The organism is Paenibacillus periandrae (assembly GCF_022458865.1).
Classification (GTDB): domain Bacteria; phylum Bacillota; class Bacilli; order Paenibacillales; family NBRC-103111; genus Paenibacillus_S; species Paenibacillus_S periandrae.
On the sequence record NZ_JAJNMU010000011.1, the window covers coordinates 1 to 57,671 of the forward strand.

At 40.3% G+C, this 57,671-nt stretch carries 56 protein-coding genes, 1 tRNA gene and 1 pseudogene (1 of these 58 running past the window's edge); 34 read left to right on the forward strand and 24 right to left on the reverse strand.

What is annotated here, in order from left to right:
• Nucleotides 1–333 precede the first annotated feature (333 nt).
• On the forward strand, nucleotides 334–1,464 hold the full coding sequence (locus LRL21_RS18875; RefSeq protein WP_240417360.1) for an S-layer homology domain-containing protein: 1,131 nt from the start codon (nucleotides 334–336) through the stop codon (nucleotides 1,462–1,464).
• 301 nt (nucleotides 1,465–1,765) lie between these two features.
• Here the strand turns inward: LRL21_RS18875 and LRL21_RS18880 are convergent, their stop codons facing one another.
• Entirely contained in the window at nucleotides 1,766–2,122 is a 357-nt protein-coding gene (locus LRL21_RS18880) for a helix-turn-helix domain-containing protein (RefSeq protein WP_240417361.1), read from the reverse strand.
• A 132-nt stretch (nucleotides 2,123–2,254) separates the two neighbouring features.
• Here LRL21_RS18880 and LRL21_RS18885 point away from each other — a divergent pair, with 132 nt between their 5' ends.
• Complete coding sequence (locus LRL21_RS18885) at nucleotides 2,255–3,244, forward strand: DGQHR domain-containing protein (RefSeq protein ID WP_240417362.1); 990 nt, start codon at nucleotides 2,255–2,257, stop codon at nucleotides 3,242–3,244.
• 176 nt (nucleotides 3,245–3,420) lie between these two features.
• Here the strand turns inward: LRL21_RS18885 and LRL21_RS18890 are convergent, their stop codons facing one another.
• From LRL21_RS18890 to LRL21_RS18905, 4 genes are read right to left on the reverse strand one after another with little or no spacing between them, the layout of a single operon-like run.
• Complete coding sequence (locus LRL21_RS18890) at nucleotides 3,421–4,026, reverse strand: hypothetical protein (protein ID WP_240417363.1); 606 nt, start codon at nucleotides 4,024–4,026, stop codon at nucleotides 3,421–3,423.
• Entirely contained in the window at nucleotides 4,023–5,654 is a 1,632-nt protein-coding gene (locus tag LRL21_RS18895) for an integrase (protein WP_240417364.1), read from the reverse strand. Before LRL21_RS18895 ends, LRL21_RS18890 begins: the two co-directional genes overlap by 4 nt.
• Nucleotides 5,654–8,164 (reverse strand): helix-turn-helix domain-containing protein, encoded by a 2,511-nt coding sequence (locus LRL21_RS18900; protein WP_240417365.1) that lies wholly within the window; start codon nucleotides 8,162–8,164, stop codon nucleotides 5,654–5,656. The genes LRL21_RS18895 and LRL21_RS18900 overlap by 1 nt, the downstream gene beginning before the upstream one ends.
• A 21-nt stretch (nucleotides 8,165–8,185) precedes the next feature.
• Entirely contained in the window at nucleotides 8,186–9,445 is a 1,260-nt protein-coding gene (locus LRL21_RS18905; protein WP_240417366.1) for a site-specific integrase, read from the reverse strand.
• A 205-nt stretch (nucleotides 9,446–9,650) separates the two neighbouring features.
• On the opposite strand from LRL21_RS18905, the pseudogene LRL21_RS18910 reads away from it, so the two are divergent.
• Together LRL21_RS18910 and LRL21_RS18915 are read left to right on the forward strand one after the other, a co-directional pair.
• Nucleotides 9,651–10,076: pseudogene (locus LRL21_RS18910) on the forward strand (DinB/UmuC family translesion DNA polymerase); the annotation flags it as partial.
• Nucleotides 10,073–10,555 (forward strand): YhjD family protein, encoded by a 483-nt coding sequence (locus LRL21_RS18915; protein ID WP_240417367.1) that lies wholly within the window; start codon nucleotides 10,073–10,075, stop codon nucleotides 10,553–10,555. The pseudogene LRL21_RS18910 and the gene LRL21_RS18915, both read left to right, overlap by 4 nt.
• Nucleotides 10,556–10,679: 124 nt before the next feature.
• On the opposite strand, the gene LRL21_RS18920 is transcribed toward LRL21_RS18915, so the two are convergent.
• The 4 genes from LRL21_RS18920 to LRL21_RS18935 all read right to left on the reverse strand — a co-directional run bounded on the left by LRL21_RS18920 (nucleotide 10,680) and on the right by LRL21_RS18935 (nucleotide 13,662).
• Nucleotides 10,680–11,123: an OsmC family protein gene (locus tag LRL21_RS18920; RefSeq protein WP_240417368.1), complete on the reverse strand. Its 444-nt coding sequence runs from the start codon at nucleotides 11,121–11,123 to the stop codon at nucleotides 10,680–10,682.
• An 89-nt stretch (nucleotides 11,124–11,212) separates the two neighbouring features.
• Nucleotides 11,213–12,136 carry a hypothetical protein gene (locus LRL21_RS18925; protein ID WP_240417369.1) on the reverse strand — a complete coding sequence of 308 codons (924 nt, stop codon included), beginning with the start codon at nucleotides 12,134–12,136 and terminating at the stop codon, nucleotides 11,213–11,215.
• Nucleotides 12,137–12,745: 609 nt separating this feature from the next.
• A complete protein-coding gene (locus tag LRL21_RS18930) occupies nucleotides 12,746–12,898 on the reverse strand; it encodes a hypothetical protein (protein ID WP_240417370.1) in 153 nt (50 codons plus the stop codon).
• Between the two features lie 431 nt (nucleotides 12,899–13,329).
• On the reverse strand, nucleotides 13,330–13,662 hold the full coding sequence (locus tag LRL21_RS18935; protein WP_240417371.1) for a hypothetical protein: 333 nt from the start codon (nucleotides 13,660–13,662) through the stop codon (nucleotides 13,330–13,332).
• A gap of 224 nt (nucleotides 13,663–13,886) precedes the next feature.
• Here LRL21_RS18935 and LRL21_RS18940 point away from each other — a divergent pair, with 224 nt between their 5' ends.
• Entirely contained in the window at nucleotides 13,887–14,732 is an 846-nt protein-coding gene (locus LRL21_RS18940; protein ID WP_240417372.1) for a prohibitin family protein, read from the forward strand.
• Between the two features lie 201 nt (nucleotides 14,733–14,933).
• Here LRL21_RS18940 and LRL21_RS18945 read toward each other — a convergent pair whose 3' ends face one another.
• Nucleotides 14,934–15,176: a hypothetical protein gene (locus LRL21_RS18945; RefSeq protein WP_240417373.1), complete on the reverse strand. Its 243-nt coding sequence runs from the start codon at nucleotides 15,174–15,176 to the stop codon at nucleotides 14,934–14,936.
• 212 nt (nucleotides 15,177–15,388) lie between these two features.
• Between LRL21_RS18945 and LRL21_RS18950 the strand changes: the two genes are divergently transcribed.
• Complete coding sequence (locus tag LRL21_RS18950) at nucleotides 15,389–16,009, forward strand: phospholipase D-like domain-containing protein (protein WP_240417374.1); 621 nt, start codon at nucleotides 15,389–15,391, stop codon at nucleotides 16,007–16,009.
• A 901-nt stretch (nucleotides 16,010–16,910) separates the two neighbouring features.
• Here LRL21_RS18950 and LRL21_RS18955 read toward each other — a convergent pair.
• Nucleotides 16,911–17,033, reverse strand: coding sequence for a sporulation protein YjcZ (locus tag LRL21_RS18955; protein ID WP_240417375.1), 123 nt, complete (start codon nucleotides 17,031–17,033; stop codon nucleotides 16,911–16,913).
• A 550-nt stretch (nucleotides 17,034–17,583) separates the two neighbouring features.
• On the opposite strand from LRL21_RS18955, the gene LRL21_RS18960 reads away from it, so the two are divergent.
• From LRL21_RS18960 to radC, 3 genes are all read left to right on the forward strand, one after another.
• Nucleotides 17,584–17,874 carry a hypothetical protein gene (locus LRL21_RS18960; protein WP_240417376.1) on the forward strand — a complete coding sequence of 97 codons (291 nt, stop codon included), beginning with the start codon at nucleotides 17,584–17,586 and terminating at the stop codon, nucleotides 17,872–17,874.
• A 176-nt stretch (nucleotides 17,875–18,050) separates the two neighbouring features.
• Nucleotides 18,051–18,215, forward strand: a complete 165-nt coding sequence (locus LRL21_RS18965; protein ID WP_240417623.1) for a DUF4062 domain-containing protein — start codon at nucleotides 18,051–18,053, stop codon at nucleotides 18,213–18,215.
• 653 nt (nucleotides 18,216–18,868) lie between these two features.
• Nucleotides 18,869–19,492, forward strand: a complete 624-nt coding sequence (gene radC / locus LRL21_RS18970) for a RadC family protein (protein ID WP_240417377.1) — start codon at nucleotides 18,869–18,871, stop codon at nucleotides 19,490–19,492.
• A 12-nt stretch (nucleotides 19,493–19,504) separates the two neighbouring features.
• On the opposite strand, the gene LRL21_RS18975 is transcribed toward radC, so the two are convergent.
• Nucleotides 19,505–19,843 carry a helix-turn-helix domain-containing protein gene (locus tag LRL21_RS18975; protein ID WP_240417378.1) on the reverse strand — a complete coding sequence of 113 codons (339 nt, stop codon included), beginning with the start codon at nucleotides 19,841–19,843 and terminating at the stop codon, nucleotides 19,505–19,507.
• A 616-nt stretch (nucleotides 19,844–20,459) separates the two neighbouring features.
• Between LRL21_RS18975 and LRL21_RS18980 the strand changes: the two genes are divergently transcribed.
• The 4 genes from LRL21_RS18980 (at nucleotide 20,460) to LRL21_RS18995 (ending at nucleotide 25,023) form a co-directional block, all read left to right on the forward strand.
• On the forward strand, nucleotides 20,460–20,948 hold the full coding sequence (locus LRL21_RS18980) for a hypothetical protein (protein ID WP_240417379.1): 489 nt from the start codon (nucleotides 20,460–20,462) through the stop codon (nucleotides 20,946–20,948).
• 118 nt (nucleotides 20,949–21,066) lie between these two features.
• On the forward strand, nucleotides 21,067–22,968 hold the full coding sequence (locus LRL21_RS18985; RefSeq protein WP_240417380.1) for a stalk domain-containing protein: 1,902 nt from the start codon (nucleotides 21,067–21,069) through the stop codon (nucleotides 22,966–22,968).
• A 176-nt stretch (nucleotides 22,969–23,144) separates the two neighbouring features.
• Nucleotides 23,145–24,107 carry a M48 family metalloprotease gene (locus LRL21_RS18990; RefSeq protein ID WP_240417381.1) on the forward strand — a complete coding sequence of 321 codons (963 nt, stop codon included), beginning with the start codon at nucleotides 23,145–23,147 and terminating at the stop codon, nucleotides 24,105–24,107.
• Nucleotides 24,108–24,123: 16 nt separating this feature from the next.
• Entirely contained in the window at nucleotides 24,124–25,023 is a 900-nt protein-coding gene (locus LRL21_RS18995) for a hypothetical protein (protein WP_240417382.1), read from the forward strand.
• An 82-nt stretch (nucleotides 25,024–25,105) separates the two neighbouring features.
• Here LRL21_RS18995 and LRL21_RS19000 read toward each other — a convergent pair whose 3' ends face one another.
• Together LRL21_RS19000 and LRL21_RS19005 are read right to left on the reverse strand one after the other, a co-directional pair.
• Nucleotides 25,106–26,188, reverse strand: a complete 1,083-nt coding sequence (locus tag LRL21_RS19000; protein ID WP_240417383.1) for a hypothetical protein — start codon at nucleotides 26,186–26,188, stop codon at nucleotides 25,106–25,108.
• Nucleotides 26,189–26,343: 155 nt separating this feature from the next.
• Nucleotides 26,344–28,218, reverse strand: a complete 1,875-nt coding sequence (locus LRL21_RS19005; protein WP_240417384.1) for a hypothetical protein — start codon at nucleotides 28,216–28,218, stop codon at nucleotides 26,344–26,346.
• Between the two features lie 253 nt (nucleotides 28,219–28,471).
• On the opposite strand from LRL21_RS19005, the gene LRL21_RS19010 reads away from it, so the two are divergent.
• The 4 genes from LRL21_RS19010 (at nucleotide 28,472) to LRL21_RS19025 (ending at nucleotide 30,487) form a co-directional block, all read left to right on the forward strand.
• Nucleotides 28,472–28,666: a helix-turn-helix domain-containing protein gene (locus LRL21_RS19010; protein WP_240417385.1), complete on the forward strand. Its 195-nt coding sequence runs from the start codon at nucleotides 28,472–28,474 to the stop codon at nucleotides 28,664–28,666.
• A gap of 108 nt (nucleotides 28,667–28,774) precedes the next feature.
• A complete protein-coding gene (locus LRL21_RS19015) occupies nucleotides 28,775–28,990 on the forward strand; it encodes a hypothetical protein (RefSeq protein ID WP_240417386.1) in 216 nt (71 codons plus the stop codon).
• A gap of 57 nt (nucleotides 28,991–29,047) precedes the next feature.
• Nucleotides 29,048–30,187 (forward strand): site-specific integrase, encoded by a 1,140-nt coding sequence (locus LRL21_RS19020; RefSeq protein WP_240417387.1) that lies wholly within the window; start codon nucleotides 29,048–29,050, stop codon nucleotides 30,185–30,187.
• A 69-nt stretch (nucleotides 30,188–30,256) separates the two neighbouring features.
• A complete protein-coding gene (locus LRL21_RS19025; protein WP_240417388.1) occupies nucleotides 30,257–30,487 on the forward strand; it encodes a hypothetical protein in 231 nt (76 codons plus the stop codon).
• A gap of 320 nt (nucleotides 30,488–30,807) precedes the next feature.
• Here the strand turns inward: LRL21_RS19025 and LRL21_RS19030 are convergent, their stop codons facing one another.
• A complete protein-coding gene (locus LRL21_RS19030; protein ID WP_240417389.1) occupies nucleotides 30,808–32,301 on the reverse strand; it encodes a P-loop ATPase, Sll1717 family in 1,494 nt (497 codons plus the stop codon).
• A gap of 595 nt (nucleotides 32,302–32,896) precedes the next feature.
• Here LRL21_RS19030 and LRL21_RS19035 point away from each other — a divergent pair.
• The 3 genes from LRL21_RS19035 to LRL21_RS19045 all read left to right on the forward strand — a co-directional run bounded on the left by LRL21_RS19035 (nucleotide 32,897) and on the right by LRL21_RS19045 (nucleotide 34,265).
• Nucleotides 32,897–33,355: an NUDIX hydrolase gene (locus LRL21_RS19035; protein ID WP_240417390.1), complete on the forward strand. Its 459-nt coding sequence runs from the start codon at nucleotides 32,897–32,899 to the stop codon at nucleotides 33,353–33,355.
• Nucleotides 33,356–33,503: 148 nt separating this feature from the next.
• Nucleotides 33,504–34,001, forward strand: coding sequence for a 2,4'-dihydroxyacetophenone dioxygenase family protein (locus LRL21_RS19040; RefSeq protein WP_240417391.1), 498 nt, complete (start codon nucleotides 33,504–33,506; stop codon nucleotides 33,999–34,001).
• Between the two features lie 69 nt (nucleotides 34,002–34,070).
• A complete protein-coding gene (locus tag LRL21_RS19045; RefSeq protein ID WP_240417392.1) occupies nucleotides 34,071–34,265 on the forward strand; it encodes a hypothetical protein in 195 nt (64 codons plus the stop codon).
• Nucleotides 34,266–34,571: 306 nt separating this feature from the next.
• Here LRL21_RS19045 and LRL21_RS19050 read toward each other — a convergent pair.
• Nucleotides 34,572–34,644: transfer RNA gene (locus LRL21_RS19050), tRNA-Val, on the reverse strand.
• A 208-nt stretch (nucleotides 34,645–34,852) separates the two neighbouring features.
• Between LRL21_RS19050 and LRL21_RS19055 the strand changes: the two genes are divergently transcribed.
• Nucleotides 34,853–35,788: a hypothetical protein gene (locus LRL21_RS19055; protein WP_240417394.1), complete on the forward strand. Its 936-nt coding sequence runs from the start codon at nucleotides 34,853–34,855 to the stop codon at nucleotides 35,786–35,788.
• Nucleotides 35,789–35,807: 19 nt separating this feature from the next.
• Here the strand turns inward: LRL21_RS19055 and LRL21_RS19060 are convergent, their stop codons facing one another.
• Nucleotides 35,808–36,035 carry a hypothetical protein gene (locus LRL21_RS19060; protein WP_240417395.1) on the reverse strand — a complete coding sequence of 76 codons (228 nt, stop codon included), beginning with the start codon at nucleotides 36,033–36,035 and terminating at the stop codon, nucleotides 35,808–35,810.
• Between the two features lie 100 nt (nucleotides 36,036–36,135).
• On the opposite strand from LRL21_RS19060, the gene LRL21_RS19065 reads away from it, so the two are divergent.
• The 4 genes from LRL21_RS19065 to LRL21_RS19080 all read left to right on the forward strand — a co-directional run bounded on the left by LRL21_RS19065 (nucleotide 36,136) and on the right by LRL21_RS19080 (nucleotide 39,977).
• Nucleotides 36,136–37,167 (forward strand): phosphotransferase, encoded by a 1,032-nt coding sequence (locus LRL21_RS19065; RefSeq protein WP_240417397.1) that lies wholly within the window; start codon nucleotides 36,136–36,138, stop codon nucleotides 37,165–37,167.
• Nucleotides 37,151–37,471, forward strand: a complete 321-nt coding sequence (locus tag LRL21_RS19070; protein WP_240417398.1) for a DUF1811 family protein — start codon at nucleotides 37,151–37,153, stop codon at nucleotides 37,469–37,471. Before LRL21_RS19065 ends, LRL21_RS19070 begins: the two co-directional genes overlap by 17 nt.
• Before the next feature lie 22 nt (nucleotides 37,472–37,493).
• On the forward strand, nucleotides 37,494–38,405 hold the full coding sequence (locus LRL21_RS19075; protein ID WP_240417399.1) for a sugar phosphate isomerase/epimerase family protein: 912 nt from the start codon (nucleotides 37,494–37,496) through the stop codon (nucleotides 38,403–38,405).
• A 93-nt stretch (nucleotides 38,406–38,498) separates the two neighbouring features.
• The gene (locus tag LRL21_RS19080) at nucleotides 38,499–39,977 is read left to right on the forward strand and encodes a stalk domain-containing protein (RefSeq protein ID WP_240417400.1); all 1,479 of its coding nucleotides are present in this window, start codon (nucleotides 38,499–38,501) and stop codon (nucleotides 39,975–39,977) included.
• Nucleotides 39,978–40,031: 54 nt separating this feature from the next.
• On the opposite strand, the gene LRL21_RS19085 is transcribed toward LRL21_RS19080, so the two are convergent.
• Together LRL21_RS19085 and LRL21_RS19090 are read right to left on the reverse strand one after the other, a co-directional pair.
• Complete coding sequence (locus LRL21_RS19085) at nucleotides 40,032–41,648, reverse strand: ATP-binding protein (protein ID WP_240417401.1); 1,617 nt, start codon at nucleotides 41,646–41,648, stop codon at nucleotides 40,032–40,034.
• Between the two features lie 191 nt (nucleotides 41,649–41,839).
• Complete coding sequence (locus LRL21_RS19090; protein WP_240417402.1) at nucleotides 41,840–42,583, reverse strand: MBL fold metallo-hydrolase; 744 nt, start codon at nucleotides 42,581–42,583, stop codon at nucleotides 41,840–41,842.
• A gap of 400 nt (nucleotides 42,584–42,983) precedes the next feature.
• Between LRL21_RS19090 and LRL21_RS19095 the strand changes: the two genes are divergently transcribed.
• Together LRL21_RS19095 and LRL21_RS19100 are read left to right on the forward strand one after the other, a co-directional pair.
• Complete coding sequence (locus LRL21_RS19095; RefSeq protein ID WP_076235951.1) at nucleotides 42,984–43,601, forward strand: stalk domain-containing protein; 618 nt, start codon at nucleotides 42,984–42,986, stop codon at nucleotides 43,599–43,601.
• Between the two features lie 96 nt (nucleotides 43,602–43,697).
• Nucleotides 43,698–43,994, forward strand: a complete 297-nt coding sequence (locus LRL21_RS19100) for a DUF1292 domain-containing protein (RefSeq protein WP_076235952.1) — start codon at nucleotides 43,698–43,700, stop codon at nucleotides 43,992–43,994.
• Nucleotides 43,995–44,114: 120 nt separating this feature from the next.
• On the opposite strand, the gene LRL21_RS19105 is transcribed toward LRL21_RS19100, so the two are convergent.
• Nucleotides 44,115–44,534 carry a DUF1885 family protein gene (locus tag LRL21_RS19105; protein ID WP_240417403.1) on the reverse strand — a complete coding sequence of 140 codons (420 nt, stop codon included), beginning with the start codon at nucleotides 44,532–44,534 and terminating at the stop codon, nucleotides 44,115–44,117.
• Nucleotides 44,535–44,652: 118 nt separating this feature from the next.
• Here LRL21_RS19105 and LRL21_RS19110 point away from each other — a divergent pair, with 118 nt between their 5' ends.
• Nucleotides 44,653–45,477 (forward strand): Cof-type HAD-IIB family hydrolase, encoded by an 825-nt coding sequence (locus LRL21_RS19110; RefSeq protein WP_240417404.1) that lies wholly within the window; start codon nucleotides 44,653–44,655, stop codon nucleotides 45,475–45,477.
• A gap of 123 nt (nucleotides 45,478–45,600) precedes the next feature.
• Here the strand turns inward: LRL21_RS19110 and LRL21_RS19115 are convergent, their stop codons facing one another.
• A complete protein-coding gene (locus LRL21_RS19115; protein ID WP_476703984.1) occupies nucleotides 45,601–47,070 on the reverse strand; it encodes an aminotransferase class I/II-fold pyridoxal phosphate-dependent enzyme in 1,470 nt (489 codons plus the stop codon).
• Nucleotides 47,071–47,348: 278 nt separating this feature from the next.
• Between LRL21_RS19115 and LRL21_RS19120 the strand changes: the two genes are divergently transcribed.
• A complete protein-coding gene (locus tag LRL21_RS19120; protein ID WP_240417406.1) occupies nucleotides 47,349–48,527 on the forward strand; it encodes an MFS transporter in 1,179 nt (392 codons plus the stop codon).
• Between the two features lie 100 nt (nucleotides 48,528–48,627).
• Here the strand turns inward: LRL21_RS19120 and LRL21_RS19125 are convergent, their stop codons facing one another.
• The 3 genes from LRL21_RS19125 to LRL21_RS19135 form a co-directional block, all read right to left on the reverse strand.
• Nucleotides 48,628–49,551: an S-layer homology domain-containing protein gene (locus tag LRL21_RS19125; RefSeq protein WP_240417407.1), complete on the reverse strand. Its 924-nt coding sequence runs from the start codon at nucleotides 49,549–49,551 to the stop codon at nucleotides 48,628–48,630.
• Nucleotides 49,552–49,753: 202 nt separating this feature from the next.
• On the reverse strand, nucleotides 49,754–50,515 hold the full coding sequence (locus LRL21_RS19130; RefSeq protein ID WP_240417408.1) for a hypothetical protein: 762 nt from the start codon (nucleotides 50,513–50,515) through the stop codon (nucleotides 49,754–49,756).
• A gap of 109 nt (nucleotides 50,516–50,624) precedes the next feature.
• Entirely contained in the window at nucleotides 50,625–51,260 is a 636-nt protein-coding gene (locus LRL21_RS19135) for a DUF1054 domain-containing protein (protein ID WP_240417409.1), read from the reverse strand.
• Between the two features lie 254 nt (nucleotides 51,261–51,514).
• Here LRL21_RS19135 and LRL21_RS19140 point away from each other — a divergent pair, with 254 nt between their 5' ends.
• The 5 genes from LRL21_RS19140 to LRL21_RS19160 form a co-directional block, all read left to right on the forward strand.
• A complete protein-coding gene (locus LRL21_RS19140) occupies nucleotides 51,515–52,471 on the forward strand; it encodes an ABC transporter permease (protein WP_240417410.1) in 957 nt (318 codons plus the stop codon).
• Between the two features lie 22 nt (nucleotides 52,472–52,493).
• A complete protein-coding gene (locus LRL21_RS19145; RefSeq protein ID WP_240417411.1) occupies nucleotides 52,494–53,372 on the forward strand; it encodes a carbohydrate ABC transporter permease in 879 nt (292 codons plus the stop codon).
• Nucleotides 53,373–53,537: 165 nt separating this feature from the next.
• Nucleotides 53,538–55,106 carry an extracellular solute-binding protein gene (locus tag LRL21_RS19150; protein WP_240417412.1) on the forward strand — a complete coding sequence of 523 codons (1,569 nt, stop codon included), beginning with the start codon at nucleotides 53,538–53,540 and terminating at the stop codon, nucleotides 55,104–55,106.
• A gap of 150 nt (nucleotides 55,107–55,256) precedes the next feature.
• Complete coding sequence (locus LRL21_RS19155; RefSeq protein ID WP_240417413.1) at nucleotides 55,257–56,294, forward strand: response regulator transcription factor; 1,038 nt, start codon at nucleotides 55,257–55,259, stop codon at nucleotides 56,292–56,294.
• Nucleotides 56,291–57,671: the 5' portion of a cache domain-containing sensor histidine kinase gene (locus LRL21_RS19160; RefSeq protein ID WP_338044645.1), read on the forward strand. The gene runs 473 nt beyond the window's last position; only the first 1,381 of its 1,854 coding nucleotides appear in the window; the start codon lies at nucleotides 56,291–56,293; its stop codon lies off the right edge, out of view. The genes LRL21_RS19155 and LRL21_RS19160 overlap by 4 nt, the downstream gene beginning before the upstream one ends.

Here is a 57,671-nt window from a genome sequence, read left to right on the forward strand (position 1 = left end):
GTTTTAAACGAACAGGCTGCCGCTAGTACTCTACACCACTCATAAAAAAGAACTCTCCATACTTGGAGGGTTCTTACATTTATATACATGCGTTTGCGGGTGGTGTCAGCAACGCTGGTACTACCCCTCGTTAAATCAGCAATCTTAAAGTATATGCTGGTCTATGGTATATTAATCATTATTCATATAATAAGTGGTAGGTGGGGGAGCACTAGCTTGTACTTTAAATTCAAGATATTAACATTAGCAGGACTTATATTGGGGAGTGGATTTTTCGGTCTCACTTCTCGGGCAGCCGAGAATACGAGCCCGTCTTTCTCGTATTCCGCTGAAATGATCACTTTAGATTTAAGCCTAAAGAATTTATCCGATCCGACAAAAGCGAGATGGTTAAACCTTGGCTATGACCCTTCCGAACTTTCCGGGCGCGGCGATGAATTATTGATGCACTGGGCGGTTCGTAAGCGGATGCTCGAAGCGTATCCGGATAGGACGTTCAAACCTGATCAACCAATAACCGAGGCTGAATTTCTCAAAGCTTTATGTCACGCGTATGGTTATCCCAAGACGAGAGATAGAGCAAGAAATTCAGTGGAAGCCGTTTATGAACTTGCAAGTTTGTGGAATTATCCGGTCACTGATGATGCTCACTCCGAAGCCAGATTTGTACCCATGACACGTTTAAAGGCAGCTGAAATTATTACTTCTGCTCAGGGAGAAAACTATGAGGGAAACAATGCAATTACCTTTTTGCTTGGTAAATCCTTAGCTAAGGGTAAAAGTGAACAGACCGTAGAGGGCTTCGCTGGTGATGAGTTATTGACGCGTTCTGAAGCAGTAGAATGGATTGGAAGTATGATAATGAAGGGGGCATCCCGACTTCAAGAACGACCAAAAGTACTTTCGGATCCTAGTCTTTTGCCTCTGCTGCCAGTGCCTCAATCAGAGGAGTTGCCCGATTTCGTCATAGCACCTGTTACCCAAGAGGATTTTAATCTGATAGATATGGAAAAAGAAGTCTCTATTAGTCTGGGAAGTACAAGAGAATGGGTTGAAGTGAATTATGACATTCCGATACGCAAATATAATGAACACCACTATAGATATACGTCCTTTAGTGTACATTACAATGAAAGTGACATATTGCAGGGATGGAAAATAGATGAGTATTATCAGAACACGAAACAATTTCAAACCTCGAAAGGAGCAATACTTGGACAAAGTACCTTTTATGACATTCTTCGGGATTATGGAACTGCAGGATTTCTTGGTTATGGAAATGGTCTATCTCTAGACTATTTATACGAAAAATATGAGGGGGAAATAATTCCGCGTTTTTCGCCTCATGAGATTATTAATAATGATAATGTGCTCACAATTTCATTTATCTTTGATCAGAAAACACTTATGCTTACCTATATTACTGCTGCAACATATCAGGTTGGATATATCGGTCCTTTCTGATTGAGTATTTGGTTCGTGATAATATGGAAAGATAATTGGACTTATTTAACTGTAGGCTACATATTTTGTAGTGATGCTTAAAGATTTAGGTCTCAACTTTATTACCTAACAATTAAAAGAGTTTAGAGTCTAATAAACAAAATCCAGTCTAACACTTCATTTTTGTGTTTTGGCTGGATTTTGTTTATTAGAATGGTATAGTCTAAAACTTATTTTTGAAAGGAACACAATTTCTCGGGTAAAAGCGTGTAAATTCAACATCATCAGTATAATACTTTATTTTCTCCAAACATCAACACCATTATTTTTTACTTTCCGAATGACCCTCTGTAATGACTACCTGTGCTAATTTTTTAATTAATATTAATTCTTTTTCCGAACATGGTTTAAGTAAAACATGTATGGAATCCAATAATTTAGATTTTTCATACTCCGAAGCAGTAAAATTATAGCCACTAAACAACTCACTAGGCTCTATTCGAAGAGTCTCAACGATTCTTTCGAGTGTTTCCAAAGAAATATTTTTTTCTCCACGTTCAATACCACCAATATATGGTTGCGGCAGTTGAACAAGCTCTCCAAGCTGTTCCTGTGTAAGTCCTCTGTTTTTTCGGAAATTCCTTATTTGAAATCCAACATGTTTTGAAATTTTGGACAACCTGACCACCTCTTTTTCAGAGTAGGTTAGTCAGGGGTTAAATTGTAGATAGCTATAGCATATATATCCATTTGATTTTATATCTTATAACATCTATTATTGCTGTATACTATCTATCAAGGAGCCGAAAGCATGAGTACTCTTCCACAACAGTATGTTATTGAAAATGTTCTCCAGTGCAAAATGCGGGGGAGGGTTGCATATCAAAGTTATTTTTCTGCTTCTGTTGGAGTAAATCTGATTTATGTCAAACCATTTGATCATCCCTCTGGAAAGGGGTATCAGCGACCCGTTGATGCTAAAAGATGTGCAGACTTTGCCAACTACTTATCAAAAGGTGAAGAGGCTTTATTTACACCTATATTATTAAATGCAGGAGCTAATTGGGAGTTTTCTAGCTATGATAGGCAGCGCCCATCTTACGGTAGATTGCTCTGCAAAGGAAGAGCTTCGTTAATGGACGGCCAGCATCGTGTGGGTGGAATAGAAAAATACGTGCGCGAAACGAATTCTGATATCAACATTCCGTTTCTTGCCTTTCATAGCCTGGATGAAGACGAGGAAATCAAACTATTTGATACAATTAATACAAAAGCAAAAGGTATAGGCACATCTTTAAGTAAATTTCTACGCCGCGATTCGGATGATATTAGTTGGATGGCCACAGAAATGATGATAAGAAAAGAGAGCCCTTTTAATTTGATAGGAAGTATTATCGGGAAACGGACTAAAGGCAGGCATGTAACACTGCAGAATTTATATCGGACGCTGAACTATTTATTGAAAAACGAAAGCATAAACAGCTTGCCTAAAGAAGAGCAACTTACCTTAGCTCTTACTTACTATAATGCTTTACGTGATAAATTTCTTTATGAATGGAAAGATTACAAAAGTTACCGGGTAACTCATATCGTATCTATTGATGCCTTATCCATTGCCGGAAGCTATGTTTTAGCTGCTGCTCTAAAGGATAACAAAAAACAAGTAGATGTATCAGCAATCATAAAATATGTGAATAAATTATCTGTTGAATGGTCCACGGACGGTCCATTAAAGTATGTAAAAGGGTTGAGTGGTTCGAAAAAGTTAGCTGATGAGTTAAAGGATCAAATGTTAAGTTAAATTTAAATAGCCTTCGTTATACAGAATTGACTTGAGTAAGGAACTCGTACATTAATGAAACAAAAACCAACACATTACAATTTCTTTAAAGTGTTGGTTTTTTGCTTATGAACATGTAGAAGTCTGTATTCAATTAATTCTACTCTAAGAAATGAGGCTCGTGCTCATTTAATACTTCATTGCGATTTATCATTATCATCAAATAACTCAGGATACATTTTTACAATATCAGCATTTAATGCACGGTTTTCGGTTTTTTTATTTTTGGTAATAGATACTATTTTTTCTAACCCTTCTTCTTCCTGAAAGTTCTTGTAAGTGCTTTTCACAGCCACTTCCAGGTATTGTTTTCTAAGTAGTTTAATTTCATTTTCAAGCTTTTTAATCTGGTCATCTTTTTGAGATGACTGAGCAGATAATTCTTGATTTTGTTTAATTGTAGAATCATAATTCTTGGCCTTTTGATACAATGCATTTAGCATCTCATTGAAATGCCCTAATGCGCTAATCAAGCCTGTCTTGTTATTCCAGTACGTTTCGACGAGTTCAACAACGTTTGGCAAGGGAAGTGAAGCTGTGGCCGCTGTAACTTCCTGCTGCGATGGCTCATTGACCTTTGCGATTTGTGCAGACATTCTTCTTGTCCAAATAAATCGATTAATGCCAGTCTCCTTTTCTAAAAGGGAAGGATTAACCTTTTTCCCGGGGTTCCTTGAAATATATTTTAACAAGATGTCTTTTAGTTGTTTATCTGTATATTTGGGTGGTGCACCTTTTTTCACAATTCGTCCTCCAGTAGATAAGAATCAATCATGGCCTTTTGGTCCATTATTCTTCTTAGTTCATTGCAAGTTGAGGATAGCCTTTCCTGACCTGTTTTTTGGAATGTCATGGTTGGACAATCGTAATTCATGGTTTTAGTGACATATCTCATGAGTTCCAATTGTTCTTTTAATCTGCTTTCTAGTTTATCAGAACAATCTCTCAACCAGGACAATCCTTCATTTTGGTCTATTGGGGAGAAGAAATAGAATTCACAAAAACGACAATCCCCAACCTGACAGCGAGCAGGATGATCGGTACAATAACCATGATCAACTCTATATTTTTCTGGAAAATCGCTGGCTTGGTACAGTCTGCTTTTGGCAATAACAGCATGAGTTCCTACATCCCATTCTTCTTTCCAAAGGTTTTTACGTTTCATTCGCAACGTCTGTGCCGTATGATGGACAAAAGACTGGGCAAAGTGATCTAGATGCTTGTGGTAATGCAACTGGGTCTCCAACTGATTATGCCCTCCTAAGCGCGCAATACTTAACATATTAAACCCCTGCAGCATCATATTGCAAAAGGCAAAATGTCTGGTGTCGCCTGGATTTATTCTCTCCAAATCGCCATACTCTGAGGAGATGATATCATTATAAAATCGATCAATTAAATTAATAAATTGTGAAGCTCCCATTTTTTTTCGTGCTGTTTCCTTCGTTTTCACTCTAACGTATTTTCTATATGCCTTATACGATATTAAATATGGCGAGTCCACGCAATAAGCTGAGGTTATTCGTTTATAATCTTCGATGAATTCATAGATTTCCTGATTTACTTGGACGGTGTCCGTGACCTCAAGCATTCCTGGATGATTAACGGTTATCTTTTTTCTGGGTAAATTCATCCAGTAACTCCCTCCAGCATCTTTCGTAGCACAATCCCTCCGTAAAGAATAGAATTCAATGGGGCGCATGGGAATTACACGGGTAATCCTCCACCATAAAAAGATAGGATAATACTGCAGTTTCTCCTCATCAGAAGTACAAGCCTCGAAGTAGTTATCCAAAGCAAGATCGAAAAGCAAGATATCGCGATAATTTGGCAATTCGCGTACATTCGAAATTTTCGTATTGTAATTTAGGCACAAGTCGCAATATACATCTGCATGGGTATGATTATAGAAAATAAGAAACTCTCTAATACTGATGCCAAAACCAAATTGTTTATGCCCTTTGAAATGGTTGAATGCGCCTTCTAGTTGGGCGAGATGATCCAACTGAAACCCCCGGGTAATCCGTATTGCCTCCTTTATTTGACCTACGTTTTGTCGAACGGTTTGTGTATTAATACCGTTATACATTTTTTGAATGGAGTAGCATTTCAAGGCCGTATTGATTACACCATAGATTTCACAATCAAACTGAAAAATACACCTACCGGATTCTTTCACAGCAAGCCACTTGGCATCCTCAAAATTTCCGTTCACAATCACCCCATTTTGTGCTAGTTCTTTAAACATTTCCTGATAATCGTGAAGTTCTTCGATTCTAAAGGTGACTGACTCAATACTTTCCAAAATATATTTGTCACTTAATTCATTTAATGTTTTTCTTCTTTGTAGCGCTGAATGGAATTTTGTCATCAGACTTCCTCATTAATTAAATTTTGAATCGATAGAACTTTTTGTTTTACGTTATTAAGGTTAATAAAGGTTTGAACGAAGACTTTACCGAATTGCTGTACTGCCTGACTTAAAAGATCTAGGATTTGAAATAACAACTTGTTATCTCTGACGAGAACGGCTGGATACTCGGTTTTTTGAATCGATGCGACCAATCGATCGATTTCATGATGGATAGAAATCAGGACATATTTTTTGGGTATCGCGTTTTCACAATGCAAGCAGGTCGTAGCGGTTGGAGAAGTGCAATTCGGATAAGTTATGCATTGCACGTGCTGCAGTTTGGCTGGCATTTCACCTTTATAGATTTTAATCAGCACTTTACTAAAATCCTTTTCAGCGAGATTCGACAACCGCAATGCCAAAGAATCTTTATTTTGTTGCTGGCGGGTTAAGAATGAGCTTCGTTGTTCCAACTGGTAAGGGCTGTATTCCTTTCGAAACTGTTCAATCAAAGCGGTACGATGCTCTAATTCTAAATGTGGTGCTTCAGGCGTAGAAAGAGAAATAAGATGATGATATAGCCATCCAAAATGCCCCCGGTTAAACAAGTTCAGACTCACACGCTCCAAGGATCCGTCCCTGTTTAATGCTTGAATGTATGTTGCAGTCGAATCTTTATTGGTATGTCCCCGGACTTGTTGAGACAATTCATATGCGATATCTGCATTTTCTTTCCCTTCCATTACGCTATAAAAGAAGTACGTCAAAAGCGTTCTATTCATTTTCCGACTTTGAAAATCTACAAGGTCCAATCGTTTATCGAAAAAGGACCGGAAATGGGTTTCCTTTTCAAAAACAACGAATTTTCTTTGTCCAATCTTAATGAGTTGTTGATCCTCTGTACTTCTGCGATGGATTTCAGCGATAACTAATACAGTTGCTGTCGGAATGATCATATCTTGATTCACAAGGAAATGACCCAGAGCGCCGGTCTTGCTAATGTACATTCGTTCTACACGTTTATACAATTGGTTAATAACAGCTTGTGCCTGCTCCAGTGATAGTTTCGTTTCCCTGAGCTGATCGAAGGTCTGTAAGTTGCAGACTTCCAGCGAAACGTTCGGCAGCTTAATAATATCCGATGGCCTCCACGCATCAATGACATGCATTAATATGAATAACCATGTTACCGCATAATCCCTGCTTTGGATGGCCTGATCGATGTGAAGGTTTACATCTTTCACATAATTGTAATAGTCTAAAAACCGTTCTGGGCTATACATTTTCCTCTCTTCAACGGGTAAGGAAGTAACAGCATAACTTTTTGAGAATGAACATAGCCCTTTACCAGAGCAAAACTCTAAAAAGTAGATAAAGGTTCGCTTGTCTCGAATCCCCATTCCAGCATTTTGAAAGATATGGTCCAATTGCTCTACATTAAGTAGAAACACTTCAGTCGTTAATAGGCTCAATAAGCGTTTTAATGTACTGATATACTCCAAAGCCCTATTGTGAATCGTTTGGCTATTAGCATGACTGCTATTGATTTTCAAAGTAACAAATTCGTGATAAAGCATCATTGTTTTTTGCAATGGTTTAGGTACTTCTAGTTCAGCAAATCTGTATTTAAATAAGTCGAGCGGAGTCGATAGTTCCGCTAATTCCTGCTGTCTTTTTCTTACCCGTTCAACAAATTTATTCGATTCTTCAACGGGGATAATCCACTCGTTATTGTGCTTTATACCTTCATGTATCACACCTTGCCGAAATAATTGATAAATCCAAGATTTGCTTACCCCTAATTGAGTAGCAATATCTTGGATAGGAACATGATCATTAGGGACAGAAGTTGACTCCCTGTACTGACTTACGGCTTCCATAGGGATGATCCATCCCGCGTGATGAAAGGGTAGCTTTTGTTTTTTTGCACCTTGAAATGTTCCGTTTTTCGCTAATGAATTTATAGCTGCAGTACTTAATGACAATTCTTGTGCAGCTTGATGGGCGGAAAGATATCCTTCGGGTAGTGAAATAGTTTTTAAATAGTTGTCCACAGATTCTGTTCGAATGTAACGGATGCTATCGATGACTTCAATTCCGGTTAAAACGTTATTAAATACCAATTTACTTATCCACGATTGGCCAACAGATAAATATTCAGCCGCTTCTGCGAAGGAAAGATATCCGGCAGGTGAAGAGAAAGACTGGATATACTCATCTATAGACATTGATGGTACGATCCAAGAGCCTCTATATTTTTTCGCATCCGAGAATGATCCTCTTTTTATGAGTCTGCCAACCCACAATTCGGTTAGATCTAGTCGTTTGGCAATTTCGGTAACGGTTAAATATCCATCTGGAATAATGTCAAGTGATGCCTTGTAATCCTCAACAGCTTCCACAGGAATTTGCCACGAACCTTGTACCTTTATAGCGCCTTTAAACGTTCCGATTTTTACCAATCGAAGTAGGTTTTTATACCCCATCTCCAGATTTTTCGCTGCTTCAATAGGAGTTAAATAAGACATTATTCATTTGCTCCAAATCATTTATTTTTTTATTAAATTCGGTAAGTAATTGTCGTACAATTGTTGCATTCGGCTCTCTAGTTTTTTTCTCATTCGTTCCGTATTTCCTTGATAAACTAAAGATGAAGAGAGATTGGAATCTCCTCTTGGCAAAGCGATATCATAAGGATTATCAGCTTCTTCGGCTAGAAGATTTGTAAATATGCCCCTGCCTAAATGAGTGGACCATTTATATTCCTCTAGCTTGACAGCGTACACGATATCATCTGGATTAGAGGATTTTCTGAGTTGCTTCAAAAATTCTTTTTTTAATTTACTGAAATAGGCTCTGTAGCTTTGTCCCGACATGGCTTTGCCATCCCGATTTACAAATAACGCATCCGATCCATCCTCAGGAGTATAAGCTCCTATATGGAATCGATATAGCGACTGCAGCCAATCCTGAATGGGAAAGACAATTTGCCTTCTTGGTTTCTTGACACCACTTGAACCGGAGCTATCTTTAATATCTGTTCTCATATTTTTTTGTTGTAGCTTAATCACTATACCAAATTCTCCAAAGGAGCCTATTGAAATTACATCGGATCTTCGAATGTTTACAAGTTCCCCTTGGCGAATTCCCCCAAAACATTGCATGTAAATTCCCAAGGCAATTGGGTTAGCCATTTTCACAGCCATTTCAATCAAAGGTAAAATATATTGTTCTGGTAAATCGTGTGCTATATGGCCTTGTTTATTCCGTGGCATGATAACCCCTTTAAATGGGGAAACAGTGTATTTTTGATTCGAATTTCCGTAAAGGTTTTGTTTTTTAAAGGCACTTTCCTCAATATGAATCAGTAGTTTTTTCTTCACTAGAAATTCATAGAATGATGTTAGTGTTCTTTCCGCCTTTCTAACCGTCATTCTTGACCTTTCTTTTTTCGTCAACTCGTTCAAAAAATCAGTGCCATGGGAAAACTGAAGCTCTTGCAAAGATGGAAGCTTGTATTTTATTCGATTTTCGATAAGTATGTAATTTAAAAAAGAGCAAAGATAATTGGCATGGAGCCTTTGGGAATTGTAAGCTCTATATTTCCAATAATGAAATATAAACTCTGTAAGAGGATGAATACACAGTCTACCATTATTTTTATTCTGTAAAACGATTACAGCATGTTTATTAATGACAGGCTCGCTGTCTCGATATCTTCTCCACAGTTCGATTCGTACGCTCTGTACACTAAAACGCAACTCGTCAATCTTTCTTGAAAAGGGGACAATAGAATTATTATAGTTCATCTGAATTCTCCTGCTTTTAATTTAGCTCAGATTTATGCTCATATTTTTCGACACAATATTCATATGATACCATATCTTTGTTATCATTTTAACTCACCATTTATGCTCATAGGCACATATGTCGAAATAAGTATAATATCTAGATATATCAAGGGTTTATACTGACTAATAATGCACATATATAATTATGCTCATAGTTTAATAGATACTGCTCGAGCTGACGGAAGAAATATGCCGTGATGCGCGGCGTAAGCAATATATGGGCTCGACAGTTACGGTTGGGTGTATGTGCAGCCCGTTTGATGCACCGACAGGATTTTCGCGTCAAACGACATTACCGGACCCTACGAACAATACGAACAAAGTTTACGAAGCCGCACGCAGCCTGTTTTATCGTTTCTGGGATGGGATGCCGGTTCGCAGAGCAGGGGTGACGATAAGCGGACTGGTGAAAGATGAAGAATACCAGCTAACCTTATTCGAGGATCAAGAAAGGCTGCGGGCACTGGAGAAAGCTACTGATTTCATCAAGGACAGATTTGGCAGCGCGGCTATTATCAGAGCTTCATCAGCAAGTAAAGCAGGTCAAGCACAGCACAGAGCTCTTAAAATCGGAGGGCACTACAAATGAGCAAAAAACTGGAAGGTAACGGTCGCTGGGAGTCTTCACGGATGATGCTGCCGCAGCACAAGGAAGCCTTGATTGCGCGACAAAATCCCGAGCCGGAAGTAAAGCAGGTGCAAAAGCCGACGGAGGAGGAGCATGAGATGATACTCAATTCGATTTTGCTGCCTATGATGCTTACCATGATAGAGAGGAATGGCAAAGAGTTTGAAGTGTCAACCAACCTGCTTCGCAGATATTACATAGCGGCGACGCAAATTCTCATGAATCGTATTCATGCCGAAATGGTCAAAAATAAAAATGAATTGAAGGCCAGGAAAATCAGAGTATTCGAAGACATTCGCCCGGATGAGGATCTGCACTATAAATATCTATGTCGTGGTTATGAGTATCCGTTTTCCGTTATGCGCGATGTAGTGAAAGCCAGAATCAGCATCAAGCTGGGGGAATATGTTAAGGCGCTGCTTCATGAAATGAGATCTTGACCCAATTCTCGACCCTTGAGATAATTTGGCTGTTTTGGCATGCTTGAATAGATTGCTGACAATGCGAAAACCCCTTACAGTGAAGGGGTTCATGCTTTTATGTAGGGTAGGCAGTGAGCTAAGCTTAATTTTCAATAATAATGCCGTTTAATTTGAGATTGACTTGGTTCGCAAGGGTATCGCCAACCGGGCAGGTTTGTTCCAAAAATTGTACAAACTCTTCAACCTGTTCTTTGGGAGCGTCGGTTTTGATATGAAAGTTATAACGAATATCCGAATAGCCGGGGCGAACGTCTGATTTTTTGAAAAATCCGTCCAAGTCGAGGTCTCCTTCAACCTCCACCCAAAAATCATCAAGACGAATATTAAACTTTTTGGCGTATACTCTGGCCACGATGGATTGGCATGCTCCCAATGCACCCAGTACCGCTTCAACAGGGTTCATACCCGTATCCGTTCCGCCTAAGCTTTTGGGTTCATCGATTGTAAATTCAAAATCTCTGGAACGCACTTTGACTACTACGCCTTCTTGTAAATGTGCTGTCGCTTTAAATGTGGTGATCGGCATGAGACACACTCCCTTGGTTGATGTAAATCTTAAAAATGATAACATATAATTCCTATAATGTTAATATGAATGGGATTAATGGTGTTATTTTATTTTATTTTGGCTAACGTTTTTTTCATCTGTTCTTCATTGGATTTAACAGAAGCGCTGCTTACTGCCTCCCCACGGTACGTGTTCTTGGTATTTTGTAAAAAATCCAGGGCGAATGCATCGATGGGCTGCTTTTCTGTATCATCATATTGTCTTTCTACCACCGTAGCTCGAAAAACATTACTCAGCATATATTTGTGGTTTTTTACATCACTTAAATATTTGGCGTTTTTAAATTCCGCTACGATGAACGATTCAAAAACTTTTAATTCTTGTTGGCTCGGTTGATAAATTCTTGCCAATTTTGAAATTTCGTCAAACTTTTCGGTTTCGGTTCTTTTGGATTTTGCGATTTCATCCACATCGCTTTCCCAGCCTTTGTTGGCTGCTGCGGGAGCGGGATTGTTCTGTTTCTTAGGTTCGGCTGGTGTTTTTGCTCCAGTCACCGATTTTACTTCCAGGATGACATCATCTTTATTTTTGGCACCGACCAAGGCAATTCCTTTTTGAGTTATAGGAAATCTGGCTGTAGCTATGTTTTTACCAAAAGGGCTTGCACTGTTATCATGTATGTTTAACCAAACGGCATCGTAAGCTTTGGAATCTGCCTTCACCTGATTAATAATATCATTGAAGTCGGATTCAGAAGTCGAATCGGTAGTAACACGAATATAGCGTCCATTTTGTTTCTCGTTTTTCTTGTCCTCTGCGATTTTAAATTGAGCCGCTTTCGGAGTTTCTTTCGCTGGCGGTATAGCTTCCTTAACCTCCGGCTTTTGTTCCTCAATAACGGGTGCAGCCGCGACCTGCTTTGGCTCTTCCACAGTGGGTTTGGTTTCAATCGGAGCTGGCTTCGCCCCGCAGGCAGCCGTAATTAATGTCATTCCAGCCAAGATGCCAATCATAACTAATCTATTAAACATTTCGATCCTCCTAAACTTTCATAACCTTTATACGTGAGGGATGGAATATCGTTCCGCATATTCCTCATACTACTTCCGATTTTTAAGAGTAACAAAAAAAGCGCCTGAAAAAAAGAACACAGCTAGCATCCAACCGACTGCAGGAGCTGATGCCCATATACCCTTTCCTGCAAAAGCAAAACCAAGTGATGCTACACCAAACATACAAAGCACTGAGGGTTTCATGAAGAGACTCCTTCCTTATGATAGTAAATAGACGCAGAATTTTACCAAAAAGTTGCAGTTAACCCTTACGTGCTGAACAGGTGGAGGAGGATTAACCGAAAACAAAAAAAATTCCCCTTTATGGAGAGGAATCGCTGATTGCGCTGCCGATATCGTATAAGGATTGGTTTCTAATCGATTGATCACTTATTAATAAGGGCTTGGAGGGTCCATATAGTGACAAGGGCCACACAGCCTAATACAAACATCGATACTATCATTTGAAAGAAATACAGCATGACAATCCCATCCTTTTAGCAGTCTATTCTAGTAGAGTAGCAGAAGGAGGTTGAAAAGTTGCTCGAATACCGTTGTCGTCATATCACTTGTTTTGGCGGAGGCAGGCTATTGGATAATTTCATTCCACAAAGACATAATTCGATTTTGGTTTTTGACAAATTCAATTTCATAATCAACGTTCTTTTCTGCTGGTGGTAAGTCAAGATCTGTTGATGTTTCAGTAGACCCGCCCAAAGGTGGTTCATTTGGAATGTTCATTTTCAGCACCTCCATGTATTTCGGACAGTCAAGCCCTTTTCACTAACACAAATCCAACGAAAAGAGCAGTAACGAACACATATTTTGCGATCTCAACTATCAATAGTTCAACCTCCCGATGAATCAATTTCCATAGATTAGATTAGCAGGTGTTAAATGAAAAGTCGCTCGAATGCTGTTGTCGTAACATGACTTATTTATGTAGGGAGGACCTCCGTTTGTCTCTCCAAATTTAATATAGCCTTCAGGGGTAATTAAGGTTAGCTTAATTTAGGAGAGGTAATCTGTGAGTACCCCTTTTCTCTAACTTAATGGTCAGACCCTCATCACTTCATTGGTGGGGGTCTGATTTGCGTCTACCTGGCTTCATGAAGGGTGCAATAAAAAAGGATCTTATCGTTTGTCACGACAGATCCCGGAATATATACTTATTAATTTGTTTTCTTTTTCAGAGCATCAAGCTCATCTTGCAATTTCTTTTTTTTCAGTTCCAAGCTTTTGAGATTTTTTTTCAATTCCTTAACTTTTTTTGTTTTATTGGATTTTGTTGCGGAATCAAGAAGTGCTTTTGTTTTATCTATGGATTTTTGAATACCGGATATGTCTTTTTCTAAGCTTTTCTCTTGCTGTTGAATCGTTTGTTTGGTAGTTTCTTTGGTTGCATGAGGGGTTGAGCTTTGAGCGAAAGCTGTTATGGGAATACTAGCAAAAAGTCCAACCAATGCAATAGCAACTACAAGCCTTTTAATCTTTTGATATGTCACTAATAATCCCTCCAGAAAGAGTCTCCTTACATAAATTACTATATCACTAGATTTCAATTTTTACCATCTATTCTCTACTTGAAAACGTATAAAACAATTCCACACCGTCATAAGTCTATGTATAGGCAGTTTAAAGGCTTCATGAAAAATGATTAATGATGAAACGCTTTGGATAAAGCTGCGTATTACAACACAAAAAGAATACAAGTGGAGGTAAGGGAGACATGGAAGTTATTAATGCAAGCAAGCAGCACAGTAACAAGCCGACTAACATAAATAAAATAGTTGGTTGGATTGCTGGAATTATTTTGGCAGTTATACTTGCTTTGAATAGTTTTTCCTCTGTTGAATACGGTCACTTGGGTTTGTATAAAACCTTTGGGAAACTGAATGATGAGATCCTGTCGCCTGGTATTCATATGAAGGTACCCTTTATTCAGACAGTCATTCAAATAAATACGCAAATCACAAAGGTTGAAACAGATACATCGGCATCCTCAAAAGATCTGCAGCCTGTGTCCACGCACGTTGCAGTAAACTATTCTGTAAATAAAGCTGCAGTCTTTAATTTGATGAACAATATTGGAGGATCGTATGATACGGTGATCATTTCTCCAGCCATACAAGAGATTATTAAAGAAGTGACGGCTAAATATCCTGCAGAAGACTTAATTACGAAACGTGATCTGGTCGCGGGAGAAGTCAGTGACTTACTCTCCAAAAGATTGGCGAGATACGATTTGGTTATCAATGATATCAACATTGTGAATTTTAAATTTTCAGATTCCTTTAATCAGTCTATTGAGGCAAAGCAGGTCGCCCAACAACAAGCACTAAAGGCTGAAAATGATCTTAAACGCATTGAAATTGAAGCCAAACAAAAGATTTCACAAGCAGGAGCAGAGGCAGAATCCTTGAGACTTAAAAAGCTGGAAATTACGCCTGACCTTATAAATTTGAAGCAGATAGAAATTCAAGAAAAAGCGTTAGAAAAATGGGATGGAAAGTTACCAACCGTGACTGGCGGCGCAACGCCTTTTATTGATTTGAGCTCTTTAACTAAAAAGTAAGCTTTAGGAAAAAATAAAAACCGCCATTCCAATAGAGGAAGGCGGTTTAACTATGATTAGATAAATGTGCGACAACTACCGCTAATTCCAGCGATTTCACCCATATTTACGCCTCAATGAGTGCTTCAACGATGCCCAGAATCACACCCAAACCAAATAGGAGCAACATATGAATCAAAAATCATTTGGAGCTAGAACAATTCAAGTTCCCGCGACTTTCTTGTCCTGCATCATCTCTATGGCCATAGTGTCCGCCATGTCCACCATGTCCACCACCATGAACATGGCCATGACCATAGTAACCATAGTGACCGCCATGATAATGGTAATGCGGTGGGTAGTAATGAGGGTGATAATAAGGGTATGGGTAAGGATATGGATTGATGTATATCGGATTTTGACCATAAGGGTATAAGTATGGATTGTAAGCCATGTAGCCTTCACCTCTTTGCTTTAGATAATTACAGCCTATGCGCTGTTTATGGGCTGTGATCCTTGTCTGCTTTAAAATAGGCGCAGCGGTATATGCGAACAGTTCGCCCAATTGAATGCACCAACAGGATCAAGCCCTCTTTCCTTTGGGATTGAGGGCATTTTTTGTTTGCATGCAAATTTAGGTTCATGTCATAATATTTCTATCAGCTTCTAAGGGGTGTATGATGAAAAAAATAATAGGACGTATAACGTTGGTATGTATTATTGTGATAGTAGGCTATTCTACAGTAAGGGTTATTGTAAAACCAGATGTGAATCAACCAACTCAAGCGTTAGCTCAGCAGGCCGCAGTAACAACAGGGCAAAAGGTAGGGGAAACCTACTTCACGCGTGCTGACCAGCATCCCGATAAAGCCTTAATCGATATTATTAATGCATCCACTCAAACTCTTGATATCGCGATCTACAGCCTCACCCATCCGGATATCGTAGCAGCGATCAAAGGAGCTAAAGATCGCGGTGTAACAGCACGGCTCATCACAGATAAGGTTCAATCCGATGGCAAAGTACAGGCGGAAGCAATGAAAGTACTGGGCAGTGCCAGTATCCCGATGAAGGTCAACAAGCACAATGGACTCATGCATATGAAGGTTACTATTGCCGATAAGAAGGTCGTTACCACCGGATCGTTCAACTACTCCAAAGCGGCCAGTACGTCGAATGATGAAGTGCTTATGGTCATTCGGGAACCTGAAATCGCCAAATCCTTTACAGAACAGTTTGAACAAATGTGGAATGACACGAAAGGATTTGAAACGATCGAGAGGAAGATCGCACAATAAGTTAAAAAGGGAGCCGCGATGAGCCCTCCCTTGACAAAATAACTATCTATTGCGTTCTAACAATACGAAGCCGCTAATGCTGGAAGTATTTTTTCTAAAGACCACTTTAAAGCCGATGTCATTGTCTAATAAACAGTTAAAGGCATTGATAAGCAATCGGTTGGGCGCCAAACTAGCTCTACAGGGTTGAGCACTTCCAATAACACGTGAAGAAACAATCCTGCGTGCTGAACCAGGAACCAGCGGGTTTCTTGTCCAACTGATCAATACTAGATCGTGCTGACGGACAGCTTTTACACGAGCCATCCAACCACCTCACTTCTATAACAATGTGAAGCCATTTCGTTTACATCCAATCATACCAGTAAAGCAATTGCTAATAGATCGAATAATACAAGAGTTGTTATAAGTGGGTTGAAAAATCCATTAACCTTTGCTTTCTTACTTGAAATCGAGGCAGAGGCTCCTTCCAAATATAAATAGTTGGAATCAACATCAGCTACTGTTCCTTCATAAATTTCCCCGGATCTCATATAAACACGAACTCGACAATTTAGACAGCTTCTACAAGCATGATATATTTCGCTCATCGGTATCACCATCCTCTCATTGCTCACTATTTTATGGACTTTTGATACATGCCTGAGGGCTTATAGGTATCGAATTAGTGCATCGGGATGGATATGATTGGCATGAGGAGCAACTTGCAACTGCATTGGATTGGTTGTATCGCAAGGGTCTGTTCGGAGACTATAATTAGCCAGATAAAGCTTTTAAAAGGGGGATTATGGAAGCAGACTGTCATGCTGATGCGGTAGAACGGTGTTGATGTATAACGTTCAGACAAAAAAGGTAGGTAGTAACCACCTCCTGAATCAATCGGGAGGTGGTTAACAAAAATTTAAACAATAAAAGCAGTGCTGATAATAACCAACAGAATGAATAGTACAAGAATAGCGCCTGTGCTAGTTCCTAAACCGTAACCACCGCAGCTTCCACCAACTCCACCAACTCCAAGACCCATAGGTTACTCCTCCTTTCATTTTATCTTCTGTATGTTATGAATGTCAGCGGTAGCGTGATTGGACAGATGCCAAAATGGGTGCTTGAGCTGTAAAAGCGACAAGTTCCCAGCTCGGAAGATTTCATAGGCTGTGGTGTAAGATCGTTCCTCCGAATGCTCTACGTTTCCTCCTTAGGGATCATCAAAAAGACGGTAGCGTCATTGCGCCGTCTATTTCATTTATCAAATTTACCGATTTTTAAAACTAAAGCCCCTAGTGAGACAATTGGATTAAGGGCATTTATTTGAATTCAAACGTACGTTTGTGTAAGTGCATGGACGATTACCTGCATAATAAATATCTTTGCTGAGAAAATGGCAAAGAACATAGCATTGTCTAAGTCGGCAGAGGAAATGAGTTGTTGATGAATATGAAACATGGTATCAACTACTTTATGAGTCATGTGGAAATCAATTTGATTTTGGCAAAGAGTACGATTCTAAAATGATTCTAAATATCCATTGATGCCAATGACTATTTAACATATAATCCTTTTATGGAGGGGAACGTATGAGCGTATTTCAGATAAACAAAGAGAACCATTTACAGCTGGTATATAAGAATAATGTAGTTATTGCTAGAGATGGAAATAAACTAATTGTTGTACATAGTAAGCGTAGTATAAAACCTTTGCTACCATTTGAAATTACTCAGCAGGTGTATGAACAATGGAGGAAAAGAGATAGTAGAATGGATTTTACAGATACACCGTATAATGAATTGTTTACATCTAGTGTAATAGTACAAACCGAGTTAGAATGTGTGCTCGATTTTAATAAGATTGAGTTTATTGAAAATTAGATTAAGATTTGTTTAGCTGGATCACTTTTGTAATCATCAACGTTTACTGTTTTAATTGAGGAACGTCAAGCAGCGGTACAAGCTGTTTTGTAAGCTGGACATATTCCTGCTGGTATGGAATTGTTCAAATCAGCGGATGAAAGTGTTGGATAGATGAATCAGATGTTTATAAATTAATTCTTGGCGGTCGATATGGATCAATAGATGAGGAAACGGGGAAGAGTTATACGCATTGGGAGTATGATTATGCTGGAGAAGTTCGAAAGGAAAGGCTTGCTATTGTTATTAAAGAAGAAGCATCAAGGCAAAAAACAGGTGTATCAAAGTGTACTATACCCTAACACCATCGGCAATGCTACCAATATCTAAGCCGTTATCAATCAATCTAAGCGCCGTATTGTGCCTATGCATGAGCGTGTGCTTTCTTTGCGTCTATGCCACATGTCTTGCAATAATCCTTTATAATAACGTCTACTCTTGTTCGTGTGATTGATCCACGTTGACCAACAAATAATGCTTTCTCCTTGGCATCATAGTGCTTGGAACGTTCGATGCCAATTTCACTGAAAGGGCGTTATTTTAATTGGATAGAGTGTATCAGAACATAAAAAAAGCCCGTAGAATCAACGATTCTCGGACTCTTATTTGTATGACCTGTAGTGGGCTCGAACCACTGACCCCTACCCTGTCAAGATAAGAACCATTGTCTTGTAACTAGCTTCTATCGGACAAAAAACCAGTCGTATCAAGGGATTCGGGGCATGGATACCAAATTAGCCCTTAACATCCGAGTTATAAAAGCAGAATATTCTTGACCAAAATCTTGACCATTTAATACCTTGTTGCTACTGCTGTCTTCACATAAAGCAGGTGATCTTATCCGTAATTATTTTATCATTAAATGCATGAAATTAAATATTGTAATTTAGAGCAGGAGTCATGACTTCTGCTCTTTTTATGTTTCTAAAATTGATATTATGGAGGTAATTTTAACATGAACACTGTAAGAACACAAAACTATAAAAATTTGTTGGCTAACACACTTAGAGAAAGAGCCGATAGTTATTTAATTGGAGAATTGATTCAACGTTATCCGAATCCGGCTACTTTAATCGATGTAACCGAACAGGAACTAATAAGCATCAAGGGTATCGGCGTTTCTAAGGCCAAGCAAATTATCGCCGCTGTGCAACTAGTCCAGGAACTTGCAGCGCCTTTGCCCGAGCCTGTTATCATTCGTACTCCGAATGATGTATTTTCCCTTATGGAGTTTGAATTACGTTACGCATCAAAAGAAATCTTTGTTTGTCTATTTTTAAATACCAAAAATCATGTCATTGCAAAAGAAATCATTTCAATTGGAACATTGAATGCTTCACTGGTTCATCCGAGAGAAGTATTCAGGGCGGCTATAAAACGGAATAGTGCCTCCATTATCTGCTGCCATAATCATCCGAGCAGCAACCCTGAACCGAGTACTGAGGATATTCAAATCACAAAACGTCTTGTCAGCGTTGGTGAACTTATTGGCATTGATGTACTTGACCACATTATTGTCGGAGGGCATTGTTTTGTCAGTATGAGAGAGAAAGGCTTGATGGATATTGGGGCAAGATGACTTTCATCAAATTCAATCGGAGGAAAGTCTATCAAGATGTGAAAACATCAGAGCTACCATTTCCAGTGCCAATTGTTGTTCTTTCTCGGAGCGATTCAAAACAATTTGTCTAATTTTATTGACATAATGCTCATTGCTTTTCTCAACAGATTCTTGAAGCAAATCATCCACTGTAACGCCTAATTGATTGGCAAGTCGGACAAGTGTATCCAGTGTTAGTGAACGTTCTCCTCTCTCGATTTGTCCGATATATGCATGGGAAACCTCTATTTTCTCTGCTAACTTTTCCTGTGTCAAATCTTGTTTGAGCCGTTCATGACGTAACCGAGCGCCTAGTAAACGATAGTCCATAAATGCATCCCTCCATCACTTAACAGTAGTTAATTTGAAGGGTTTATTTAACAAACTAATAGTTTCAAAATATATACCATTAGTTTCAATTGAGATATACTTATAAGTATAGTTCAAATTACTTAGGACATAGAGAAAGAATGACACGACAGGAGGGATATAGACATAAGTGAAAGTCAGTCATTTTAGTAAACAAGATTCAATTTAATGTAAAAGCGAGCAAAAAGTTAGATATTCCTTTTGATGACAAATTTAAACAAAATGGAGTATGATTAGACAAATGGTATTTATAGGAGTTATGGGCTAGTAGATATCCAGCATCTGATCTTATTACCGTTCTGTATAAAATAAATGAATTGGAGGTAATCAAAGTGAGCATCAGACAAAATATGCCTAAGAAATTCCCATTGGTTATCAGCTCGGCATTGGTCGCTTGCTCTCTAGTATCAAGCGAAATAGTTGCTAATTCAACTAAAGGAGAATATTGAAGCCATTGTAACAGATGCTTTTATAAAATTCTATTTCCAAGAGGGAAAAGATGGGGGAATATTCACGTCTTGGTGATGAAAGACATTCTATTAAACATCCAATAGCAAAAGATGCGTAAAGAACAATAGTGGTAGGAAAGGAAGATGCCAAATATATGATTCCGAGAACGATAGAAGAATTAGATCGGATTCGTGACGAATGCAAATCAATGGTAAATAAGAGGGCAACATCATCAGCTGCAATAGCCATAGTTCCAGTGCCAGGGGCTGATCTGGTAGCAGACGTAGCTATCATGTTAGAACTTTTGCCTGCAATCAATCGGAAATTCGGTTTATCGCAAGAACAGATTGAAAAACTTGATTCAGCAATTAAAGCGAAAATCCTTGTTATTATTACCTCAATCGGAAGCCAATTAATAGGAAAAGTAATAACGAAAGAACTTGTTGTGCTATTACTTAAAAAAGTAGGAGTGCGTGTGGCGATAAAGCAAGTTGCAAAATTTATCCCCTTCGTCGGACAGGCCGTTTCTGCTGGAATTAGTTTTGCAGCAATGAAGTACCTTGGTAATTCACATATTGAAGAGTGTTATTCAGTATGTAAACGAGTAATTGACTAGAAGCTATCATGAGCGGGTATCTTGAACGCTATCCCTTGTCGTAATTGTTGCTTCTGACTTACACATAACCGGACATCCGTTTGCATTCTTAAAATTCGTTATAGGAGATGAGTTTGTTATGAAGACTATCAACAAATTATATTCATGTATCGTCATTCTGACCATATTGATTGGTTTACTACCTTTGTACGTTTCTGCCGAAGGAGAAACAGAACTTCCACTGTTTAATACGCTGTCAGTGGACATGGACCAATGGTCAAAGTTCGCGGTAAGTCCAGATGGTAAATTGCTTTTCAGCGGCGGCCCATATAATTCGTATATTTGGCATCTCGACAGTGGCAGAAATAAGGATATTAAAGAACTGAATTCGAGTTACCTACATGATGCGGCGTTCAGTCCTGACGGGAAACTGCTGGCTATCGCAAGTAGATGGAATTCAATGGAACCTATAATGCTGCTTGACAGTCAGTCTGGCACAATATCAAATACAATTAAAACTTCAACTTCTGTTTCTATTGATTCCATTCGGTTTTCTCGTGATGGGAAATTCCTCATAGCCGGGTTAGGCGATCGGGTCAGTATTATCGACATTGCTTCGCGTAAGGAAGTGTATGATATCCCGAAAGACATGTCTGCACTTATCCGAGTCCATCCGGTACGGAACGAATTCGCGGTAACCGGTTTGGGTAATAAATTACAAATCAGAAATACCAGTACAGGAGAAATCATCAAGTCCTTGGGGGGGAGTTGTGAGATTTTTGATATGAACTACTCTCCCGACGGCAAATATTTCATCGTCTCATCGGGTGGAAATTGCGGCACTCTCGTTTATGATGCTGAAAAAAATTACGAACAAGTCGCCGCTCTCGATTTAATCGGGAACATTTCCTTCACCAAGGACAGCGCGTTGGCCGTCATCGGAAACCACGCATATCCTATCGAAGACAAATTTAAAACATCATATGTTTTGAAAGTGAAAAACTCCGATCAGAAAATCGATCCTAAACTGGCTTTCTTGACTCCTGATGGCAAATATTTCATCACCCGAGACGATTCGTACAATTCTAAAGGTCTAATCGTACTTGACGCTTCAAGCTTATCAGTTCGCTTGACAGGGATTCGAGTCGAACCAGAATCGATTGCGTTAGGTCTCAACGAATCGCAAGCCTTGAAAGTAACAGGCATCTATTCGGATGGAACAAGCAAGAATCTGGACGCTGACGCTGTTAAATGGACAGTGAAAGATTTTTATATGGCAGAAGTAAAAGAGAATGTTTTATATGGGTTAGCCAATGGCTCTACTGAACTGACTGTGGAATACGGCGGTTTTAAGAGAACGATTCCTGTTGTCGTTGCCGAGTATCCCACCAAATTAATCGCTACAGTAACCGATGGGCATGTAAAATTAACATGGACCGGTGTTAGTAAAACGAAGGAATTTGTCGGTTATAATTTTTATCGGCGTACTGCGGATGGAAGTTATGGCGACATCCCATTAACCGATTTTCCATTGCAAACAACCAGTTATGTTGATGAGAACGGGGACAGCAACCGTCAATATTACTACATCGTCAAGGCGGTTTATGCCAACAAAATGGAATCTCGGCCATCCAATGAAGCGTCCTCCACGTCAAGGGAGAAACAAATCGTCTTGCAGGTTGGCAATCCGATCATGAAAGTAAATGGCGAGAGCAAGGAGATCGATCCGGGGAAAGGGACGACACCTGTCATTTATCAAGGCAGGACGGTATTGCCTGTGCGGTCGTTGATTGAAGAATTGGGCGGACAGCTAGCATTTGACAGTGACGAGCAGAAACTGACTATCAATCTGAACGACAAGAAAATCGAATTATGGATCGGTAAAAATGCGGCTATCGTTAACGGAACTGAGAAGGCGCTGGATGTTGCCCCGGTGATAATTAACGAACGCACGATGTTGCCGCTGCGTTTCATTGGTGACAATCTTGGGCTGCAATTAACTTGGGACGGAACAACGCAGACTGTTGAGCTTATTAATTAACAAAACGGATATCATATCCATAGAGTTGATTATGCTGGAATAATTGAAATAATCAAGGGGCTGTCTGTTATTAGAGCAGCCTCCCTTTCATTTGATGAATGTTACACAATGTGAAGCTAGTAATCGACAGCGGCTACAGTCATCGTAATATAATAAAGTCGAAGGAAAGGATAACAATGAGAGACTTTGACTTTTTCATCAACAAGCTTGAACAAGATGTTGCTGATGGCATAACTGTGAAACATGGAAAAGGCCGTATTCGTTTTATTCATACATTAATGTGGATTGCAATCATCATGCTTGCAACAGTTTCAGCGATTACATTTGGTGCTGCTGTTGCATTTCTACCAGCAATTATTGCATTTCAGCTTATCTGTTCTATTATATTTCTCTGGACTTCGAGAATTCGAATCAAGAAACAACTGAATATTCGATTGTTCGGAGTCATTGATGGTGTAAACTTATCGAAAAGTGAAAGAGAAGAAAAAATTAATACAATCACTGTTTTATTGTGTAAGAAATTAAAGATTAAAAAGGTTCCTCAGCTTGGTGTACATTATGATGAATGTATTAATGCATTTGCAACTGGTCCATCCAGAAATAAAGGGTTAATTTCATTTACATCGAAATCCATGGAAGAAGAAACTGACGAATCAATTGTTGCTACAATTGGTCATGAACTTGCCCATATTGCAAATGGTGATATGACTGCATCTGTTCTTATTCAAGGATTTGTATCTTCTCTTTTATTTGTATTTTCACTTCCTATTCGTGTTCTTATTTGGCTTGCAAATTGGTTTTTTAGTAATGTTGACTATGCATGGATAGGTGCAATTCTTTCATTTATTATGACGCTTATTTTGGATTTTATAATCTTTAGCATTACTAGACTTATCGTTCTTGCACATTCCAGAAGACGTGAATTTAGAGCTGATCTATTATCTGCAAAACTTGTTGGTAAAGATTCAATGATCAACTGCTTGGAATTCCTAAGAGGAAATTTTCAACCGACAATTCATCCACAGACTGCAACAATGAATTTCATCGGTCCTGAAAGGTTTCTTGATATTTTCTCGACACATCCATCTATCATAAGACGAATTAATTATGTCAATAAAAAACTTAAGGAAAAAGAATGAGGAGAATGTAAAAAAAATGAAAAGGGTTTACATATTTAACATTATAGTTTTGATTATGGTCATGCTCTCTGGTTGTGGTGAAGATATGGTTCAATGGTCTGAGTCTATGAAAAACAAAATGTCAGAATCCGGTAAGAGAGTTGGTAATAATATTCGAGAGAAAGGTGTAGATATTTCAGGAAAATTAGACTCTATTGCTCAGGACACAGATGCTACTAATGAAAAAGTAGAAAAGACGGCTAAACCTAAAGAAGAAGCAAAGCAAGATAATTCTGTACAACCCACTAATACACCGGAAGCAAAACCTACAGAAACGCCAAAGATAGAAGAGAAGAAAGAAAAGCCCATAGGCTGGAATAAAGAAAATAATGATATTACGTCCAATAATAATATTAATTATGCTGTGAAACTTCTTACAGATAATGAATATAAATTTTCTGAATATACGTATGCTGAACAATTTGATAAGCTTACAAAGAATCCTAGTAATTATTATGGAAAAATTATTAGCATTGCAGGCAAAGTAACTGAAATTTCTTCTATTACAAAAGATTTTGATACTAAAAATAAAACAACTTTGTATGCTGATGGTATTAGATCTATACTAATTTTAAATGTTAGTGGTTCAAGTAATGCAAATAATCGTTTAATATCAGTTTACTCAACTCAAACAAAAGATAAGTTTTTGTTAAATGCTGAATATAGTATTTCTGGATTTCTTGTTGGTACAGCTATGAATAAGATCACTGTGCATTTACAGGGTCAAACTGAATCAAATTATGTCGAGCTTCCTGTTATAGTACCAGATAAAGAACTTGTATATCCTATACCTCATGAGGAGTATATCCAGGGTTATCTTGGTGCTTATGAAGATGATGAGTTTGTTAAAAAAATGTTAGACGAACTTTATAATTAAGAAAGAATGAGAGGATTCTCTCATTCTTTTTTTTACTTAAAAATTTTGAAAGGAACTTAATTCGATAAAGCGCCTTTCCTTCTTATTCATATTGCATTAGATCAAAAAGGCAAGGCAAATAACCAATTTTCCAATCAAGTGGTATAGTTACAGGATTTACCCCAAGCTGATGAAGTTCTTTGATGTGCTTATCAAATTTTTTTTTATCGGAAACAGTTTCTCTCGCCTTCCAGATACCTCTCTTCTTATTGACTAATTCCAACGTTCCAATTAATGCATCTTTCTTTTCTTGCTTCATTCGTTTGCTGCGGATTATTTCCCTAGCCTTTGGAAAGGGGACATAATCGCCATATCCTATCGTTCTATTGAAGTAATAATGAAGTATATTATCAGATAATTGTTTTTTTAATAACTTCCAAAAATCTGGTTCGTTTGAGTCGTTGACTTTGAGGAGATTGTAAACCTTGGTATAGCGACATTGAACTTCAAACCTAATCGTAGATTTCGCAAGTTCTTCATCATCACAAGGTAATTGTTCATCTTTTAACTGCTTACCTTTGTTATAGCAGTTAATCGTCAATGTTGCTTTTCCTTTCTTGTCTTTTTTAAATATATAGAAACTATCTTTAGGCGGTTTTTTTCGCTTGCTTGCTGGGTCATCCTTTACAAATAGATGAAAGTCATCAGGAATATTTGCACGTTTAATTAATTCCATATAGAACTTAATATGTTCGGTGTAGATATTGACTGCAAAATCTACTCTTTTAAAGCTGTAAGAGTTCAGCATATGCAGCTTAAACTTGTGGTGTTTATTACCTTTTATACGTTCGAATTCCTGCTTTATTGGTTTGAATAATTTTACGAATGCTTTGCAGATGGCTCTGTAATGTTTCATATCAGCTAATAGAAAGTAAGCATCATTTTCGTTCCCATATAAAAGCCTGATAGGATTCATTATTATTTCTAATCCACTATAGTAGGATGATTTAACTTGTCTTAATATAAGGATAAGTCCGTTTTTTTGCAGCAAGTGACAATGATAAGTTCCATCTTTTTCTTTGTAGAATTTAGCACCATTAGATTTTGATAATTTTTTCAAAGAATTAAACAAGGCCTCATAATAGAAATAGTCGATCTCACAAAACATATGAACAGTATGCAGCATTTAACAAAAAACCTCCAATCATGAATATGATCTTTTAGTTTTTTGTTAACCGCATTTTTGTTTTTTATGGATATTACATTATTAGTAGAAGACTCTTACTTATAGAGTAAAAATAAGATACATAATTATTAAAGTATATATATATTTATTAGTAACTACTCCTTTTTCTTCTTTTTATAATGCTCCCCTGATAAAGTCGAAAATATATTATTCGCTGATTTTTTATTTTCTGGTATCGCCACCATAACATCAGGAATCATGCTTGTTTTAAAGTTAATCACTCTGCACCGTTCACGTTCTAATTTTCTTTGATTCGTATTCCAAAAAGGGGTTGTCGTAACGTTTTCATTAAAACAAATTAGATTATACTCATCCAGTAACTTTGCTAATATTTTATTACCAACCAACTCTTGACCTTTCTGAAACTTAGCAACATGCTCGGAAACAAGGCTGTACACAGTATCCCAGTCGAGTTTCAAGACTTCTTGTTCCTTTTCCATATTAACTACGCCATAGACTCTTCGATCAAAATTTAAACTTGACTCATTAAATCTCACAATGATTTTTTCTTCATGGATTAACTCTTTCAGCGACTGCAAGAAGAGTTCTACTTGGGGATCGAATATTGTTTTATCCTGATCTTCAAGCAACTCCCCAAATATTTGCTTTGCATAGTTGCATTTATTAACAAAATCTTCAGGAGTGAGAAATTCCCGTTCCTTACCGTATGACATATAAAAATTAAAGGCAATGTTCTGATGTGCGAAGCTATCTATGTAACGTCCGTGGGCATTGTATTTTTCTCCAAGTTCTTTTCTCAGAGCCTCAAAATCTTTTTTGTAGTCAGCAATAAAACTCGAATTTAACTTCTCACAAAGCCATTGCAAATAATGTGTAATGCTCGTTGGCAGATATCGCTGATCTTTATATTTTTCATACCTCTCTGCCTTTTTAGCATCGTATGTCCTCTTGTCTTCCCGATTAAACAAATTGTCCATCTTTACTCTCATAATGCGTTTCTTAGATGATTCGTTTTTATTATGCGTATCAAGAAATTTTTCTCCTGTAATCAAGACCATTCCATCTGAGATATTGCTACTTGATACTTGTCTGTCAGTTAGATTCCGAATAATATCTTCAATTTTATTGATGACGCTATATTCATTTTGTTTTGTTTTTGATGTGCCAAAATCATCAATCACAAAAACGCAATCTTTGTGTTCTTTAATTCCCGGCAATATAGTTTTCGTCTTATGAGCATCAGGTCGAGCCAAATTAGTTTTTTCAAAAATATTAGTAAAGAATGTCGAAAAAGTTGTTTTGCCATAGCCAGTTTGTCCCACTATCCATAACAGATAATTTGGTGCTAGTTCTTTTGAGTCCAATAATGGAGTTGTGATGATTGAAGTCAGAAGAAAACTAAATAAAGAATAAGATAGTTTATGATTGCAGATATCAAGCATATTCAGGCTCTCCAAAAACGATTCTTTAGCACTTAAAGCATCATCCTGTTTAAAAACAAATTCCGTGTTAGTGGTACTAATATTATTTTTTATATCGCCTATAATTCCGCCGCTATGTAAAAAGAACCATTCGTTTTCAAAGCGATGCCACCCGATTGTACCGTACTCTATTCTTTTAGGTAAATTTTTCGAAGATTGATATATATACTCCTGAATCAAAGAGTAATTTTGCCGCTCGTTCGAATAAACTCTACAAAATGTCCAGCTATTTTTTATCCATTTTCGATCATTCAAGTCAGTGGCTAAAATATCTACTCTATTTAATCTCTTTTCATTATTAAAAATACCATCAAAAACATACTTATACTCCTCAACAGTTCCTTTTGCATTAACCTTCAAAATTATCTCTACGGGCCTGAAAATAAAATTGCACAAAGGTTTCAGCTTTTGGTTCTCAGACTTACAAAGCTCTCCCTTTTCATTGATTCCAAATCCTGTATCTTCAATTATTTGCGAGAAACTTTTCAAGATTTCAACTACCGAAACTTCGAATTCGTTACAATTCATCAAATGAAACTCCTTCCTATATTTAAAATAATCTGATTATATGATTGATTATAATGACAAATTATCATAAAATCAGATTTTTTAAAAGGTATTTTATTTTTTTGTAATCTCATGTAACGCTAACCGAGCCTAACCAACGATAATCAATAATAATAAACTACATTAAACGACATATGATTGACGGAATTCCGAACAGAATCAAATATATATTATTACTTTGGTCAGGACACATTCAAATGAAGGGGATGAGAATATGTTTGCACAGTATGATGACTTGATGACAGTCGAAGATGTAATGGAAGCCTTGAATCTTGGTCGTTCTAAGATATATGAACTACTTCGGAGCAAAAAGATAAAATCGTTCAAGATGAAAGGCTATCGAATACCGAAAGCTGCATTAAAGGATTTTGTACTCTCACAAGCTAAAATGAACGCGGAGCGTGATTAAGAAACCATCCGAAGAATAATTGAAAAATATGAAATAAGCTGCGGTCTACTCTGTCGCAGCTTATTTGTTTTTGTCGGTATTACAAATCGAAGGAGAGCAATAGAGCCTATGAACAAACGACTTTGGATGTTACCAGAAAATGAATGTTGCAGTGAGCAATTAGTAGCTAGTGCCGCTCGTCACGTCAAGCTTGCACTTGAGTATTTGAATCACAAAACTTCGGTTGAACGTAAGCACACGATTTTATCAGAAATAGCAAAACTACGGACAGAAAGGGATGCATTGCTTAATGAAGCAGTTTGCACCGATAAAAATAAAAACTAATTGCACTTACTACATCCAATTAGAATTAAAATTCAAATCAGGATGGAGTGAACGTTTATGGCAGGAAGAACTGTAAAGAAAGACGGGAAAGCATGGTACTTTATTTTAACGCATGGCAAGAAAGAAAACGGTAAACCGCAACAACACAAAAAGCGAGGCTTTAAAACAAAGCAGGACGCTCAAAAGGCGCTCAATGACTTGGAGCACTCTTTGACAACGGGAACGTACCAGAAGCCTAATAAGATGCTTTACAGAGAGTATATGATTAACCATTGGCTTGAAGATAAATTAACAATGGTGAAAAAACAAACTTTGGCAACTTACAAATGGCTGATTGTTGGTCATGTTTTGCCTGCGTTGGGAGATATCGAGTTAACCAAGCTAACACCGATGGCTATCCAGAATTTCTATAATAAATTAACCAAGGACGGGAAGCTAACCGATGAAAACATTCAGAAAATACACACTCTAATCAATGATTCTTTGAAGAAAGCAGAACGATGGGAGCTTATATCCAAAAACCCCGCAGCCCTTGTAGACCGTCCTAAAGCCACTAGAAAAGAAGTAATCGTTTGGGATGTGAATGAGGTTAAAAAGTTTCTTAAGCAGGCGGACAACGGCAACAGATATTACATTGCCTTTTTGATTGCTTTGACTTCTGGAGCACGTCAAGGGGAAATTTTAGGGCTTCGCTGGCAAGATGTTGATTTTGACAACAACTGCATCCGAATTACCCAAACTCTCAGCAGTGACGGTAAGGAAATCTTACCCTATACTAAGACAAAATCAGGGACAAGATCAGTCGATTTGCCGGAGGAAACGATGAAACGTTTGAGCAAGCATAAACGAATGTTGGAACAGGAAAAAATGAAAGCTGAGCCGGGCACATACGGTGATATGGATTTGGTGGTCTGCACACAGTTAGGGACACCAACGAATAAAAGCAATATACGCAGAGTATTCAGTTCAGCAATTAAACGGGCAGACGTTAAAAAAATAAAATTCCATTCCATGAGACATACTCATGCTACCCTGTTACTTCTACAGGGAGTTAATCCAAAAATCGTATCTGAACGTTTAGGTCATGCTACAGTCCGGCTGACTCTCGATACTTATAGTCATTTGCTGCCAAGTATGCAAAAGGAGACTGCCGAAAAGTTTGGAAAAATGCTGTTCGACAATGAACAGGAAGACTAACAATGAGTTTACAAGCAAAGCCTTGTCATATACGCTAGATTCAAAACAAAGATAAAGGAGACTGCAAGCATGGAGAACAATCAGCTAAACCGTGTGGAAGAAATGCAGGGAACGCTCATCAAAATGGTTGGGGAAAATAATAGCAGGCTGAAGACAGTGGAGGGAGATATACAAGAGGTTAAAGGAAGTGTTAAAGAACTGATGCAAGGTCAAGATAGGCAAGATCGTATTATTGAAATGCTCTCCGTCAAATCTATTGAAACGGACTCATACATTCGGGATGTTGAACGAAAAATGTAGTGAAGCTCACTTTTCTAATAACGAGTGAGTTTTTATTTTTGACCGAAAAAAGCATTCTTGACCAAATCTTGACCACAAAGCTAATTTCGAATGCTTAAAGATCTCATACTCACATGATTTTAAAATGAAAAATGTAGAAGCTCACTCATCCAATATTCGAGTGAGCCTTTATTTTTGACAGAGTTCTATTAAACTTTTTGATTTTGCATATTGAACTAACAGGCAATTTAACGCAATCAAAGGAGCTTGCCGCGTCAAGCCCCTTAGTTTTTAAATTGATTCCTTAACGCAACGCCTGTTTGCCAACAATATTATTGTAATTACTTCCTGGATACATAATTTGACGTATGTAGTCCCTTCCAAAATCCTGGATGAATTTGTATCTTTAAATCACGATTGAAAGTTGATTTATCATTTCTAATAATCGAAAAATACTCGGTATATCTACCTTTAACAAAATTTACATTGTGAATAATGGCAAGTTTATATAAAAACCTCAATAATTCCTCACTTTCTATACCAATTCTACTTTCATAAGTTTTGTATTGCAATTTAAAAGTGCTCAAATTAAAAGCTCTAGAGCCTAATAATCTTAAAAATTCAAAAAGAGTTTTAATTGCGGGTATTTTTACCGTAATTTCATTGGTCAGTTCAGATAATAGCCAAAGAGAGTATTCCTTTTCCGAATTATTTATAGTACCTCTATAAAATCTTCCTGTATTTTGAACCTCTTCCTGTACTTTTATACAATATTGTATAATATCTCTGGGTCTATGAAATGTACGATGAATAAAATGTTTGAATAAGTCATTTGAATCATCATTGGTACTGTATCTTATAATATCATTATTAAAAATATCCTTAAACTCAGAATTTTGAAGACCCTCTGATGTAGAAATTCTTTTATTAACAACCTTAAGCAACGCTGGATTACTCCAGTCATCTTTATTCACAATTGACCAATTTAAGTTAAACTTGTGAGTATCCCATCTTGCGCTTTCAGCATCAAATTCATCAATTGAATAAAAAATGTCAGACCTTAAATATCCTATAACTTTTGCATTAATATTTCTCGCCTTAAATTTCTGATTTATATCATAAATTACTTTAAATAAACTTATAATAGACTGGTAATATTCGTCGTACTTTTGATACTGTGTATAATTATCATCAAGTTGGTCAAATTGTACTAAGAATCTAGTTTCTTCTTCATAATGTAATAAGTAATTAGCAATGACATTTTCCAACCGTCTATTAATTACTGTAATATTATCAAATTGGTTAAGTTGCAGGTTTCTAGCTATACTCTCTTCATATGATAGCGATCCAGTACTTAATTTAATTCCACCTGCATCTTTCTGAGCGATTGTTGTTATTTGTTTATGTAAATCAATTAAATCCTCACCAAAAAGAAATTGGATGTATTGTTGTAGCTCATTATACTGGTCGTTTTTAATACTTTTCGCGTCTTTTACTATTAAAGATGCCAACTCTGTTAGTATAATATTTCTCCAAATACTTTGATATTGATTAGGTCGGGCAAAATCATCGTCTGCTAATTTTAAAAGTTTTTCAAAAGGAAAGGCACTAAACGACAAATTCGAAACTATTGCGTCATTTTCAGGAGCAGTCTTCTCAATCCAATTATATATTGCCGATTTTCCAGTACCTTTCCGTCCGATTATATAATATGTATCCTTTAGTACGATTTTGTTCCAATACCCATCATCAATAAAATATTTTTCTATATTTCCATCATACAATCCATCAATGTCACCAAAGTCTACATTTAATAAAGCTTCAGCTAATTTCATAAGTCCCTCCGTATAGTAACACAACTATTAGTGTCTATCCCCCGTAGGCCTAAACTCTATGGGAAAATGTACCTAATGTTAATTTTACATTATTTCTGAATATTTTTCCATTAATCAATTGGCTATCATTTCACATCATTTGTGTTATTATTTTTGGGCCAAGTAACGTCCCACACACTTTAGGAACTGAACCCTTAATTATTGTTAAAGAAAATTATATTTGTACACCATTTTGGAAATAGGTTTGAGGCTCTATCAACGCACAGTCCTAAAGAGGGTTATCATTGATGATAAAAAGCAACTATAAAAGCACGATTTTAAATGAAGGTGAAGTTATGTATGGATAATCATAAAAGCGATAGACAATGAAGTAGAACAGATTTTACAAAAGCAAAAGTCTAGGCAGGAAGTATCGTAGGCGTACTATTTGAGGAACAAATGTCATTAGAAAATAAAGTGCTAGACTGAAAAATAAAGTATTAGACTCGAAAAATATAGTTGTAGACTGAGAAAATAAAGTATTAGACAGACGTGGGCGTTAAGCTAACGGGCAGGATTGCTCAATTAAATATGGGAAGTTAAGGAGGAAAAATTCGTGCCAATCATTACCTTTGGCGTAAAAGAAGAAGGCAAAGAATACATATGGAGACCTGCGGCATATTGTTTGATGTTTAACAAAGAGAATAATAAAATCGCTGTTATTCAAACAGCTGATGGCAAGTATTTTCTTCCAGGTGGCGGAATAGAAAACAATGAAACTCATGAGGAATGTTTAATAAGGGAAGCACAAGAAGAGATGGGGATACAGGTTCAAGTAGGTCATTATATTGGGTGTGCTCGAAGATATTTTTACTCCACGAACGAATTCAAATATTATCTTAGTGAAGGTCATTTTTATCAATGTGATATAGGTGAGCAAACAGGTAATCCAACTGAAGAAGACCATTATTTGCGATGGATTGAACCAGCTAAAGCAATTAAGAGCTTATTCCATGAACATCAAAGTTGGGCAGTAGAGAAAGCATTACGTAATAGAACTAACGGGACACTATAGTTGAGGGGCTTGCTTCGCTGCAGCTCCTCTTTTGTTTATTAAAGTAACGGGCAGATTAACGTGAAGACACAGATGGAAATAAAGGGAAAACTAGGGCTGTTTTCGAATAATAATTATAACTTAACTAAATTGAATGAAGGTGCCTCCAATGAATTCCTTAATTGAAGAATCAGTTATAAAACTCGCAGAGAAGTTTCAGTTGCCAGAGCGTATTGTGAACATTGAAGATCTACCTTGGGTTCCGTTCACTGATAATCACTCTTGCTATTTCAAACCTTTACGTTTTGATCTAAACACAGGAACGTGGATTTACTTATTTAAAATTAAGAGTAATCAGATATTGGGAAGACACAGACACACTGGTGGATCAGTAATTGGCTATAATATTCAGGGTAAGTGGAGATATGAAGGGAGAGAATGGGTTGCTGTACCGGGAACCTTTATATTTGAGCCACCAGGTGACATTCATACGCTTATAACTGAAGACGAAGAAGTTGTAACTCTATTTATATTGGGGGGCTCACTTCAGTATTTTGATGAGAACGATCAAATAATTGGGCAAGACGACATTTATACCGTCCTGAATAAATATAGAGTTTATTGTGAATTACATGGGATTGAAACTAGAGATGACCTGATTTATTAGGGTCTAGGTACATATAATCCATTGAGCTATCGGGTACTATTGCCCAACGAACTTATAGGAGTGATTTGTTTGAAAAAGCCAATTGGGATCCATATTGAGGGAACAGTTTATGCTACTGAGGGGGATCTAGGGCATAACGAATTCCTAAATGCTTTTATTGAATTTGTTGAGAGTAGAGGATGGCAATTTGGAGGCGGGAGCGTTCAAATTGATGAATGCGGAGAACGAATTCAGGACATCGATTATGCTATCGGAGAACGATAGTTCAATGAAACAGCGACAGTCTAGGACTTTATTTTCTCGTCCTTGGCTGTCGCTGTTTCAATTTCTATGGTGAGTCTAACACTTATTTTATAAAGTCTGACGATCCGGCGATTCGAAAATCCGCGAATAGTAAGGATATCGAGTCTAATACTTTATTTTCTGCAGACAACAAACTTTAACAGAGCTTTGACCGAAAAAAGCATTCTTGACCAAATCTTGACCACGAGGCCGATTTTAGCAATATTTTGATCTCATAAAACTACTCAGAAAAGCAAAAAAGCCTTGATACACAAGGCTTCTAGCGTATGACCTGTAGTGGGCTCGAACCACTGACCCCTACCCTGTCAAGATAGTGCTCTCCCAGCTGAGCTAACAAGTCATGTTTTAGCGACAATTAGTAATATACCAAGGATATAAAGAAATGTCAACTTCTTTTTCGAAAAAAATTTAGAATGTCTCTTGTACAGCGATTTACGTCCTTAGTTCCCCGCACTGAATCCTGCGTTAAACAAGATAACCTACAACTGCAAGTTGCAATTATGCTATAATATTTCCATAAGACGACGAGCAGATAGAGGGGATAATTTATGAAGGATTTTCATCGGCCTTTTCAGCCAATTCAGGGTATATTGACGAATAATGGAGATAGCGCCGTTGATTGGGGTGGACGTGAATGGGGGACACATCGGCATCATGTCCGCGATTTGCTGGAGCATGCCGTAAATGCGATTTCCAATAAAGATAGAGCTGCTGTTCTGGGTGCTGGTAATCATGGTGATCTCGATCTGCCGGAATTGGCGAATCGATTTGCACAGGTGACGGTGCTGGACACAGAAGCTAACTCCATAGAAGAAGTGCTGGAGCTAAGCGCGGGTACTTACTCTGGTAAAATTAAATCGCTAACCAATGTGGATTATACATGTCTGGATCAAATTCATTTCTACGAGACTTGGGAGGAAATGCTGATTAATCATGCTCCTGCCACGGAAATTTCGACTTATGTGAAGAATTGTTCTTTTGAAGCAAGAAGATACGAGGCTCTTCCGCATTTGAAAAAAAGCTTTTCATTGGTTGTTTCCTCATCCGTTCACACCCAATTATTTTATATTCATGCTTTGACGCAGCTATCCGGATATGCCGATCAATATAGCAGCCAAGAGGTCGGACAGATCATTGAGGCCTTGATGTATCTACGCAATAGCCTTGTGGCCGATTATAACCGGCTGCTTGTATCTCTATTGAAGCCAGATGGCAGACTGGTGGTATGGTCTGATATGATTCGTTTGGATGAATCCAATGCTGGACTTCTCGATAGCCTGTATGCTTTACAAAGCGACGAGGAGCGTACACAGTTTTTATTCCGTTCGTTCGGTCAATCCGGTATGGAAGCTGCTGTTGTGGGACTTAAGGGGTTGTATGAGCAGGTGAAGCCAGAGGGTCAACTGTTCAAATCATGGGTATGGTTAACCGGTGTGGAGAAGCAGTATGTGGCAGCCGGGTTATCTGGAGTGCCAAGGACATAAACAGAAGAAAAGCCGCTCATTAGCTGAGCGGCAGTAGAATACTTTCCTCTTCGATAGAGGTGTATAAGAAAGCATTGTTTCCTACGATTTCAATCAAATCAATACGATTTAACAATGCTAGTGATGGTTCCTCTGGTTGTGTGCAGCGGTGTTCAAGTGCTTGAATTAATGAGGGTATCGCCTTCTGATCACTGGAGATGAAACGAACGGGAATCTTGTGGTCATGAAACAAAATTTCAGTTTTCATAAACGGTTCTCCCTTCCCTTACAATCTGTCCTAATTATACCTCATTTATATGAAAATAGGCTGAAAAATTTTAAATTTTTTGTCAATATTAGGAGTCTTTATGATAAATTCACAAGTTAGCAACATGGATGCGATCGTTCAGCAATATTTTAACAATGGGGTGTGGACGGTCGAGACAGGGGAGAGCGGAGTGAACAATACAACCCGCTTTATCCTGTATAGGAATCGCAAATATGTGCTGCGCATTTATGAGAACCACGCGGATCTGGACAAGGTTCGTTATGAGCACGCAGTACTGCAAGCGCTTCAACAGAGCAAGCTTTCCTTTCGGGTACCCTCGCCAGTCGTGGCTTCATCTGGGGATACTTATGTGCACACACAATCTAATCAGCTTGCGGTGATGTTCGAATATATTGATGGTTCAAGGGCTGATTTAGCCGATGTCGTGCACGTTCAGTCGATAGGCTGCGCACTGGGAGACCTGGTTGGTGAAATGGCGCGATTGGTTATACCTCTGGAAGCCGCGTATGAACGGTATTATGAGCTGTATGAAATCCATCCTTTGGTCAATCGGGAAAGGCTAAGTGATTGGCTGAGAGACATGGAATCGGGTGAAGCTTCAGTGGAAGCTAAACTGCTGAGCACAGAAATACAACGGATTGAGCAGGCGATTCCTGAGTGGAGTCGTTTGCCAGTACAATTAGTGCACTCGGATCTTGTTGCTGGCAATGTACTTGCCGATGACGATGGGGTAACGGGCATATTGGATTTTGAGTTTGTAACAATGGATTTGCGGGTAATGGATGCGGCTGTTTTTCTCAATGAGATCATTCGATACCAAAGAGATCGCTGGGAGCTTATTGAAGCCTTTATTCAAGGGTATGGACAATCTGGAAGCTTCAGTGCGGATGAGATCGCTGCATTGCCGCAGCTTATTTTGCTCAGAAGCGTCGTTTTGTGCATCCATTTTCTTGGAAGGCATTGGGCCGGGATAGATCCCCCTGATGAACCCCAATCCTACTTGATCGGATTTGCCAAGGTTCAGGAATGGATTGATTTGCATCAGCATCGCCTCATGGAATGCTTCAGCTTATATGGGAAGGGGGAGTATGCAGATGAAGAAATTATTTAGTCAAATGAGCGCCTTGGAACTTGAAGAGGAGCTTCAAGAAATTGTAGATGCGATATCCCGAGCGGAGTTTCCCAGTCAGAAGGAACTGTTGGAACGTAAATATTACACAGCCAAAGCTTATACACTGGAGCCAGCTGATTATTCTCCCGGGTTGTATGACATTGAAGGAGAACCGGATGATCGTTTCCGGCTGCAGTATGTCAATGGGATCATGGGCTGGGGGACGCTTGTGGGCAATGATGAAGAGGCAAGCTTCCCCATATCGATGCTAACATTTGTAAAGAATGAGCAGGTAGGCGATTAAAATATACGAAAGAGGTGTAAATATGAGTAAAGCTACACGATTCGCCAGTGATCAGAGTATAAACCCGCCGCGCTTGGATATTCAACAGTCCTGGTGGGCCATGATCGGATTAGGTAACGGTGAACGGGAATGGACGCTGGAAGAGAAATTCGAGAAGATTGCAGAAGCCGGTTTTACAGGTATTATGGGTCGTCTGCCAGAGGGAACGGATGCGGATTTATGGCGCCGATTGCTGGATGATTATCGTTTTAGCTTCGGTATTCATTCGTTTCCAGGCAGACCTGAGGATATTACGGAATTATTGAAAGCCGCCAAGCAATTCGGAGTACAGTATGTGAATTCCCAGGTGATGGATTCCTTCGTAATCGGGGAGCCTGCGATCGAATTGCTGAATGGGTTAGTGCAAGCTGGGCGTGCTGCGCAGGTGCCTTATTTTGTTGAAACCCATCGCGGTCGTGTGACGCAGGATCTACATCGCACCGTGGAGTATGTGAAGGCAATTCCTGATTTACGATTAACCATTGATCTGTCCCATTACATAGTGGCAGGTGAAGTTACCGGCAACGATGAGTCCGTTTTAAGCAAGGTGTCAGAGCTGTTTGAGAGCCTGCTGGAGCGCACCTCCAGTATACACGCGCGCGTGTCCAATGGTGAGCAGGTACAGGTCGATATAGGTCCGGATGGAGAACATCCGATGGTAGGACATTATATCAACTGGTGGCAGCGAGGGATCGGATATTGGTTAAAGGACGCACAGCCTGGCGACCTGCTGCCATTCGTTCCAGAGCTCGGACCTCCGGATTATGCGATCACGAATCGAACCTATCTATCCGGCGGCCGTACAGAGATCTCGGATCGATGGGAGCAGGCACTTGTATTAAAAAGATTAGGTGAAGAGGCTTGGAAGCTCGCCGTGCAAGCTAGCGGAAAGTAACAGCTATCCGAGATATCATAAATCTAACAGCTGCTAGTTATATGTGATTAATATGCGGTGATCTCGTTATCAATCATGGGGTGGGGACAACGGATGAGACTAAGCCTAACCGTTTGTGGTATTTTACTAGCGATCTTTGTCATCTTTTCGGATCAGGCTGTTGCACAAAGGCTGGAAGCTGCAGCTTACAAGAGTCCTGAGGGAATCCAATTTGTAAGCTACAGTACCTTATGGAATGAGCAGAAATTGAAGGAGCTCTATGAGAGTTTACTCAAATGCGAGCATGGTGAAGAATTGGCGGCTCTGAAGCAAGTCATTTTGGATCCGGGTCCAAGTGAGGGGAAGAGCGGCTCAAGAGTTGGCAGCTACAATGCAGATACCCAAGTGATTAGGTTGTTTGAAGTCGATGCTATTCCGGTCGTACGTACCCTGACCCATGAATATGGTCATCATTTTACCTATTATTGGCTGCAAAAAAAGGAAAATGCTTCTCCAGGTCAGCTCACAGAGTCCTCAACCTGGGCTAAGGCTAGGCAGCTTGGTGGTTTTCCTGTTCGATGGTCAGGCAGTACCCTTCCTTACGTACATAAATGGGACCCTGGTGAGATTATGGCTGAGGATTATGTATTGCTGTTTGGCGTAGGAGGGAATCCCTTATCCTCAAAGTCGGCGAATATTGTGAATATGCTGCGTCACGAAAATGAGTATATTCCTACTGCTCAGTCACTGCCTGCACTCAGACAATACTGGGAGCAAACGGCTGGGTTGTCGAAGAAGGAGCCGATCCGACTTCCCGAGATCAAGCAATGGCAAGCCGTGGAAGACAAGGAGGACGCTACAAACCGTCTGGTGTTTACCTCTGCCGCCACTCAAAACTACCAGATTATCCAATACGGCATTCACGTAGTTAGCTTTAAAGAAGGACAGCCGATCAACTGGACAACGTCTATCAATACGATGGGCAAAGAGCCTGTAGAGGTTAATCTGGATATGAATGCACTAAAGGATACCGATTCCACGGCTTCCTTTAACGGATTTATTCAAATTTGGGCGCTTGATCCACAAAGCAACCAGCTGGTTTACACACCATTTTATATGAATTGGTTTACCTATGAGCCTGCTTCAAAAAAGCTGCTGGCGATACCGCCTTCTTTTTCCAGCAGAGGACTAACTGCGATGTTAAAAAGAGATGGAATGGACAAATGGCCCCTCGTGAATATGGTTATGAATGGGATACCCTTGGCACCAGTCAAGCGTTACGAGGATAAGGAAGGTAATATGTATGTGCCCCTGCGCTTATTCAGTGAAGAGACCGTTCTGGGACCGAAGGAGCAGCGAACTGCGGATAACGATGGAGGCAGACGAATTAAAGCGCATTACAAGCAGAGGGATGTTCAATTGAGGTTGGATGAACAGCAGGCGGCTGTCAATGGAGTCACGATCAAGTTGAACCAGCGAGTCAGGCGCATGGGGGCTGAGTTTGTTGTAGCGATCGATGATCTGAAAGCATTGTTTGATGTAACCGCACACTGGGATGAATCAGGCAGCAGTCTGCTTATGGAGTCGACTTAGGTATATAAAAAAAGATCTTAGAGGGCTGACTTAGCCTTATAGGATCTTTTTTATTTAATGGGAAGGTGAGGTTTCGGTACTGAATGCATCATGAGATGCAAGAGGGATGGTAATGGTCAGCTTGGTGCCTTTTCCACTTTCACTTTCAACCTCCATCGTTCCCTGATGATCCTGAACAATTTTATGACAAATGGATAGCCCGAGACCCGTACCAGAGTCTTTGGTCGTATAAAAAGGCAAGAAGATTTTTTCCAGCTCCGACTGTGGTATGCCACTGCCAGTATCAGATATTTCAATGACGGCTGACTGGTTATGATTGGAGAGATGAACACGTACAAGACCCTGCTCTTCCATCGCTTCGAACGCATTTTTGATCAAATTCAACAGCAGCTGCAGCATCTTGTCCTGATCCATCATGAGGTACAAGGGTTGCCCCGCATGCTCGAACTGAATTTCGTGCCCCAGTCTTGCTGCCTCCGAATCGAGTAGAGAGAGGACTCTTTGGATGCAATCATCAATGGCAAGTACTTTAAATTGGGTAGCATGTGGCTTGGAGAACTGGAGAAATTCCGCAGTCAGCATGCTCATGCGTGTAATTTCATCCATAATCAGATCGTACCATGGTCGGACATTAAAATTATCTGCTCTGGAAAGCTGAAGAAAGCCTTTAATGGTTGTCAGTGGATTTCGTATCTCATGAGCCATCCCGGAAGCCAGTTCCCCGACCACTCTAAGCTTCTCTGAGCGAAGCATGTGCTCCTCGCGTTTCAGCCAGGATTCTCTCTTCATCATATACAGATTACGTTCCGCAATAAAGATCAAATCGTCCTTATACTCGCCGTCGTTAGGATAAAAAGCCATCCCAAAATTCATTTCAATGCCCGTTAGCTTCGGAAAGTCAATGGTAAGCTGCTGTTCGATGTTATGAGTCAGCTCCCCGATATGATTCGATTCCAGCACGATAGCAAATTCATCACCGCCATAGCGTGAAATAAGCAGAGCTTCCGGAAACATAATGCGCAGCAATTGAGCAGCCTGCTTCAGAATTCGGTTTACACCATGAAAGCCATTGGCCGTATTCAGTGATTTCAAATCCTTGCAGTCGATCAATACCAGCGCGATCGGTGCCCCTTGCTGAACCAGCTTGCCCAGCTGTCGATGACATTCCTCATAATTATATAGGCCCGTGAGCGCATCGTGGGTAGTCAGATGTTTTTTTTCACTATCTAATTGCTGGGTCTGGTTTCGAAGAACATATATGTATTGATAAAACAGAAAAGCAAAGGTAAGGCAGCTAATCGAACTGAATAAAAATGCAGATACATTGTACAGGGTAAGCTTCATATAGGAGTAAGAAATGAGCGCAAAGGTTAAGGTATACAGAAGGCTGACAAGAACTGCGGCGCCAGGCGTTCGAATTTTATGAAAATGTTTGCCAATTTGCGCAAAGTACAGCGGCAAGCACCAGGCCATTTGACTGACGGAGTGAAAAGCAATCAGCAGCACGATTTGAAGAAAAACTGAAATCACAAGCCGTTTCTCTGTGAAATGAGCGAAGATGTATAAAATTGCTATCAGGACAAGTAGAGCCGGATGTAAGGATCTTTCGAAATAAACGGAAGAACCACAGATCACGACGGTATAGCCAAATAGTATCCAATTATAGCCCATGCCTTTTTACTCCTTCTTAAATGTGGATATGATTGAATGGATAAGAACCTATAAGCCATAACTGATAGAATTCTTCGATACAAACGCTTTCATGCACATATAACAAAAAGTAAGGTCGAATTGTGTTGAATGCTGTCTACAAAGCGAATACCATATTTTAAGGGAAAAACCTGACCTCAAAGGCCAGGTTTTTAGGGGAAGGAGTAGGTTGAATGCTGCTTCATAATTGTCATTTTTCCTGTTTTCCCTATGTATTCTTCAATATAATCATCATAATGCATAAGCATAACCGAGCTTTGAATCGCATCTGGTAAAGTCAGCAGCTCATTGAGGCTGGCATGCACAATACCTGGACTGGACAACTGACAATCATGTAAAATGTACTGACAGCGCTGCTCCTCGTGGAGTCCAACCAGAAGCGGATAATTGAATTTCGTATCGGAGCTGTAAAAGACCTTTTCATTGACCAGTAAGGAGTAGCTGGGCTTGTCGCGAATATGTTCGGATCGGATCAGCTCCAGAGTAAAGCCCGGATGAATAACAGTAGAAACAGCTTCCTCCATAATGATAAGCTCAAAATAGTCCTCGAGTCCAAAAAAACCTTCGGACTTGTTCTCCAAACCTCCGCGTAATGACTGATTCCACAAAGAATCGACCAAATCAGCTGGGACGAATAGCTTCATTCTGTACTTGTATGTATATTTTAATCGAAAAGCAAACTCTTCCATACCACCTACGTGGTCAGCATGGATATGGGTGATAAGTAAACCATTAATATGATTAATCTCAATACCAAGCTCATGTAAGGCTCTCGGTGCTGTGTAGCCGCAATCCACTAGTAAAGTGAAGCCATTGCACGTCACTAACGCATTATTGTTATAGAACTTTTTTGAGAAGGCACTTCCCGTGCCAATCATCTGGATTTGCAGACTCACGAACGATCCTCCACTCATGGGTGCATAACGCTTACATATCTTTCTTAATCTATCACGGTTTGGAGCTAGATATCAAGAGAATTTTTACACACTTTAACAATATTTTACCCTTTACTTTCTTATTTTTTATAATGAAGGAAATTCAGGATAGTATTGTATAGCGGTTTCATAGTAGGGGGAAGCTGAAAATAAACGTGTAGCAGATAAATTGTTTCGATATCATTCCCAAAATCGTGGCATATTTTGTATTTAATTCGCTACTTGCGTCAGGTTTTGCACTATATATTGATCGTACTCTAGAATCTTTTTTTGATTTTTTTAACAAAGCAGCGCAACTCTTGATGGCTTTCCGAGTATAACCTTATATAAAACAAGTACAAGTCACGATGGAGGTTACACAATGAAAGTGCCACGAATGCTAACGCTGGTGCTATCGCTTTCCTTGCTTGGAAATGCAGGTGTTTTTGCAAATTCGATCTGGGGCGATTACGAAGGATTTAGTAAAGTGAAAATGGTCGTTAATAATGTGGAAAAACAATTTAAAGACGGTGAGGCGCCTGCCTTTTTGATTAAAGGTAATGCGGTGTTTCCGGTGCGTGAGCTTTCGGAATCTCTTCAGTCGCTCGTACGGTGGGATAATGCCAAAAATACCGTATCGATCTACAAGCCGAATGTTCATATGTTTGTTGCTGAAAAGGTTAACGAAGATTATTCAATCAAATCTCCTTTTGGCAAAGTGCCCAAAGGCAAAAAAATCGATTTTGCAGTATTCGCGCAGGTTGACAGCTTGAAGACACCATTCTACTCCTTCAAAATATCGATAGATTCTCCAAGCGGGGATCAAGCGGCACCGGCTCATGAAAAGGTCGTTAACGGGTCGAAGGAAAACTTCTGGTATCCATGGTCGTTTAGTGTTCCTTTCAACGAAGCAGGTGAATATGTCATTAAATTCTCCATTAAACTGGATGAAAGTAGCGATTATACCGTGATTTCCCAGAAAGTGATTGTATCTGAATAAATGATTGCGCAGGATGCTAGGATGGCAATTGACCTGTATGCATGAACATGTTACTATACGTGGGATAACTAATTTCTAATGAAATGAGGTTTACCCATGAGCGAACATATACATGATGAGAATTGCAATCACGATCATGACGAAGAGGATATTTTTGTAGTTACGGATAAAGATGGCGTTGAACACGAAATGGTAATGGTATACACATTTGAGGCGGAAAATCAGCCTTATGCTGTGTTGCTGGACCGTAATGATCCGGAAGCGGATGGTGTTATTTTCAGAATTGAAGAAGAAGAAGAAGATGCTTACTTGGAAAGCATTGAGGATGAAGAAGAGTGGGAACGTGTAGTTAAGATTTACAATCAGATCATTGAGGAACAAGCAGCTGAATAATTAATAACGAGAGCCCTTCTTGCGACGACAAGAGGGGTTTTTCGCGCGGCAAGGGGAACAGGGCTGTAAAAGGCAAATAGACCTTTCCACTTCAAGAGGGAAGGGTCTGCTGGACCGCTGTTATTTACGAGGATTGAAATACATAATACGTCCGTTGAACAAGTGAAGCTCGGCTTTCCACTGCTTGGCCAAATACTTGCAAAATTCGTTGCCCTTGGCCTTGTCGCCGTGGGTCGATCCATCAGGTAACACGATCTGTACAAAATGCCTGCTAGTGTCACCCTCCTGGGTGGAACCAGTTCCCATTACGATGTAATGATATAAAGGATCTTTACCTTTCAGGTAAAACCACTGATCTGCAGCCTCTGGCTTTGTTTCTATGGTGTAAGGGAAACCGGCATCGCCATATTCCCAGCCTAATTGCTGGCCTGTGAGGTTCAGTTGTTCCTTGTAATGCACAAGTTGTTCTTTTAATTGTTCTAAGGAAAGGGAAGGAATGGTAGAGCCTTCTACGAATTTAATATACGCGCTTTGAGCCATGATCGATACACCTGCCTATAATTTGGACTGATAAGGGTTACATCTGATCGGATACCATGAACATCATAGCATTTTAGAAAGCGTTTTGACAATATGGATAGACAGAGGAGCATATACAATGAATAAGCAACGATTTAAAGGCTATTTGCTGGTTACAGATATGGACGGCACATTATTAAACAGTGGTAAAATCATCAGTCCCGAAAATAAACAAGCCATCGAAATGTTTGTAGAGCATGGCGGCTTGTTCACTTTGGCGACGGGACGCATAACGTCATCGGTACAACGGTTTGCCGATCAGCTGCCGCTTAATGCGCCAGCGGTTTTATATAACGGTGCAGTAATCCATGATTTTGCTAAAGGGGTCGATATTTGGCAGCGCACGCTGGTGCCTTCAGCTGGTTCGGTGCTGAGTCGGGTTATGGAACGGTTTCCCGAGGTGGGCGTGGAAATATATTGCGGCAGCGAGCCATATTTCATTCGTGAAAATGAGACAACCGATTACCATCGTCGTATGGAGAAATTTACGAGACCCGCACTCGAAGGCTTCGAGTCATTGAAGGATCCATGGTTTAAGGTGCTGCTGGCCTGGACACCAGAGCGATTGGACGAGGTTGAACGTTTTACCTCAGAAACTGAGGATGAGGATGTCATTTGGGTACGTTCGGATGAAAAATATTTGGAGCTGCTGCCGTCTGGAGCAACGAAAGGACATGCTTTGGAGCACTTGGTCCAGCTAATGGGCATCGAGATGTCCAAATGTATCGCAATGGGCGATAATTTGAATGACCTTGAAATGATCCGCAGGGCTGGTGTAGGGGTTGCTGTAGCCAACGCTCATGAAATACTGCTGAGCGCTTCCGATCGATCCTGCTGCCATCATGAAGAGCATGCAGTGGCTGATGTTATAGCCTGGCTGGATCGGGAAGTTGTTAGCAACTGAGTGGTCACTTGCTCCTGACAACGCGGGAAAGCACAAGCAAAAAGAACAAGTCGGCTTCGACTTGTTCTTACAGTATGGAAAATAACGAGCTTTACTCACGGGACCTCTACTAGATGGAGAAAATTAGAAGATAGCGTTCGTTTCGACGATAACTTTTACATTTTGAATACTGCGATCCTCTGGTCCTTTAACAGGGAGACCGACTTCAACATGGTCGACAATATAATCGATTAAATCCTGTGAAATGACCTCGCCCGGAAGTAGAATCGGAATTCCTGGTGGATACACATAAATAAATTCGGCAATGATTCGGTCAGCCGACTCCTTGAAAGGAACCACTTCGGTATCACCATAAAAGGCATCGCGAGGCGTTAATGTCAACTGTGGGATGCTCGGAACCTTAATAATTAAATCCGTAGCCGGACGGATGTTATAATTTTGGCTGGAAAGCTCACGCAGGGCATTGAGCAGCGTATCGATGTTCTCGTGAGTGTCTCCTGGAGTAATCAGGCACAGGATGTTGTACATATCGCTGAGCTCAACCTCAATATTGTAATGATCACGCAGCCAGTTTTCTGCATCGTAACCGGTGATGCCCAAGTGGCGCACATGAATATTAATTTTGGTTGGATCATAATTGAAGGTAGCTTCAGTTCCAAGAATATCTTCACCAAAGCAGCTTAGACCAGGAATTTCATTGATGCCATGCCGGGCAAATTGAGCGAGCTCAATCGCTTTGTCAGCCAATTCCTCTCCGTTTATTGCCAAATGGCGGCGCGCGGTATCCAGGGAAGCAAGCAGGATGTAGGAAGTGGACGTTGTGGTCAGCATACTCAGGATGGTTTTGACGCGGCTCGGATTGATGCGCCCTTCCTTAATATTTAATACGGAGCTCTGTGTCATGGAGCCGCCAAGCTTATGAACGCTGGTTGCCGCCATATCAGCGCCGGCTTCCATAGCAGAGATCGGCAGCTTGCTGCTAAAATGGATCAGCACGCCATGAGCTTCATCAACCAGCACAGGGATATTATAGCTATGCACGAGTTCAACGATTTCCTTAAGATCGGCACAAACCCCATAATAAGTAGGATTGATAACCAGAACAGCTTTTGCATCCGGATGTCTTTCCAGAGCGCGTTTGACAGAGCGTGTCGTAATGCCATGATCAATCCCAAGGTTCTTATCACGGACAGGTGAAACAAAAACAGGCTTGGCTCCAGCAAAAATAATGGCTGACATGACAGATTTATGCACATTTCGGGGAACGATAATTTTATCGCCCTGCGAGCAAACGGTCAAAATCATCGTCATGATTGCGCCGCTGGTACCTTGAACAGAGAAGAATGTGTGATCCGCACCAAAAGCATCAGCGGCCAAATGCTGAGCTTCTTCGATCACTCCTGTTGGTTGGTGCAGGTCGTCCAGAGGAGCTATATTTATAAGGTCAATAGATAGGGCGTTATCACCGATAAATGCGCGATATTCCGGATCCATTCCAACTCCTTTTTTATGGCCTGGAATATGAAATTGAATTGGATTGCGTTCTGCGTGTTCTTTCAACGCAGAGAATAGAGGGGTACGCTTGTGGTCCACAGTCATCCCTACCTTTCACGGTATTAGTATTCATACAAACTCTTTTAGATACTAAACTATAATGAGCTAAGGATGCAAGCCATTTGTGTTAATAGTTTGTTAACTTTTGCAATAAAAATTCGTAATTTATTCGAATGTTATGTCCAATTTGTTAATCTTCAAGGTCGAAGGTTTCCCTGTATAAATAAGTTGTGATACGATAGGTCTACAATCTAATAAGCAAGTGCTTTTCGATGTCATGATGTATCGGAAACTTGTAGGAGGCATATAACACGATCATGAACAAACAGCTGGCCATTATCATGGTACTGCTGATGACGATATTTATCGGCTTCGGCATCATTATCCCTGTGTTACCTGATGCGATAGAGGGGTCGGGAGCAAGCAGCTTTCACTTGGGAATGCTGTTGTCCATCTACTCATTGGCTTCGTTTTTGATGGCGCCGATTTGGGGAAGCTTGTCTGACAGAATAGGTAGACGGCCATTAATTATTCTTGGAATCGTCGGTTTTAGCGTCAGCTTTTTTATATTTGGGATTGCTGGTGATAATTTGACCTTGATGTATGTTTCCAGAATATTGGGAGGGTTATTTTCAGGGGCCGCTACGACCTGCGCTGTGGCCTATGTTGCAGATATTACAACAGAGGAGAACAGGACCAAGGGTATGGGACTTGTCGGGATGTCAATCGGTCTCGGATTTATATTCGGTCCTGCAGTTGGTGGTATTCTTAGCAAGTGGGGCTATCAAATTCCTTTTTATACGGCAGCTGGACTTGCCTTCGTTACTTTTTTGTTCGCTTTGGTGATGCTGCCGGAATCATTAGCAAAAGAGAAGCGTCACAAGACACAGGGGGCCAAGGTTTCCCGGTGGACGGCATTTGTTGGCACGGTTAAATATTTGTATGTACTGTCGTTTTTTGTTTCCTTTACCTTGGCAGGCTTGGAAGCTACACTGCTGCTGTTCGAAAAGGATCAAATTGGTGCGACCTCCTTCCAGCTGGGCATTATGTTTGCTGTGAGCGGTGTTGTAGGTGCCTTGATTCAAGGGGGAGTCGTACGCAGGTTCATTAAGCGTGGAGATGAAGCCAGAGTCATTGGCATTGGGTTGGTACTGTCCGCTATCGGCTTTGTACTGATTTTGTTTTCATCAAGCTTGGTCACAGCGTCGATCTACTTATCCGTATTCGCAGCGGGTAATGCACTGATACGCCCTTGTGTGACTTCCTTGATTTCCCAGAGAACCAAAGCCGGACAAGGTGTAGCTTCAGGACTCAGCTCATCCATGGATAGCCTTGGACGCATTACCGGACCACTACTCGGGGCAGGGATTTACCAGTACAGTCATCAGCTTCCTTTTTATATAGGTGCGATTCTTTCTTTGGCAGCACTTTATCTGCTTTATCGTTTTATGGTGCTCGATCGCAGTCAAGCAGCAGGGGAGCTGCGTCAGCTATAGTAATATCTGAACAATTACATATAACCTTAAATTACAGGAACCGCCGGGCTTGAGCAAACATAAGCCCAGGCGGTTCTTTGCCATACATAGCGATTAGGACTCAGGAGGGATTGAGCAGCCTGTATATGACAGCAACGGCTTCGCCGCGCTTCATTTCTTTAAGTGGACGGAAGGTGCCATCCTCATAACCATCAAACAGCTTTGCCTGCTGAACCGCAAGGATATTATCCTTGGCCCAAAAGCTGTCGGCTACGTCTTTGAAGCCCTTGCCCGGTTCGCTTTTTAGCATTTCACTCCGTGACAGGATGGCTGCGATTTCAGCACGTGAAATCTGATTGTCAGGACGAAAGGTGTGGTCTGCATAGCCGTCAATTAATCCATATTCAACTGCTGTAATAATATAAGGTCTGTTTTCCTTGTCGACGTTGAGATCTGTGAAATCGGATGTCGTACTGTTGGATAAAAACATTTGCTTCGCCTTTACCAAATAACGCACAAATTCGGCGCGGGTAATATTTTGCTCCGGTTTAAAAGAAAGGGTTCCATTTTCCTTATTTACATAGCCATCGATGAACTGCTTGTCCAGCAGCTCTTTGATTTCTTTATTGGCCCAGTGGCTGCTAATATCATTGAATTCGGTGGGGATCCCATTAAGAGAGAGGACGTATCGGGTTACACTTTTGTAATCCTCCTCGCTGAGCGATCCTGGCGAGTTTTGCGGCATATTGCGGCTAATGAATTCGTATGCCTGGTCATATGTGCCGTACTTCTTCTTTACATGATCACTGACAAGTGATGGGTATCGGTCAATACCTTTGCCCTCTACGGCATGACAGGCAATACAATTTTGCTCATAAACGAGCAGGCCATTATTAGCTGGGACACTGGCTGCAGGAGGGAGTGAAGCTGCTTGCAGGGTGCTGGTTGAACGGAATTCATCATGCACCCACAGAACACCGGCAATGAGAGTGGTGCCGAGTACAAGCAGGGGAATACGAGAACGGGCGTGGTTGAATAATTTCAAACGAGACACCTCCATAATCAGACCTTATTGTCCATTATAAACGAATCCTGTGACGTAAGTGTGAAGAATTACAAACTTTCATGACGAATTCCGGACAGAATATAACAAAAAAAGCCACAATTCCCACTGTATTGCCGTGGGTTTCGGGGCCTGTTCGTATGCTTGATAAAACTTAGGTTTGGGTTATCAGAGTTATCAGCTATTAACTGGCAGGCTGCCTATTTAAGGTAGCTTGGCCCCGCTTATAGTCAACCTTTTTCTCAACCCATGGTGTAATCTGTTCAGTTATTTGACGAATTAGCTGTTCCTTGGATATTCCTTTGGATGCCGCGATTTCGGTTAATGATTTGCCGGCTTTCGTTTCCGCTTTAAGCTCCTCAGCAGTTATACCCAAAATAGCAGCTAATTGATCAGGAGCAGGCAGCGCGCCGTTATGCTGTTTTTTATCAGCTTTACCAGCACTATGCTTATTGAACTGCCCATTATGATTGACCATAAATTTTAAATGATCTGCCATATTCGCTTTAAGCTTGTCCGCATTCTCGGCTTTAATTTTGCCTGCCAGCACGGCTTCGTCGATCTTTTGGGCACGTTCTGTCTGCAGCTTAGCAATGAAGTCCGCTTCAGAAATACCTTTTTCTTTGGCAATCTCGACAAGGTTTTTGTCCTTCAAAGAAGCGCTAAGCGCTGTTTTATCTATACCCAGAATAGCAGAAGCCTCATCAAGAATCGGCATTTTGCCTTTTACAAAATCACGCTGCGCGGTATGTTCCTTTGTTACTTTGCCAGAATTGGCTTTTTTATGTTCATTTTTATGCTCAGAAGAAGTGTATGGTTTAACAGCTTGATCCGGTGTTTCGGCATAAGCCTGCTGTTTCGTTGTATAGAGAGCAGTTCCACCAAGCAGCAGAGCTAATGTTAAGCTCGTGACAATGACTTGTTTGGGTTGAAAACGGTTCATCATGTACGAAGCCACCTTTCCAGTGGAAAATCAATTAGTTGATTTTATCTATCTCAAACTTATACAAGCAGTCTTAAGCTAACTTGAAGCTAAGCTTAATTTAAGATTAATTTCAGGATGAAGCTTGACGGGCCATCTGGTACAGAGGCATTAAGGTCTCGAAGGTTTGTTTGATGAACTCGGCCAGTGCTTGACCATCGTTAAGAATGGGATTGTCATAAGCGATGTTGTGTCCGATGAGCAGTTCTTCCTTCTTAATATCGCGAAACCTTTCAAATACGGTTTGCAATTCCTGTTCCTTGAGGTTTTTGAAGGAAATGTTGTCTTTTTTCATATGATCAGCGGACAACACGTATTCCTTGGGGATGATGCGACGTATTTTTTTTATATGGGTCAGATAGCTTTCGGCTATCGCCTTTTTGTTAGGGAGCTCGTAGATCAGAGCAAGCCACACAAATATCCGGTCGTCAAACAGCCCAACCTGAAAATGCGGGTGCTGCTTGTAGCCGCGTTTATCATGACCGATTGCCATCCACGTATCAACAGGTGCGTTAACCTTGCGTCGGGCATGCTTCGCTATATGCAAATACATTGGATTTCCAGTGATTAGGGAAAGTTCGTCACGAAGAGGCTCTCCGAGTGCTTTAAATTTAGGCTGAATCCGGGTTTGAATCCCTTCCATCCGACCTTCGAGGCCAGGGATAGAGAATACATCAAAATCATTTTGCGTAAATCCGGTAAATGTCATAGGGGAACCTCCTTTGATTTTTTGGAGAAAACTGAATATGTAAGTGTCCATAAGTCAGCTTCGGTTTGATAGATAGCCTTACTATATCATAGGATCATAGGCCGAACCATATAAGCAGCGCAAGTCTTTGTGACAAACCTAAAAAAAACACAAGTTGGATAAAAGGGATTCCATTGTTCAATATGTGCAATGCAAGTAGGATAAGGGTATATCAATCAAGCATGTACAGATTCATGACAAAAGGGGGCGGCCATATGGCAAGCAAGGTTCAATCAGCAGAGCAGGTCAGCTATCGCGCAACAACCCAAAAAAGCCTATTCAGCTTTATGTGGAAATATAAAGCGCTTTATCTGATTTCACTGCCAGGCATTATTTATTTCTTTATTTTCAAGTACATTCCGTTGTTCGGTTCTATCATCGCGTTTCAGGAGTACAACTTGTTCGGTGGGATCATGGGAAGTGAATGGGTAGGTTTGGAGCATTTTAAAAGAATGTTTGCCCATTACGACTTCCTGATTATTTTAAACAACACGCTGTTGATTGGTCTTTATGATCTAGTGCTCGGTTTTCCCGCTCCTATTATTCTGGCTTTGCTCTTAAATGAATTACGTGTTGTCGTATACAAAAGATTTTTGCAAACACTTGTTTATATGCCACACTTCTTGTCGTGGGTAATTGTGAGCGGAATCGCAATCGGGATTCTCTCGCCATCCACGGGGATTCTTAATCAATTGATCAGCTATCTGGGATTCCAGCCTATCTATTTTCTGGGTGAAGATTCTTATATTCGTTCCGTATTGATTGGTTCAGGGATTTGGCGGGATTCGGGCTACGGCACGATCATTTATTTGGCGGCACTGGCAGGTATTAATCCTGATTTGTATGAAGCTGCCGAGGTGGATGGAGCGAGCCGTTGGCGTCAAACGATTTCGATTACACTTCCTTCGCTACTGCCAACGATTATGATTTTATTCCTGCTGCATATCGGTAAATTTCTTGATTTCGGGTTTGAGCGTGTATATGTATTCCTAAATCCGCTTAACAGTCATAATGGTGAAATTCTGGATACGTACATTTATAAATCAGGCTTGCAGTCACAGCAGTACAGCTACACAACAGCCATTGGCTTGTTCAAATCAATTGTTGGACTCGTCTTAATCGTGATTGGAAATGTATTCAGTAAAAAAACAACGGGCGAGAGCTTGTACTAAACCAGGGAGAGGAGGAAGCGGTATGAGAAAAGTAAGTGCAGGTCAGCAAGTATTTAATGGATTCAACCTCGTCTTTTTGACTATTCTCGGTTTGCTGATGTTTCTGCCTTTTTTGAACGTTTTGGCAGAATCGCTCAGTTCATCAGAGGCTATAATAAACGGTAAAGTCGTGTTTTGGCCGGTCGAATTCACTATGATCAATTATCAATATGTATTCAGTGATGCTTCATTATGGAGATCGTTTGGGATTACGGTATATATCACAGTTGTGGGTACGATTATCAACCTGTTGGCGACAGCCTCGCTCGCTTATCCGGTATCCAGACAGGAGTATATGGGTCGTAAATATATCGTGTTTTTCGTCTTGATTACGATGGTATTCAGCGCTCCATTGATTCCTAACTTTATATTAATGAAGGGCTTGAACCTGACTAATTCTTTGTGGGCCTTGATTTTACCAGGAGCGATAAGCGCCTTTAACTTCTTCGTTATGCGGGCCTTCTTTATGCAAATTCCCCCGGAAATTATTGACTCCGGCCGTATTGATGGCTGCAGTGAAACACGGATGATCTGGAGTATCGTACTGCCGCTGTCGAAGCCGGTCATGGCATCACTTGGGATATTTTACGCGGTAGGTCATTGGAATACGTACATGAATGCTCTATACTATTTGAACAATCCGAACTTGTGGCCGCTTCAGGTAAAATTGCGTCAGCTGATTATGTCGGATGATATCAATATCGATCCTTCGGCTACCCAGTTTAGTTCACTTGCCCATATGAATCCGGAAGGCATCAAGATGGCGACAATTATTATTGCGACCATTCCAATTGTATTGATTTATCCGTTCCTGCAAAAGCATTTTGTTAAGGGTATGATGATCGGTTCGGTTAAATCGTAATAAACGACTGAGCACCCATTCATTTTTTGTATTCTAAAAAAAAGCCTACTGTACCCAATGAAAGTCCATTGTGACAAATCATAGGTGAATCTACAATGAAGCTATCTTGAAAGCGCTACACATCATCATTAAATATTATCAGTTATCAGAAAAGAGGGGTAATACATGAAAAAATGGATGAAGGTAAGTTTGGCTTCCGTAATGGCAGTCACGACATTGACCGCATGTTCTTCCAAAGCACCTGAAACAAATAATGCAGCTGGAGGCAGCAAGCCGGCAGAAAAAGCCAAGTTCTCTATCTCGATGCGAACACTTGCATTTAACCACGTAGAAAAATCACCAAATATTAACGAAGACAAATGGGTAAAAAAGCTGGAAGAATTAACAAATACCGATCTGAACATCGTTTTGGTGCCTCACAAGGAATATGAGCAAAAGATGGTGCAAATGTTTGCAACCAATGATATTCCTGACGTTGTAGGCGGCTCCGGCGGGGTGTCCGGTAAAGAAATGGCGGGCTCCGTGCAAGCCGGCGTGTTCATGCCACTTGACGATTTGCTGCAAAAATACGGTCAAAATCTGTTGAAGAAAATTCCTAAGGATGCATGGCAAAAAGAAACCTATAAAGGTAAAATTTATGCAATTCCTGAGTTTCTATCGAATCCTTCCCGGCGGGCTGTAGCGATACGTAAGGATTTGCTGGATAAAGCAGGGCTGCCGATTCCGAAGACGGTAGACGAGTATTTAACTGTCATGCGCAAGTTTAAAGAAATGGGCGTAGAGAATCCTTATCAAGGCCGCGAAAATTTCAAGTATGCAGATTCATTCTTCGGCGCTTTTGATGCATACCCTTACATGTCGATGTTTATGAAGCAGGGAGATCAGATTGTACCTAAATTTTTCAATGTGGAGAATATGACGAAAGCGCTGCAAACGTATAAAACGATGTTCGATGAGGGCTTGATCAACAAAGAATTCGCAACCATCAACCCTACTGTTTACAAAAACTCGATTCTTGCAGGTAAATCCGGTATTTGGTCGATGAATGCCAATGAAGTACTGCAATGGGAACAACAGCTCAAAGCGAACGTACCCACTGCCAAGGTGGAACTGATTGCGGGACCTACAGGACCGGACGGCAAAGGTGGAGCGTATCTGTATAACTCCGTTACCCGGGCTTGGTTTATTAACAAAAATGTAAAAAATCCGGAAGCGATCATCAAATTCTTCGATTGGATGCTGTCTGACGAAGCTGAGAAATTTTTCACCTTCGGTATAGAGGGTGAGACATTCAAAACCGTTGATGGCAAAATTGAATACAAAGCTCCTACTGAGCCTCAGGCTGTCGATGAAGAGCGTTACCGTCAGGCATTCCTCTGGATGGTTCAAGACACTACCTACAACAAGGGCACACTCAGCTTGACAGAAGATGGTAAGAAACTGATGAGTACGTACGATAACATGCTCGCCAAAGAAGGCCGTGACGGGATTCAATTCGAACCGCGCCTTGATGCATTGATCAAAAACCCGGACATTTCACCGGAATCCGACTATGCGGCGCCGCTTATTTTGCAGCACATGGTCAAAATGGTTTATGGTAAAGAGCCGATTTCCGACTGGCCTAAGGTGATTGAAGAGTATAAGTCCAAAGGCGGAAATGACGTCATCAAAGAAGCAACTGAGAAATTTAATAAACAAGATCCAAGTGTGACGATCAGCATGCCGCGTCGATAATTGTTCTACATTGAACTCCTCATGTCTGATGACATGGGGAGTGCGTTTTATTCAGGTCATGGCTAAAAGGCTTGTGTGCGAAAGGATTTCACATCTGGCATCGTGTATACTACAAGCATAGATGTTTAATTCAGCAAAGGAGGCGACCTCATGTACAGCATCATGATTGCGGATGACGAGCCGATGATCCGTAAAGGATTGCAAAAGCTGATTCAACAATCAGGTCAGCCGGTATCAAGCTTACGATTAGCAGAAAATGGCGAGGATGCGCTGCAGCAGATTCGTGAGGAGCGTCCTGATTTCCTGTTTACAGATATTCGGATGCCAAAGCTGGACGGGCTTGAGCTATGCAGACACGTGTCAGAATTGGACCCGAGCATTCACATAGTGGTTGTGTCCGGGTACAGTGATTTTGAATATGCGCAAAAGTGCTTGTCCTATGGTGTGAAGGAATATGTATTAAAGCCGATTAGCAAGAAAACAGTCGAAGCCGCTTTGATCAAGCTGACACATCTGCACACGCTGCAGCAATCGCAAACCTTTGTCTCCGTGCAGCGGCTCGAGGAATGGGTTGGCGCCATGGAGGATGCGATATGGTCACTGGATTATAAAGGCTTAAGCGGCATGCTGAATAAGGTTCAATTGGAGCTTCAAGCTCAGCGGCTGCGTCTGAATCAATGGATTGATGTGCTGGGTGAATTTTCGGCACTGTTGTATAAGCGGTTGCTTGGCCGGGATGTATTTTCCTTCATCGAAAAGCTGGATTTGACTGGCGTCAAGAATGAGGATGAGGTATGGTCTCGGTTTGCAGCAAGTCTTGAGCAGCTATTCGCAGAATTGAAAGTAAAACGTAGAGGCAAGCTGAAGGACCCTGTTGAGGAAGCCAAGCAATATATTGAGACGCATTTAGCTGAAGAGGTATCGCTGGAGGAGGTTGCGGGTCGTATCGGGCTTAATGCCTCCTACTTTAGTCAACTCTTTAAACAAACGACTCAGGAAACCTTTGTGCAATACCGTACGCGCAGGCGGATGGAGAAGGCTAAGAAGCTGTTAGCCCAGCCGCATTACCGGATCACGGACATTTCCGGTGAAGTGGGCTATGCCGACCATCCGCATTTCACCAAAACCTTTAAAAAGCATACGGGCTTATTGCCATCTGAATTCAGGAACAAGCTGGGAATCGAATGATGAAAATGCGCACGCTTTCCGGACAAGTTTATTTTTATTTTGCGATTGTCATTGTCATATCGCTGGCTTCTGTTGGATTTGTGTCGTATTTTCAGGCTTCGCGAGCTTTGGATACACAGGTTGAGCAGTATATGGAGCAAATGATTGAAAATGTTGCTTATCAAACGGATATTTATTTACAAACGTACGAGCTCTTGAGCAACACCTTCTCATCGAATACGGATGTCAGAAATTTTTTTGAGATCGGACCGAATGATTCCTACGAATATTATTATTATTCGAACGAAATTAAAAATTTTGCCTCCCGGTCCGTACAGTCGATTCAAACGATTTACAAACAATTGAATGTCATATATATCGTTGGGCGGCAGGGCAGATCCGTTGTATACGATAATCAGAATTTTCTTTTCAGTGAAGCGGGACTCAGTCCAGAAAGATATGATTGGCTGATGAAAGCAATACCTGAGGATGGCTCAATCGTTCTTTTGAATACGAGTTTTCGCCCGAGCGACCAAGGTACGGTAGTTACGATGGCACGTCAGGTACGTGGGGCTGCTTACACGGATTTTAAAGGAATTGTGGCGATTGAGTTCAAGCTGCAGGAGCTCGCCAAGATTTGGGATCGGGTCAATATCGGGAAGGAAGGGTATTTTTTCATTGTGGATGAGACAGGAAAGTCGATTTATCATCCGCCCTTCGCTCAGCCTGATGAGCAGGTATTCAAAGATATTGCCGCACATTTGACAGATAGCAATAACAAGGTGTTTCAAGCGGAATACTTGGGCAAAAACCGGATGTTTGTGGCACGCAAATCCGATTATTCGAACTGGCGGCTGCTTGCCTCTGTACCGGTTAGTGAGCTGCGCAAACCGATTTCGACAATACGAACAACAACCATCGTAGTTGGCTTGCTGACCCTGATTGTGGCATTGTGGCTAGCTTGGCGATTCGGACGTTCGCTGCTGGCACCGATTCGAGAGCTAAAGGACAGCATGCGTGAAACGGAAAAAGGTAATTTTCAGCACATTGACGAGATCGAGCGGACAGATGAAATTGGAGGCCTCGTTCATAGCTACAATCTGATGGTGACTCGCTTGTCCGAAATGATCAACAAAGTGTATGCAGCTGAGCTGCAGCAGCAGAAGGATGCTCTGCAGATACAAGAGACGGAAATTGAGCGGCATCGTGCCGAATTTCAAACTTTGCAGCTGCAGATCAACCCGCATTTTTTATATAACACCTTAGAGACGATTAATTGCTATGCCATTGTTCAGGATTCGCATGAGATTACCGAGATGGTTGAAGCTATGGCTTTTATGCTGAGGTATTCGATCCAGACGAATCTGGAAGAAATTACGGTGGCTAACGAATTGAATC

What these genes read in the sequence shown, in the direction of transcription:
- LRL21_RS19120 (WP_240417406.1), top strand. Translation starts at nt 47,349, where the DNA reads ATGAACAAACAGCTGGCCATTATCATGGTACTGCTGATGACGATATTT.
- LRL21_RS18900 (WP_240417365.1), bottom strand. Translation starts at nt 8,164, where the DNA reads ATGTCTTATTTAACTCCTATTGAAGCAGCGAAAAATCTGGAGATGGGG.
- LRL21_RS19145 (WP_240417411.1), top strand. Translation starts at nt 52,494, where the DNA reads ATGAGAAAAGTAAGTGCAGGTCAGCAAGTATTTAATGGATTCAACCTC.
- LRL21_RS19000 (WP_240417383.1), bottom strand. Translation starts at nt 26,188, where the DNA reads ATGCTGCATACTGTTCATATGTTTTGTGAGATCGACTATTTCTATTAT.
- LRL21_RS18995 (WP_240417382.1), top strand. Translation starts at nt 24,124, where the DNA reads ATGAAAAGGGTTTACATATTTAACATTATAGTTTTGATTATGGTCATG.
- LRL21_RS18960 (WP_240417376.1), top strand. Translation starts at nt 17,584, where the DNA reads ATGAGCGTATTTCAGATAAACAAAGAGAACCATTTACAGCTGGTATAT.
- LRL21_RS18905 (WP_240417366.1), bottom strand. Translation starts at nt 9,445, where the DNA reads ATGAACTATAATAATTCTATTGTCCCCTTTTCAAGAAAGATTGACGAG.
- LRL21_RS18955 (WP_240417375.1), bottom strand. Translation starts at nt 17,033, where the DNA reads ATGGGTCTTGGAGTTGGTGGAGTTGGTGGAAGCTGCGGTGGTTACGGT.
- LRL21_RS19110 (WP_240417404.1), top strand. Translation starts at nt 44,653, where the DNA reads ATGAATAAGCAACGATTTAAAGGCTATTTGCTGGTTACAGATATGGAC.
- LRL21_RS19130 (WP_240417408.1), bottom strand. Translation starts at nt 50,515, where the DNA reads ATGATGAACCGTTTTCAACCCAAACAAGTCATTGTCACGAGCTTAACA.
- LRL21_RS19055 (WP_240417394.1), top strand. Translation starts at nt 34,853, where the DNA reads ATGAAGGATTTTCATCGGCCTTTTCAGCCAATTCAGGGTATATTGACG.
- LRL21_RS18915 (WP_240417367.1), top strand. Translation starts at nt 10,073, where the DNA reads ATGAGCAAAAAACTGGAAGGTAACGGTCGCTGGGAGTCTTCACGGATG.
- LRL21_RS18950 (WP_240417374.1), top strand. Translation starts at nt 15,389, where the DNA reads ATGATGAAAAAAATAATAGGACGTATAACGTTGGTATGTATTATTGTG.
- LRL21_RS18925 (WP_240417369.1), bottom strand. Translation starts at nt 12,136, where the DNA reads ATGTTTAATAGATTAGTTATGATTGGCATCTTGGCTGGAATGACATTA.
- LRL21_RS18895 (WP_240417364.1), bottom strand. Translation starts at nt 5,654, where the DNA reads ATGACAAAATTCCATTCAGCGCTACAAAGAAGAAAAACATTAAATGAA.
- LRL21_RS19100 (WP_076235952.1), top strand. Translation starts at nt 43,698, where the DNA reads ATGAGCGAACATATACATGATGAGAATTGCAATCACGATCATGACGAA.
- LRL21_RS18885 (WP_240417362.1), top strand. Translation starts at nt 2,255, where the DNA reads ATGAGTACTCTTCCACAACAGTATGTTATTGAAAATGTTCTCCAGTGC.
- LRL21_RS19075 (WP_240417399.1), top strand. Translation starts at nt 37,494, where the DNA reads ATGAGTAAAGCTACACGATTCGCCAGTGATCAGAGTATAAACCCGCCG.
- LRL21_RS19060 (WP_240417395.1), bottom strand. Translation starts at nt 36,035, where the DNA reads ATGAAAACTGAAATTTTGTTTCATGACCACAAGATTCCCGTTCGTTTC.
- radC (WP_240417377.1), top strand. Translation starts at nt 18,869, where the DNA reads ATGAACACTGTAAGAACACAAAACTATAAAAATTTGTTGGCTAACACA.
- LRL21_RS19155 (WP_240417413.1), top strand. Translation starts at nt 55,257, where the DNA reads ATGTACAGCATCATGATTGCGGATGACGAGCCGATGATCCGTAAAGGA.
- LRL21_RS18990 (WP_240417381.1), top strand. Translation starts at nt 23,145, where the DNA reads ATGAGAGACTTTGACTTTTTCATCAACAAGCTTGAACAAGATGTTGCT.
- LRL21_RS19030 (WP_240417389.1), bottom strand. Translation starts at nt 32,301, where the DNA reads ATGAAATTAGCTGAAGCTTTATTAAATGTAGACTTTGGTGACATTGAT.
- LRL21_RS19020 (WP_240417387.1), top strand. Translation starts at nt 29,048, where the DNA reads ATGGCAGGAAGAACTGTAAAGAAAGACGGGAAAGCATGGTACTTTATT.
- LRL21_RS19015 (WP_240417386.1), top strand. Translation starts at nt 28,775, where the DNA reads ATGAACAAACGACTTTGGATGTTACCAGAAAATGAATGTTGCAGTGAG.
- LRL21_RS18920 (WP_240417368.1), bottom strand. Translation starts at nt 11,123, where the DNA reads ATGCCGATCACCACATTTAAAGCGACAGCACATTTACAAGAAGGCGTA.
- LRL21_RS19025 (WP_240417388.1), top strand. Translation starts at nt 30,257, where the DNA reads ATGGAGAACAATCAGCTAAACCGTGTGGAAGAAATGCAGGGAACGCTC.
- LRL21_RS19080 (WP_240417400.1), top strand. Translation starts at nt 38,499, where the DNA reads ATGAGACTAAGCCTAACCGTTTGTGGTATTTTACTAGCGATCTTTGTC.
- LRL21_RS19010 (WP_240417385.1), top strand. Translation starts at nt 28,472, where the DNA reads ATGTTTGCACAGTATGATGACTTGATGACAGTCGAAGATGTAATGGAA.
- LRL21_RS19070 (WP_240417398.1), top strand. Translation starts at nt 37,151, where the DNA reads ATGAAGAAATTATTTAGTCAAATGAGCGCCTTGGAACTTGAAGAGGAG.
- LRL21_RS19150 (WP_240417412.1), top strand. Translation starts at nt 53,538, where the DNA reads ATGAAAAAATGGATGAAGGTAAGTTTGGCTTCCGTAATGGCAGTCACG.
- LRL21_RS18985 (WP_240417380.1), top strand. Translation starts at nt 21,067, where the DNA reads ATGAAGACTATCAACAAATTATATTCATGTATCGTCATTCTGACCATA.
- LRL21_RS19105 (WP_240417403.1), bottom strand. Translation starts at nt 44,534, where the DNA reads ATGGCTCAAAGCGCGTATATTAAATTCGTAGAAGGCTCTACCATTCCT.
- LRL21_RS18930 (WP_240417370.1), bottom strand. Translation starts at nt 12,898, where the DNA reads ATGAACATTCCAAATGAACCACCTTTGGGCGGGTCTACTGAAACATCA.
- LRL21_RS19040 (WP_240417391.1), top strand. Translation starts at nt 33,504, where the DNA reads ATGAATTCCTTAATTGAAGAATCAGTTATAAAACTCGCAGAGAAGTTT.
- LRL21_RS19085 (WP_240417401.1), bottom strand. Translation starts at nt 41,648, where the DNA reads ATGGGCTATAATTGGATACTATTTGGCTATACCGTCGTGATCTGTGGT.
- LRL21_RS19005 (WP_240417384.1), bottom strand. Translation starts at nt 28,218, where the DNA reads ATGAATTGTAACGAATTCGAAGTTTCGGTAGTTGAAATCTTGAAAAGT.
- LRL21_RS19095 (WP_076235951.1), top strand. Translation starts at nt 42,984, where the DNA reads ATGAAAGTGCCACGAATGCTAACGCTGGTGCTATCGCTTTCCTTGCTT.
- LRL21_RS19065 (WP_240417397.1), top strand. Translation starts at nt 36,136, where the DNA reads ATGATAAATTCACAAGTTAGCAACATGGATGCGATCGTTCAGCAATAT.
- LRL21_RS18940 (WP_240417372.1), top strand. Translation starts at nt 13,887, where the DNA reads ATGGAAGTTATTAATGCAAGCAAGCAGCACAGTAACAAGCCGACTAAC.
- LRL21_RS18875 (WP_240417360.1), top strand. Translation starts at nt 334, where the DNA reads ATGATCACTTTAGATTTAAGCCTAAAGAATTTATCCGATCCGACAAAA.
- LRL21_RS19135 (WP_240417409.1), bottom strand. Translation starts at nt 51,260, where the DNA reads ATGACATTTACCGGATTTACGCAAAATGATTTTGATGTATTCTCTATC.
- LRL21_RS19140 (WP_240417410.1), top strand. Translation starts at nt 51,515, where the DNA reads ATGGCAAGCAAGGTTCAATCAGCAGAGCAGGTCAGCTATCGCGCAACA.
- LRL21_RS18975 (WP_240417378.1), bottom strand. Translation starts at nt 19,843, where the DNA reads ATGGACTATCGTTTACTAGGCGCTCGGTTACGTCATGAACGGCTCAAA.